The organism is Lactobacillus huangpiensis (genome assembly GCF_019972815.1).
In the GTDB taxonomy this organism is placed as follows: Bacteria; Bacillota; Bacilli; order Lactobacillales; family Lactobacillaceae; genus Lactobacillus; species Lactobacillus huangpiensis.
This window is the reverse complement of the sequence record NZ_BPPA01000002.1, coordinates 1-57,671: the sequence shown is the minus strand read 5'-3', so window position 1 is coordinate 57,671 and position 57,671 is coordinate 1. Positions and strand designations below refer to the sequence as shown.

General features: G+C 36.0%; 43 protein-coding genes, 2 tRNA genes and 1 riboswitch (1 of these 46 running past the window's edge). Of the genes, 9 read left to right on the top strand and 36 right to left on the bottom strand.

Annotated features, from left to right (window positions below; translation table 11 throughout):
- Together LDM90_RS02105 and LDM90_RS02100 are read right to left on the bottom strand one after the other, a co-directional pair.
- A protein-coding gene (locus LDM90_RS02105) for a nuclear transport factor 2 family protein (RefSeq protein ID WP_223896338.1) crosses the window boundary here: on the bottom strand, window positions 1-204 show its 5' portion. Its footprint begins 195 nt before the window's first position; the window shows 204 of its 399 coding nt (coding positions 1-204); its start codon is at window positions 202-204; the stop codon falls past the left edge of the window.
- Between the two features lie 661 nt (window positions 205-865).
- Window positions 866-2,425, bottom strand: a complete 1,560-nt coding sequence (locus tag LDM90_RS02100; RefSeq protein WP_223896337.1) for an SLAP domain-containing protein — start codon at window positions 2,423-2,425, stop codon at window positions 866-868.
- A gap of 526 nt (window positions 2,426-2,951) precedes the next feature.
- Between LDM90_RS02100 and LDM90_RS02095 the strand changes: the two genes are divergently transcribed.
- Window positions 2,952-13,844 carry an SLAP domain-containing protein gene (locus tag LDM90_RS02095; RefSeq protein WP_223896336.1) on the top strand — a complete coding sequence of 3,631 codons (10,893 nt, stop codon included), beginning with the start codon at window positions 2,952-2,954 and terminating at the stop codon, window positions 13,842-13,844.
- A gap of 109 nt (window positions 13,845-13,953) precedes the next feature.
- Here the strand turns inward: LDM90_RS02095 and glmU are convergent, their stop codons facing one another.
- The 11 genes from glmU to trpS form a co-directional block, all read right to left on the bottom strand.
- Complete coding sequence (gene glmU, locus LDM90_RS02090) at window positions 13,954-15,339, bottom strand: bifunctional UDP-N-acetylglucosamine diphosphorylase/glucosamine-1-phosphate N-acetyltransferase GlmU (protein WP_223896335.1); 1,386 nt, start codon at window positions 15,337-15,339, stop codon at window positions 13,954-13,956.
- 61 nt (window positions 15,340-15,400) lie between these two features.
- A complete protein-coding gene (gene purR, locus LDM90_RS02085) occupies window positions 15,401-16,231 on the bottom strand; it encodes a pur operon repressor (protein WP_034978006.1) in 831 nt (276 codons plus the stop codon).
- 122 nt (window positions 16,232-16,353) lie between these two features.
- Window positions 16,354-16,599 carry a Veg family protein gene (locus LDM90_RS02080; RefSeq protein ID WP_034978009.1) on the bottom strand — a complete coding sequence of 82 codons (246 nt, stop codon included), beginning with the start codon at window positions 16,597-16,599 and terminating at the stop codon, window positions 16,354-16,356.
- A gap of 84 nt (window positions 16,600-16,683) precedes the next feature.
- Window positions 16,684-17,577, bottom strand: a complete 894-nt coding sequence (gene rsmA / locus LDM90_RS02075) for a 16S rRNA (adenine(1518)-N(6)/adenine(1519)-N(6))-dimethyltransferase RsmA (RefSeq protein WP_223896334.1) — start codon at window positions 17,575-17,577, stop codon at window positions 16,684-16,686.
- Window positions 17,567-18,133 carry a ribonuclease M5 gene (gene rnmV, locus LDM90_RS02070; protein WP_223896333.1) on the bottom strand — a complete coding sequence of 189 codons (567 nt, stop codon included), beginning with the start codon at window positions 18,131-18,133 and terminating at the stop codon, window positions 17,567-17,569. The genes rsmA and rnmV overlap by 11 nt, the downstream gene beginning before the upstream one ends.
- Window positions 18,120-18,887, bottom strand: coding sequence for a TatD family hydrolase (locus LDM90_RS02065; protein ID WP_223896332.1), 768 nt, complete (start codon window positions 18,885-18,887; stop codon window positions 18,120-18,122). The genes rnmV and LDM90_RS02065 overlap by 14 nt, the downstream gene beginning before the upstream one ends.
- Entirely contained in the window at window positions 18,887-20,863 is a 1,977-nt protein-coding gene (metG, locus tag LDM90_RS02060; RefSeq protein WP_223896331.1) for a methionine--tRNA ligase, read from the bottom strand. The genes LDM90_RS02065 and metG overlap by 1 nt, the downstream gene beginning before the upstream one ends.
- A 111-nt stretch (window positions 20,864-20,974) precedes the next feature.
- Window positions 20,975-23,665 carry a magnesium-translocating P-type ATPase gene (gene mgtA, locus LDM90_RS02055; RefSeq protein ID WP_223896330.1) on the bottom strand — a complete coding sequence of 897 codons (2,691 nt, stop codon included), beginning with the start codon at window positions 23,663-23,665 and terminating at the stop codon, window positions 20,975-20,977.
- 87 nt (window positions 23,666-23,752) lie between these two features.
- Window positions 23,753-23,918, bottom strand: a riboswitch (M-box (ykoK) riboswitch).
- Window positions 23,919-23,975: 57 nt separating this feature from the next.
- A complete protein-coding gene (locus tag LDM90_RS02050) occupies window positions 23,976-24,635 on the bottom strand; it encodes a TPM domain-containing protein (protein ID WP_373307157.1) in 660 nt (219 codons plus the stop codon).
- Window positions 24,565-25,044 (bottom strand): deoxycytidylate deaminase, encoded by a 480-nt coding sequence (locus LDM90_RS02045; protein ID WP_034978027.1) that lies wholly within the window; start codon window positions 25,042-25,044, stop codon window positions 24,565-24,567. The genes LDM90_RS02050 and LDM90_RS02045 overlap by 71 nt, the downstream gene beginning before the upstream one ends.
- A 4-nt stretch (window positions 25,045-25,048) precedes the next feature.
- A complete protein-coding gene (gene trpS, locus LDM90_RS02040; RefSeq protein ID WP_223896475.1) occupies window positions 25,049-26,068 on the bottom strand; it encodes a tryptophan--tRNA ligase in 1,020 nt (339 codons plus the stop codon).
- A gap of 96 nt (window positions 26,069-26,164) precedes the next feature.
- Here trpS and LDM90_RS02035 point away from each other — a divergent pair, with 96 nt between their 5' ends.
- From LDM90_RS02035 to LDM90_RS02025, 3 genes are all read left to right on the top strand, one after another.
- On the top strand, window positions 26,165-26,770 hold the full coding sequence (locus tag LDM90_RS02035) for an SOS response-associated peptidase family protein (protein WP_223896329.1): 606 nt from the start codon (window positions 26,165-26,167) through the stop codon (window positions 26,768-26,770).
- A 185-nt stretch (window positions 26,771-26,955) separates the two neighbouring features.
- Window positions 26,956-27,026 (top strand) — tRNA-Gly (locus LDM90_RS02030).
- Between the two features lie 234 nt (window positions 27,027-27,260).
- A complete protein-coding gene (locus LDM90_RS02025; protein WP_223896328.1) occupies window positions 27,261-29,336 on the top strand; it encodes a BspA family leucine-rich repeat surface protein in 2,076 nt (691 codons plus the stop codon).
- A 65-nt stretch (window positions 29,337-29,401) separates the two neighbouring features.
- Here LDM90_RS02025 and LDM90_RS02020 read toward each other — a convergent pair whose 3' ends face one another.
- The 4 genes from LDM90_RS02020 to greA form a co-directional block, all read right to left on the bottom strand.
- Window positions 29,402-30,064, bottom strand: coding sequence for a CPBP family intramembrane glutamic endopeptidase (locus LDM90_RS02020; RefSeq protein WP_034978033.1), 663 nt, complete (start codon window positions 30,062-30,064; stop codon window positions 29,402-29,404).
- 88 nt (window positions 30,065-30,152) lie between these two features.
- Complete coding sequence (locus LDM90_RS02015; RefSeq protein ID WP_198212879.1) at window positions 30,153-30,509, bottom strand: hypothetical protein; 357 nt, start codon at window positions 30,507-30,509, stop codon at window positions 30,153-30,155.
- Complete coding sequence (locus LDM90_RS02010; RefSeq protein WP_198212877.1) at window positions 30,502-31,815, bottom strand: Y-family DNA polymerase; 1,314 nt, start codon at window positions 31,813-31,815, stop codon at window positions 30,502-30,504. Before LDM90_RS02010 ends, LDM90_RS02015 begins: the two co-directional genes overlap by 8 nt.
- A gap of 78 nt (window positions 31,816-31,893) precedes the next feature.
- On the bottom strand, window positions 31,894-32,355 hold the full coding sequence (gene greA, locus LDM90_RS02005; protein ID WP_034978035.1) for a transcription elongation factor GreA: 462 nt from the start codon (window positions 32,353-32,355) through the stop codon (window positions 31,894-31,896).
- Window positions 32,356-32,563: 208 nt separating this feature from the next.
- Here greA and LDM90_RS02000 point away from each other — a divergent pair, with 208 nt between their 5' ends.
- The 3 genes from LDM90_RS02000 to LDM90_RS01990 all read left to right on the top strand — a co-directional run bounded on the left by LDM90_RS02000 (window position 32,564) and on the right by LDM90_RS01990 (window position 35,549).
- The gene (locus tag LDM90_RS02000; RefSeq protein ID WP_034978036.1) at window positions 32,564-32,986 is read left to right on the top strand and encodes an Hsp20/alpha crystallin family protein; all 423 of its coding nucleotides are present in this window, start codon (window positions 32,564-32,566) and stop codon (window positions 32,984-32,986) included.
- Window positions 32,987-33,528: 542 nt separating this feature from the next.
- A complete protein-coding gene (locus tag LDM90_RS01995; protein ID WP_187154256.1) occupies window positions 33,529-34,140 on the top strand; it encodes a PH domain-containing protein in 612 nt (203 codons plus the stop codon).
- A 92-nt stretch (window positions 34,141-34,232) separates the two neighbouring features.
- Window positions 34,233-35,549 carry a C1 family peptidase gene (locus LDM90_RS01990; RefSeq protein ID WP_034978038.1) on the top strand — a complete coding sequence of 439 codons (1,317 nt, stop codon included), beginning with the start codon at window positions 34,233-34,235 and terminating at the stop codon, window positions 35,547-35,549.
- A gap of 73 nt (window positions 35,550-35,622) precedes the next feature.
- Here the strand turns inward: LDM90_RS01990 and LDM90_RS01985 are convergent, their stop codons facing one another.
- From LDM90_RS01985 to LDM90_RS01960, 6 genes are all read right to left on the bottom strand, one after another.
- Complete coding sequence (locus LDM90_RS01985; RefSeq protein WP_223896327.1) at window positions 35,623-36,561, bottom strand: nucleoside hydrolase; 939 nt, start codon at window positions 36,559-36,561, stop codon at window positions 35,623-35,625.
- Window positions 36,562-36,570: 9 nt separating this feature from the next.
- Window positions 36,571-37,527, bottom strand: coding sequence for an ABC transporter permease (locus LDM90_RS01980; RefSeq protein WP_034978041.1), 957 nt, complete (start codon window positions 37,525-37,527; stop codon window positions 36,571-36,573).
- Window positions 37,524-38,672 (bottom strand): ABC transporter permease, encoded by a 1,149-nt coding sequence (locus LDM90_RS01975; RefSeq protein ID WP_223896326.1) that lies wholly within the window; start codon window positions 38,670-38,672, stop codon window positions 37,524-37,526. Before LDM90_RS01975 ends, LDM90_RS01980 begins: the two co-directional genes overlap by 4 nt.
- Window positions 38,665-40,200 (bottom strand): ABC transporter ATP-binding protein, encoded by a 1,536-nt coding sequence (locus tag LDM90_RS01970; protein WP_274381242.1) that lies wholly within the window; start codon window positions 40,198-40,200, stop codon window positions 38,665-38,667. Before LDM90_RS01970 ends, LDM90_RS01975 begins: the two co-directional genes overlap by 8 nt.
- A gap of 74 nt (window positions 40,201-40,274) precedes the next feature.
- Window positions 40,275-41,345 (bottom strand): BMP family lipoprotein, encoded by a 1,071-nt coding sequence (locus LDM90_RS01965; protein WP_223896325.1) that lies wholly within the window; start codon window positions 41,343-41,345, stop codon window positions 40,275-40,277.
- Window positions 41,346-41,464: 119 nt separating this feature from the next.
- Window positions 41,465-42,556, bottom strand: coding sequence for a BMP family lipoprotein (locus tag LDM90_RS01960; protein ID WP_223896324.1), 1,092 nt, complete (start codon window positions 42,554-42,556; stop codon window positions 41,465-41,467).
- Between the two features lie 294 nt (window positions 42,557-42,850).
- Between LDM90_RS01960 and LDM90_RS01955 the strand changes: the two genes are divergently transcribed.
- A complete protein-coding gene (locus LDM90_RS01955) occupies window positions 42,851-43,381 on the top strand; it encodes a methylated-DNA--[protein]-cysteine S-methyltransferase (RefSeq protein WP_198212863.1) in 531 nt (176 codons plus the stop codon).
- A 60-nt stretch (window positions 43,382-43,441) separates the two neighbouring features.
- Here LDM90_RS01955 and LDM90_RS01950 read toward each other — a convergent pair whose 3' ends face one another.
- The 13 genes from LDM90_RS01950 to LDM90_RS01895 all read right to left on the bottom strand — a co-directional run bounded on the left by LDM90_RS01950 (window position 43,442) and on the right by LDM90_RS01895 (window position 55,594).
- A complete protein-coding gene (locus tag LDM90_RS01950; protein WP_198212861.1) occupies window positions 43,442-44,095 on the bottom strand; it encodes an HD domain-containing protein in 654 nt (217 codons plus the stop codon).
- A gap of 320 nt (window positions 44,096-44,415) precedes the next feature.
- Window positions 44,416-44,538 carry a hypothetical protein gene (locus LDM90_RS09405; protein WP_255534815.1) on the bottom strand — a complete coding sequence of 41 codons (123 nt, stop codon included), beginning with the start codon at window positions 44,536-44,538 and terminating at the stop codon, window positions 44,416-44,418.
- Between the two features lie 77 nt (window positions 44,539-44,615).
- The gene (locus LDM90_RS01945) at window positions 44,616-45,182 is read right to left on the bottom strand and encodes a hypothetical protein (RefSeq protein ID WP_223896323.1); all 567 of its coding nucleotides are present in this window, start codon (window positions 45,180-45,182) and stop codon (window positions 44,616-44,618) included.
- A 185-nt stretch (window positions 45,183-45,367) separates the two neighbouring features.
- Window positions 45,368-45,440 (bottom strand) — tRNA-Thr (locus tag LDM90_RS01940).
- A gap of 63 nt (window positions 45,441-45,503) precedes the next feature.
- On the bottom strand, window positions 45,504-45,842 hold the full coding sequence (locus LDM90_RS01935) for a heavy metal-binding domain-containing protein (RefSeq protein WP_187153962.1): 339 nt from the start codon (window positions 45,840-45,842) through the stop codon (window positions 45,504-45,506).
- A 73-nt stretch (window positions 45,843-45,915) separates the two neighbouring features.
- Window positions 45,916-46,311 carry an NUDIX domain-containing protein gene (locus tag LDM90_RS01930; RefSeq protein ID WP_198212857.1) on the bottom strand — a complete coding sequence of 132 codons (396 nt, stop codon included), beginning with the start codon at window positions 46,309-46,311 and terminating at the stop codon, window positions 45,916-45,918.
- Window positions 46,312-46,423: 112 nt separating this feature from the next.
- Window positions 46,424-47,689, bottom strand: a complete 1,266-nt coding sequence (gene tyrS / locus LDM90_RS01925) for a tyrosine--tRNA ligase (protein WP_198212855.1) — start codon at window positions 47,687-47,689, stop codon at window positions 46,424-46,426.
- 269 nt (window positions 47,690-47,958) lie between these two features.
- Window positions 47,959-50,940 carry an LTA synthase family protein gene (locus LDM90_RS01920; protein WP_223896472.1) on the bottom strand — a complete coding sequence of 994 codons (2,982 nt, stop codon included), beginning with the start codon at window positions 50,938-50,940 and terminating at the stop codon, window positions 47,959-47,961.
- A gap of 26 nt (window positions 50,941-50,966) precedes the next feature.
- Window positions 50,967-51,587 carry a glycerol-3-phosphate acyltransferase gene (locus tag LDM90_RS01915; RefSeq protein WP_198213192.1) on the bottom strand — a complete coding sequence of 207 codons (621 nt, stop codon included), beginning with the start codon at window positions 51,585-51,587 and terminating at the stop codon, window positions 50,967-50,969.
- Window positions 51,587-52,708 (bottom strand): LCP family glycopolymer transferase, encoded by a 1,122-nt coding sequence (locus LDM90_RS01910; protein WP_223896322.1) that lies wholly within the window; start codon window positions 52,706-52,708, stop codon window positions 51,587-51,589. Before LDM90_RS01910 ends, LDM90_RS01915 begins: the two co-directional genes overlap by 1 nt.
- A 102-nt stretch (window positions 52,709-52,810) precedes the next feature.
- Window positions 52,811-53,377: an aldose epimerase family protein gene (locus LDM90_RS01905; protein WP_198212852.1), complete on the bottom strand. Its 567-nt coding sequence runs from the start codon at window positions 53,375-53,377 to the stop codon at window positions 52,811-52,813.
- 344 nt (window positions 53,378-53,721) lie between these two features.
- Window positions 53,722-54,009, bottom strand: coding sequence for a type II toxin-antitoxin system HicB family antitoxin (locus LDM90_RS01900; RefSeq protein WP_187153967.1), 288 nt, complete (start codon window positions 54,007-54,009; stop codon window positions 53,722-53,724).
- A 151-nt stretch (window positions 54,010-54,160) separates the two neighbouring features.
- The gene (locus LDM90_RS01895; protein WP_198212849.1) at window positions 54,161-55,594 is read right to left on the bottom strand and encodes an MFS transporter; all 1,434 of its coding nucleotides are present in this window, start codon (window positions 55,592-55,594) and stop codon (window positions 54,161-54,163) included.
- A 664-nt stretch (window positions 55,595-56,258) separates the two neighbouring features.
- Between LDM90_RS01895 and hflX the strand changes: the two genes are divergently transcribed.
- Complete coding sequence (gene hflX / locus LDM90_RS01890; protein WP_223896321.1) at window positions 56,259-57,539, top strand: GTPase HflX; 1,281 nt, start codon at window positions 56,259-56,261, stop codon at window positions 57,537-57,539.
- Window positions 57,540-57,671 lie beyond the last annotated feature (132 nt).

Sequence of the window (57,671 nt, the reverse complement as noted above, 5' to 3'; positions counted from 1 at the left end):
TAAAACTGTCTGCTCTTTAGACTTTGAATTGATATAGGCTTTTAACTCATCTAGTCCTTCATAAGTAGCACCATAGCATTCACGGTAATAAACATCTTGGCTAAACCAACTATCAAGATTAGAAAAATCTTTTTTAATCCAAGAGTTAAAGTAATCTCTGATAGTTTGTTCTTTTTCTTTAGTTTGACTGGAATTTGATAACATAATATTCATCTCCTAATTTATAATAAATTAAGTCTGTATTTAGTTAATAAGTAACTGATTTTCATAATTCACCTGATTAAACATATGGTTTAATGCCCAATAATCGTGTCTTAATTCTTTTTGGTCGTTGCAAAATGCACTGTATAAATAGGCCTAATCATCCTCTTTTGATAATTGCATGGTACAGCATACCTGCTTGCACACATAAACTACATTGTTGAACTTTGATAATAACTGAATGGCATAAAATTACCATCTCCTAAAAGATTAACCCTACTCCAAGAGGTTTAGAAACGATAACAATTAATCCCTAAACCAATAAATATATCCAGATCTTCTGGATAGCGGTGATATTTATCGATATCTATACCTTAATTGAACTGCCATCTTTTGCTCTATGAACGTCATAAACTGACTTTCCTTATCTCCCTTTTTGACAACTACATCAGTTTGCATATTAGATGTAGAGTTGACCTACAAAAAGTTTTTTCGTGAAAATCTTTTTTACCATTTCCTAGCCTCATTTCATTTATTTGAAACGTTTCAATAATATTACATAAAAATGGTTTTAGTAAGTGAAGTACCTAACTAATTCACTACAAAATCATATAGAAAAACGACATCTCCAAAAGATGTCGTCTTATTTTGAAATGCCAGAGCACTAATTATTTGTTGCAGCATAGTCTGAAATATTTAAAGTTTGCTGGAAACCATCAGCACTTGTAACAGTCAAAACTGTATTATTGTTGCTAAACTGAACTGCACTTTTATCAACGCCGTTTACACTGGCAACCAAATCAACTATTTCATTAGATTCATTGATAGTCAAATTTTTTAAATCACTAACGACAACTTTTTTGCCATTTAGAGCAGCCTTCGCATTATTTATTTGGTTTACTGTATCACTAACTTGCGCTACAGTCGCAATAGCTGTATTAACTTGACTACCAGTTGAAATGGCCGAATCATAAGCACTACGCAGAGCTTTGGCAGAAAGTTTATATAAATCACTTGCTTTAACTGCCGCATCTTGAGCTAACAAGTCTTGTAAGCTCTTTTTATCAGTTGAACTAGCAGTAACCGTCTCATCTTTAGCTGTGTCAGGAGTATTGACTGGCGTCAGTTTAACACCACTAACTTTACTAATATCGTCTTGCTTAATATAACCATTCTTGTCACTCTGTAATTTGTAGAACAATTCAGCCTTATTATCATCCTTTACCCAAATGTACCTTAATTCGGTAACTCGTGCTCTGTGACCTTTAGCAAAAGTTTTTGTTGGTTGAGCCACACCTTTGCTGTTATATACATTAGTATTACGTGCCAAAGTAATTGTTGTGATATCCGTATCATCTTCTGGCTTAGAATTTGTCGGCTGCAATTGTTTACCAGAAACTATACCAACGTTATTCTTCTTAACCCATTGATCTTCGCCAGGGAAGTTATCGTCTTTAATACGATAAAACAGCTTTTTGCCGATATATTTAAGTTGATCAACTGTAATCTTTTCGCCTTTTCTAATCAAAGTTTTAGTCGAATGACCATTGCCATCATAAATATAAGCATTATGACTTAATGTGATCACAGTAGGATCGTTCTGGTTATCACTTGGTGAATTATCATCTTTACTTGGCTTTTTATTAATTGGCTTTAACTTAGCACCTGTCGTTTTTCCAACATTAGCTGCCTTAATAAACTGGTTGCTTTGACCGCCAATTCTGTAAAACAACTTTTTGCCGATATAAATAAGTTGGTCAACAGTAACTGTTTGACCCTTTTTTATCTTCTTTTTCTCGGTTTTACCTTTTGCATCATAAATGTAGGCATTATGCTTTATCTTGGCTTTCGCTGTGGCTGCAGGTTTTACAACCTTCTTGCCATTGACATAGCCAACATTGGCTGCCTTAACGTAAGCATTGCCACCCAAATTATAATATTCTTTATTTTTAATTGTAACTTTCTCACTAAATGTCAAGGTGATGCCTTTACCAATTTTTGTATTCTTAGCACTACCCATATAAGTCTTTAACCTTTTACCATTTTTGTCATAAACATAAGCATTATGACTTAACTTAATCGTATTTTGCTTTGAATTGTTGTTTTTCTTAGTTGCAACCTTGTCAGCCGCTTGCACAACAGTAAAATGACCTGCTCCTATTACAGGGCTGACACCAATTAACGCAGCAGCCGATACCATCATAAATTTATGACTAAATTTCATTTTGCTTCTCTACCTCGTTATTTATAAAAATTCTATCAATACATAATATTGTATACTAAAAAATGGTTGATACAAATAAAGTAAAGCATTGCTTACACTTTCTTAATACTCTTGCATAAATGTAAAAAAACTGCAAAATTTTTAAAACTAAACTGTAAGTTTTTCATTCAATTAACTTTTATATTTTGCTTCCGTTTTTTAATACATTTGATCTTTAAAAATGCAATATAGTTAAAATACTATATAAATATATTTTAAATACAATTTATTTTATGCTATCAATTTCATTATTAGCTTCTCTTCTATTACAAATTCATCACTTTGTTTGCGCTTATTTTTACACTATATAGCACTTTTTACTCAGTTCAATTTCTTTAAGTTTTTAATTTATAAACTAATGATATTATAATCGCAATAATTGACATTTATATAGGCATCTACTAAATTGATAATTGTATAGTAGTTGAAAATAAGAAAGGACATTTGTATGTTAGGAAAGAATAATAACAATGAACGGGTGAAAAAAATGGCAATGCAAGCTAAGCAAGACCATTTCTCAATTCGTAAATTGAGTATTGGCGCTACCTCAGTATTGCTTGGCTTTACTTACCTAGGACTTAGCAGTAAAACAGTTAGTGCTGATACTGTTATTCCACCCCAACAAATAAGCAAAAAGTCAAAAGTAATAGCAAAAATTGACGCTCAGGCAACTCCCACCCCTACCCCTAGGGATGATGCTGCTCAAAATTCAACTGCTGCTACTAATAATATAACCAAAACCACTAAGCCAGAAAGCGAACCAAATTTAGGAACGTTTTCTGGCTTAAGTTCTTTTTTAAGGGGAAATAGCAGCAACAATGAGCAAAGTAACACAGGGGTCAAAACGGACAGCGAAGACATCAATGCGGTTAAAGATGACAAGCAGAATTCTGTCACTGGTAATGTGCAAAATGACAATGAGCAGAGCGGCCAAAATAAAACTGCTGATCCTACCGCAGTTGATACTGCAGATAGGGATCAAACCGAGCAAAAGCAAGACAGTTTAACTGCTAAAATCACCAATAGAGATTTAAGAGATGTTGGCCAAAAAAGAAGCGTAGGTAACTGGAAGGACTTTATTAGTGCTCTAACAGATAGTAGTGTAAGCGAGATCGATATCACCAATAATATTAGTGCTGACAAAGATAAACGCCACTCCTATTTTCAAGGCAGAAAATTATTAATTAAGTCTGCTGGTAATGCGAAGTACACTCTTGATTTCAAGGGTATCGATCCTACTCTTGCCAGTAATTCTTCTTTAGATATGACTTACGAAAACCTGATACTGAAGAGTACTGACTATTATGGTGTCATTAATACCTCTAATATGAATAAAGACCAAAAAGCTAGAGTTACTTTTAGAAATATTGTCTTTTATGGTTCACAGTTAGTCTTTACCAGAAATAATACCGATATTATTTTTGAAGGACAAATTCACGCGGAAACTATCAAAATTCCAGGTAATGTCGGTTGGTTGTTTGATGGCAGTAATCAGCAACTTTTAGAATTTACCAGTAGCAATAATAGCATTACTTTTAAGGCAGGTTGCCACTTTGACGGTTCAACATTTGGCGGCACCTTGATTGAAATGAGAGGAGAAGGCAACTCTTTAAATGTTGAAGAAGGAGCAGTTGTTAACCTGACCCCACTTAAGACGTATGACGGCACAAATGGTGCTAATAACAGTGAACACGGCTATCCAGTCAGTGCGATCTTTATTAGTGATGATGCACAAGTAACTGTTCATGGTCAGGTGAACATTAACATCGGACAAAGTGAAGGAATTAATTATGCGGGCAAACAAAATAACGGTCAAGCCAGAGCTATTTACCTAGATAATGCCAAATCAAAAGTTAATATTGGTAGAGGCGGCATTATTAACGTCAACACAAATGGTAATATTTCAACTAGAAATAAGCAAAACCTGATTTATATTGGGGGCGACTTTGCCATTAACTCCGGCGGTGCTCTCAAGATTACTGGGCAAAACATGGGCAATTATACTGGCTCGCTGGTGCAAATTGATGGTACAGCCAATGTCCAAAACGGTGGTTTTGAAATTCAATTAGTTGGTGATGCCGGTACAGGTGCAATAAAATTGGTTGATGTTGCCAATACCGGGCAATTGATTGTCAATAACCCAACTTCACTTGTATTAGACGCCCATCTGAATAACAATGACCGTACCAGCATTATCGGTGATAATAAAATAACTGTCACAAATGTTCGCCAGTCCTTAAACCTTGGTGAACTTTTAAATGGATCAGCTGATAGCAACAACAATATAGTGCTACCGCCATTCCATGTCTTACAAGTAGAAAAAACCGCTAAAACTGTTGCAGTTAACAATTTAGAAGTATTAAACGGTCAAAGAATCTTCGACTTAGAAAAAGCCAAAAAAGATAGTCCACAGCTTAATGCTATTCTCAATAATGCGCCTAAAAACTTCCAGAAATTGCTGCAAAATTACAATCATCAAAGATATGACCTGCTCTTTCAAGCCATCGTTGAAGCAGCTTTTTCCAGTAAAGATAACCCAGGCTACAATAACATCAGATTTACGCCGGCTAATCAAAGTGGGTTCTTAGACATAGACCCAGAAGATGTAACAGTAACCAGTCAAGAAGATGGTTCAAAACTAGTCAAAGGTCATGTATTATACTATGATCCTGCAAAAGATGGTCCTGATAGTGACAACTTTTTTAAGAATATCTTACCTGGCGGTACTGAAGCCTATGTTTTAGCCAAGTTTAAAGATAGCGGTGTATACAAAAATGGTCAAGCTGTTATTGATTCCACAATAGCTAATCCATACGCTGAAACAGTTGATACTTATCGCGGTGAAGCAAATGATTTGGCATTTTTACCAACAAAATTTGCCGCTAAAGTAGCTCCAGATGGCACCTTTACCATTACTATTCCTGCTGAAATTACTACTAAAATGGCTAAAGACGCTACAATTCAACTAACTCCTCATGCGAACTTTATTGAATATAGTCCCTTAGATATTGCCAGTGGCGTTCGCCCTACTACAGTTAGTCTAGGCATTAAACCATTTAGTGCAATACAACAAGAAGCAGCTCAGGCAATTAAAGATGCTATTAGCACAGCTAAAGCCAATAAGCCAAATAACTTGACTGCAGATCAGGAAAAAGCATTCACTGACGCACTGAATGAAGCCGCTAAGTATGCTGCAAATAGTACAGACAGCAACTATGATTCCGGCAAATCAGTTTACGGAGTGCAACCTTCCAAGACTGCAATTAGCGAAGTAAATAATAGAAAAATGACCGTTTTAGACTTGGTAGAAAAGGCTGTACAAACGGCTAAAGGTCAAGCAGAGTATGAAAATGCCAAAAAGGATGCAAAAGATAAGTTAGATAGCCAGGCTAAAGAGCAAATTTCTAAGTTTCCTTCACAGTCAGAAAAAATAAATGCTGCAAAAGATGAGGCAATAAGTACTGTTGATGCTCCCGAAACAAACGCCACCAACCTCGATCAGGTGGTTAGTGACGGGATTGATGCCATCAACCAAATTGGTAAAGATTATCGTGAAAATGCCAGAACAGATATTAAACAAGCAATTTCAAACGTGGAAAATGCTATTGCTGAAGCTGCTAAAGATGACAACGTCCAATTGCCTGTTGACGAATTGATTACTGGTTTAAAAGATAGGCTAAAGCGACCAAAAGAAATCGTTGCTACCGAAGGTGATATTGATCAAGACGATACTGAAAAAGCTATTGATAACCATCAAAAAGAAGCAAAAGATGCCATTCAAGGCGTTCAAGATACTATTGCTGCCGTCAAAGCTTTAGAAGATGCTGCTAAAGAACAAATTACGCAACACGCAGATGATAAAGAAGACATTCAAGATGCCTTAAATCAGGCGATTAAAGATATTATTAGCAGCAATAATCCGAAAGATGACGTTAATAAGGGACTTGATAATATTAAGGGCACCCATACCGGTAAACATAAAGACCAGGCAGCAAAAGATATTAAAGAAGCAGCTTCCCAAGCTAAAGAGCGGATTAAAAACTCTGGTTTATCTGAGGATGAACAAAAACAATATCTTGATGAAATAGAGCAAGTGGTTGCTGATACGACAACTACAACTGGTGATACCAGTAAATCTATTTACGGCACTGATGATGACGAAATTATCAATAAGAGAAAAGATGCTGCTGAAAGTTTAATCAATAAAGCTGCTGCTAAATCAGAAATTGTTGGTTATACCAGAGGCTATGAAAATGTCCTTGGCAAAGTAGACAATGCCGAGACAGCTATGGCAGATGCATTAAATGCAATTGATAAAATTAAAGATAATGCTGCCAGCAGCCAAAATATTTCCCAAATACTAAAATCGACAAAGGATAATATTTTAAACGCTTTTAAAGAAGATGCTAAAGCACAAGTTAATGCAGATGCAGATACTGCTAAGACCAACTTAGGAGTAACTAAAGAAACTAATATTGATGACGCAGTCACCAATGCTGGTAACACGATTGACAGTCACAATTCTGCTACTGATATTAAACAAGACATTATTAACGGTAAAAAGAATGTTTTAGACGCTTATAAGACGGCTGCTAAAGCGCAAGTTAAACAAGACGCAGATGAAGCAAAAAGTAATTTAGGGGTTGACCAAGAAACTAATATTGATAACGCGGTCACTAATGCTGCCAACACGATTGATAGCCATGACTCACTTACCGATATTAAACAAGACATCATTGATGGTAAAAAGAATGTTTTAGACGCCTATAAAACTGCTGCTAAAAACCAACTAGAAGCAATCAAAAAAGATGTTATAGCTAAAATTCAAAATAACCCTAACTTAACGGCTAAAAATAAAGATGAAGCTGTAAATAAAGCCAATGATTTGCTTACTGGAGATCAAGGATATTACGACCGCATTGATAACGGAGAAACTCCAGCAGACATTGACAAAGTTACCAAAGAAGGTACTGCTGCATTAAACGATTTGCTTAACGAACAGAACATCAAGGGCCAACGCAATCAAGCTATTATGGATATTCAAACTGCTAGAGACAAAGCAATTGCTGAAATTAAGGGCAATAAGAACCTGAGTGACGCGGATAGTACTAAGTATCAAAATCTAATTAACGCTGCAGCCGATAAAGGGATTGCCAATGTTTCTCAAGACGAAGATGAAAATGCAATTGAAACAGATCGAGACGATGCTATTAAAAATATTACAGACTATCAGAATAATGCCGCGAACGCTGCTACGAATAATTTAGATCAACAACGTCAAACTGCAATTACAGAAATTGAAAATACAGCTCAAGCAGCTAAAGACAAAATTGATGGCTTTGCCGACTCCGATTTAAGCCCAGAGGATAAACAACATTTTAAAGAACTGATTGCTAAAGACTTAGATAGTGCCAAGGCAGAAATTAATGCAGCTAAAGACACTGATGGTATTAATTCTGCCAAGCAAGCTGCTAAAGATAGTATCAACAAGGACTTGGCAGCTGCTCAATTGGCGGTCGCTAAATCTCAAGCAAATAAAGCTTTGCAAGCCGAGAGAGAAAAGGACTTAGCCACTATTAATCAGGCTTTTGAAGATAATAAAATTAATAGAGAGCAAAAAAACGCCTTAACAAGTAAGATTAATGGCTTCTACGAAACAGCAACTAACAAGGTTTATAGTGACTTTACCAATGATCAAGTAGTTAAAGATAGAGATGACGGCGTTGCTGCTATGGCTAGTGTTGCTGGCAGTATTGCAAGCGAAGAAGCAAAATTCTTAGAGCAACAAAAAGATGACGCATTAACTAACCAAGATACTGGACTAAACGTTTTAGCTGAAAAAATTCGGGCGGATATCGAACAAAATCCTAACCTTTCCGGTCAAGAAAAGAATAACTATTATGGAGAAATTGCTACAGCATTAACGACAGCAAAAACTAATATTCAAAATGCCACTACTAAAGAAGAAATTGCTGCAGCAGCTAATGCTAGTCGCGAGGCCTTAAATAAAATCCGCGATAAAGCAGCCCTACAGTCAACTAGAAATGCTGCCCTGAAAGATTTATTGAGTGTTTATAACAATGTAAACGATAAAATTTCAGGTTTACAAAATGTCAATAGTAGTACAAAAGACGGGCTAATTAAGCAGTTAAACGATGATTACGATGATGCAGTTAACAAAGTTAAGAATGCTCCTATTGATCGAGTTGATACTGAAAAGCAAACAGGCAACGATATCATGCGTAAGGTAATCCGGGATGCTCAAAGCCTTGATAACAATATTAATAACGCCAAGAACGAAATTGATAAAATTGCTACACAAGCAATTGACAACATTAATCAGTCTTCAATGTCTGATGCTGATAAGAGCAAGACTATCTCAAAAATAAATGACGAACGGGATAAGGCTAAGCAAAATATAGAGTTGCAAAAGACTAATGATGCAGTTGATCAAGCTAAAAGCGACGGCAAAAATGCTATTGACCAAGTAGTAGCAGATGCTACTGCTGCGGATTTGGCAGAGGCCAAAAATAACAGCGAAAAGACTATAAAAAAAGCAGCTCTTGAAGCAATTAATAGGTTGAATTCCTCCTATAATTCGCTGAGCGAAGAAGAACAGGCTGACGCTAAACCCCGATATGATCAGGCAATCACAGCTATTAATCAGGCTGCCGCTGATGCCATCAACAAATTACAAAACGTCAAAAGCAAAAATGACGTCAATAAAATAACTACCGATACTATTACTGCCATTAATAAAGCTGAAGCAAGCGGCAACTTGGCAATTACTAAAGCGCAAGCTAGAAAAACTATTAAAGATGCTGCTAACGAAATCAAGAATAGCCTGAAAGATAAGGCAGATCAAGATAGCGTTGATTCAATCATTGATACTGCTAATTCAGCCATTGATGCGGCCGAAGAAAGTAATTCAGTCTTGGACATTAAAGATACTGCTATTAAGCAGATAAAAGCTATTAAGTCTACTGCAGATGATAAATATGCTGAGGAAATTAAACAGGCTAAAGCCGCTGCTATTAAAAAGCTTACTGAAGAACTCAACGGCCAAACTAATAATCCTGATGTCCTGGGAATCTTATCTCAAATTGACCAAATTGCGGGTTTAAGCGACCAAGAAAAGGACAAATATAAGAGTCAGGCAACGGATGCTAAAAATTTAGCTGTTAACCAAGTTAATGGTCAACAAACTGAAACCGATATAGATTCTGCTAAGAATACTGGAATTATTAACATTGACAAAGCTTTGAGTGCTGCCCAATTACAAGCTGCCAAGAATAATGCCAATAAATATTTAGAAGATATTGCCGAAACAGCTAAGAATGCTATCAATAGCATTGACCAGTCAGCCTTAAGTGACGAAGAAAAAGCCAAATTGATTGAACAAATCAATTCAAATAAAGAAACGGCTATCCAAAATATTAAACAAGCACAAACTTCAACTGAAGTTGAAAAAGCTAAAGCAGCAGGCGAAGGTGCAATTAATGGTATGGTGCAAAATGCCAAGAATAATGCTGCTTTACTGGAAGAACAAAATGTCGCATACAATAAACTGGTTGAACAAGCGCAGAAATTGAACGAACGCTTAAAGAATGACCTGTTGCAAAATAAACTTGATCAAAACCAGGTTGATAAATTAAGCAATTCTATTAGCGCAGCTTTAAGCACTGCTAAAACCAAGATTTCTGCTGCAACTACTCAAGATAAAATCAATGATGCCAGAAGTAAAAGTGAGACTGCTCTTAACAACATTGGCAGTGATATTGATAAAGAAGAAGCTTTAACTAAAGCCCTAAACGATCTACAAACTGCTGCCACTAGCGCTAAGGCTAAAGCTGATAAAACTGAAGACAGCGCTGTCGCTGACAAAATGAAAGCCCAAATAGACCAAGAACAAAAGAAAGCTGCTGCTAATATTATTGCCGCTAGAAATAATAAGCAAAACACTATTACGCAAATTCAAACAGCGGCAAGTGAGGGCATTGCCACTATTAGCAAATTAGGTGATGACTTTGATAATAAAAATCAAATAGTTAAGAGCCTGAAAGAATATGCTGCAAGTGCCAAAACTGATATTGATGGTTTAGACTTAGCCGGTAATGATGTCGCTAGCGGATATAAAGATATTGAACGAGTTTTAAATAACTTTATTAGTTTAATTTATGCCGGTACAAGTGATAAGCTGTCGCAGTTAGAACAAGATGCCAAAACAAATATTGATCAGGCCAAGTTGCCTAGTCAACTGACTGCGGAAAAAAATAATCTGATTAACAAGTTTAAGGAATACCTTAAAAATAAAGGGGAAATTGCCAGTGTGGCAACTAATCTAGAGCAAGAGCAAATTGAAGAACTGCAAAAGCAACTTGATGAAGCCGTCAATAGAACCATAGATAAGATTGCGGGTGTTAAACTTGAGAATACTTACGAAAATGCACTAGCACAAGCTCAAAATGCCCAACAAGGTAAAGCTCAACAGGATGAAATTCCTAATTTCGGTAAAAAAGAAATCGACCGTATTTTCCAAGTTGCGCAAGAAAAAGCCGAAATAGTCAAAGCTAAACAAGAGGCAATCTCTCAGGTCGAACAAGCTCAAAAAGAAGCAAATGATGCAATAGAAAAATCAGGTTTGTCACCAGAGGATCAGCAAAAGCAGAAAGACCAAATAAAAACTATTGTTGAGCAAGCAAAAACTGACATTAATTCTGTTCAACAATCTGAAACAGAGGCTAAAGACCAAATAAATGGCAAACGAGATCAAGCAGTTGACAAGTTCAATGCTATTAAAGATCAAGCTGCCCTAGCTGGTCAAAAGACAAAAGCTGAAGATATTCTAAAGGATAAACAGACTAAGGCCCATAATATAATTGATCAATCTCAGTTAACTGCCGAGCAGAAGAAGGCAGCTAAAGCTGCAATTGATGATGCTTATCAACAGAGTTTCCAGAATATAGAAAAGGCTACAGCAACTAGCGACATCCCAGATGAAACAAACATTGGTCAAAATATTGATCGTCTGTTAACTAAACCTGAAACCGGCACGGAACCAGAATGGTTTAATGATGAACAAAAAAATGCTTTTGCAGGTGCTGATGGAGTAATTGGCATTAACGACGCCTACAATACACTAAAAGACAGATTAAAAGATAAACTGACTCAAGAAGTGCTAGATCGTATTGACGAGCAAATAAAAGCTATTGATGAAGCTCAAAATATCCAGGCTGCCAGTGCTGCTTATGATGAGGCTATGACTATTATCAATAAGGAAAATGCTAAAGCTGACATTGACGAAGAAGCTGATAAGGTTACTAAAGAAATTGACGATAATGATAAATTATCAACTGAATCAAAAGACAGGCTAAAAAAGCAAATTAAAGATGATAGCCAAAAGGCCAAGGACAAAATTGATGCAGTTACTGCTCCTAAAGGTGATACATCAGGCAAAAAGGACCAGATTGATAAAATCACCGAAACCGCCAAAGATGATATTAACAGCGCCGGTAATGCTGCCAAAAATGAGTCCATTAGTTTACTTAAAGTAGAGGCAAATAACGATTTGGCTGATAAACACCAAAAAGCAGTTGCTGAACTAAAAGACAAGTTTGGTGAAAATGCCGATACCACCAGCGTTGATCAAGCCTATCAGGAGCATTCACGTGTCAATGGTGATTCACCTGCAGATATTGCAGCTGATAAGATTGCAGCTGAAAAAGAAATAGCTAAGGGTTCGGTAATTGACACCGCTACTAACGCTAAAAACCAAGTTGATAAATTAAAACATCAGGATGGTAACGATTATACTGATACTGAAAAACAGGCAATAAAAGACCGCATTGACCAAGAAGCAGCTAAAGCTAGCTCGGATCAAACAGGTACTATTGCTCAAGCTCAGGATTCTACTGGAATAGAAACTGCCAGAAAAGATGCAGTTGACAGAATAAGCAGTATTATTGTAAGTGATAGTAAAGAACTTGAAGATGTTTTAAACAACAATAGCAAAGTACAAGGAGAAAGACTGAAAGCCGCCTATGATTCCGCTGTTAAGGCTCTTACAGACAGGTTTAATGATAAAGCCAACACCACTAGTGTTGATCAAGCATACGAAAATGCTAAAGATGCGCTCAATGATCCTGCCAACGCGGATAAACTCGCTGCAACAGAATTAGCCGGTGAAAAGGCAATTGCTGCTGGGGCTCTAGCGGAGGCACAAAAAGCAGCTACAAGTGAAATTCAGTCCACTGGCAAATACACTGAGCAAGAAAAGAAAGCTATTATTAACCAAATTAATACTGATCTTAATACTGCAAATAATGCGCTTAATCAGCCTGAAGTTAATGATAGTAAAACCATTACTAAACTCCGTGATGATGCAATTAATCAACTTTATCTCGATAGTACAGATTCTGATACAATTGACCATATTCTTGATAGTAACGACAATAGTCAAGAAAATGATGATAACCATAGCAATAACATTAATACTAGTTCTGCCCCTGCTCCATTCAACCCTAACCCGATTAATACTGCTGACAAAGAAGAAAAAGAAGAACCAGAACTTGATTTAAGCCATAGCGAAGAATTGGCTTTAATGCACAATGCCTACCTATATGACGAAAAAGGTCAACGTGCAAATAAAGTTGTCCTTGGTGCCGGTTCAATCATTACTTCGTATGGTATAAAAGAAATTAACGGGAAACACTATTACATTCTGGTTGATAGAGGCAAAAAGAACCAAGTCTACTATGTTGCTACTAGCAACGTAGTTTCAACCAGTCAAAAATTAAAACATAATGCTTATGTTTACAATAAACATGGCAAACGAATTAAGAAAGCGGGTGTGTTAAGAAAAGGCAATAATATTAATACGTACGGTAGTGCAGTAACCATTCGGGGCAAGAAGTACTTTATTATTGCTCAAAACCGTTTTGTTAAGGCCGCAAATATTGCAGTCCAAAAAGCATCTGTTGCTACTGTTACCACAGCTCCGATTACTGAAAAACCACATCCAGTGGTCGAAAAAGAAATTATGCACAATTCATATTTATATGATAAGCAAGGAAAACGTGCCAATAAGTTAGTAATTCTTGTTGGTTCAAGTGTAAATACCGCTAACAAGCAATCGATTAATGGCAGGTCATTCTACGAACTGGAAGATGGTCTATTCATCTCTGCTGCTAATATAGATTCCAAAAAGATCAAATTAAGGCGTAACGCTTATATTTATAGTCAACATGGTAATCGAATTAGTAAAAAAGGTTTCAAGAAAGGTAAAGCAGTTAAAACTTATGGCGATCCAGTCAAAATAAACAACAAGCAATACTATATTATTGCTAAAAATAAGTTTGTTAAAAAAGCTAATTTTAAATAATTAATTTTACATCAATAGCTCCAGAAGTTTAAAACTCTGGAGCTATTTTTTTAGTTATGCTGCAAATAAAATGAGCTGGAAAATCTTCCAGCTCATTTTTAGTTCTTTTTTATTTCCAGTCAGGATCATTAGATAGGGGCAATTTATGCCAGTAATCAGGTTTATTTACCTGACGACCGCGAGCAATCGCCATATCATATTTGGCTACATCTTTAGTTATTGTCGAATCTGCTGCCACAAAAGCGTGGTCAGCAATATTAACTGGTGCAACTAAAGTAGCACCAGAGCCAATGAACGCACGATCACCCACGTTAGTATGATCTTTTTTCACGCCGTCATAATTAGCGAAAATAGTGCCACAGCCAACATTAACATCTTTACCCAAAGTAGCATCCCCGATATAAGTCAAATGACCTACTTTAGAATTTTCACCAATTTCAGCATTTTTAATTTCTACAAAGTTTCCGATATGGACACCCTTTCTTAGGATTGCTTTAGGGCGCAAATGTGAATTAGGGCCAACGTCTGAAAATTCATCCATCTCAGCTTGTTCAACTGTTGAAGAAGTTACAGTAACATTGTTACCAACTTTAGAATCAATAATCCTGGAGCCAGAAGTTATTAAACAGTCGCTCCCAATTTCAGTATTGCCTTTAATTACGACGTTGCCTTCAATCTGCGTATCACAACCAATTTTAACATCCGCATCAATATAAGCCGTATCAGGATCAATGAAAGTTACGCCATTTGCCATATGCTTTTTATTAATCCTTTTTTGCATAATTTTGGTAGCTTGAGCCAAAGCTGATCGATCGTTAACTCCCAGGCTTTCGCTGAAATCTGGCATTTTGTATGCACCAATTCTTTGACCTTCGTTACGCAAAATTTCCAGCACATCAGTTAAATAATATTCTCCTTGAGCATTATGATTATCGACCTTTTTTAATGCACTAAATAACAACTGATTGTCAAAACAAAAAACACCGGTGTTGATTTCGTCGATTTTTAATTCACTTGGTGTGCCGTCTTTTTGTTCAACAATTCTTAAAACATTATCTTGATCGTCTCGAATAATGCGACCATAACCATAAGGATTTGGAGCTTGGGCTGTCAAAACAGTAGCCGCATTGCCTTTGCTTTGGTGGTAATTAAATAATTTTTGAAAAGTTTGGCTTGTAAATAATGGTGTATCACCCGTAATTACTAAAGTAGCACCCTTTTCTGGTGCTAGCTCATCTGCAGCAGTTAAAACGGCATCACCTGTACCAAGTTGCTTTTTTTGTAAAACAAACTCAGACTTATCAGCAAGAACCTTTTTAACTTCTTCTGCACCATTACCCACAATTGTAACTATTTTGTCTGGTTTTATTGCTTGCGCTGCTTCAACAACGTATTCGACCATTGACTTGCCACATACTTGATGTAAGACTTTGTACAATTTTGATTTCATACGGGTTCCCTTGCCCGCTGCCAGAACAATTACAAACTTTTTCATTAATTTTAGCCTCTTTTATTTTCCTAGATTATTATTATATTTTAGTATATCATCTTATAAACTAAAAGCGGTCAAAATCGGTGTGCGCAATTAACGAACCTGGCTCTGCCACAATGACTTTCTTCTTGTCGTCAATTCTTTTGATTTTTACTAAAGAAAGATGGCCCTCAATTAATTTAACATCATCAAAATCTGCTTCACATAAAACGCAAACACCAGCAATATTACCATTAAATTCTCTAACTAATTGCTGCATTCCTGTTAAAGTACCGCCGGCCATCATATAGTCATCTATCAGCAAAACATTAGAATTTTCTTTTAACACTCTAGTTGGCAATTCCATTTTAGAAACACGATCAAGTGAAGAAGAAATATAGTTTACTGAAACCGTTGCACCTTCTGTGACTTTTGAACGCTTACGTGCAATGATAAATGGCACATTTAAATAGCGTGCAACTGCCTGTGCTAAAGCGATACCCTTAGTTTCAATAGTCATTACAACATCAATGTCAGAATATGCATACCTGGTAGCAATTAATTTACCTATCTTGTCTAAGTCTTGCGGATTACCAATGATATCGGACAGGTAAACGAAACCTCCCGCTAAAATACGGTCAGGATCTTCAATACGACTGGCCAATTCATTTAAATATTTCTGAGCATGCTTTTTACCCCAAAAAGGAATATAGCGCACACCACCGGCCGCACCTGCTACAGTTTCTAAAATACCATCTTGATTATTTGCTAAAGTGTGTTTCAAAATGGCAAGGTCTTCCGAGATCGAAGACTTTGCTGCACCATATCTTTTTGCAAAAAATGGCAGCGGAATTAAGTCATGTGGTCGTTCCATCAAATATTTAGTCATGTCAACTAATCTCTCTGAACGTTTCATAGAATTACCCTCCTATTGTTTGTCTTTTGCCAGTTACTACTATACACTTAACCATAAAAAAAGGCACTAACATTTTACCAAATGTTAATGCCAAAAAGTATTATTTGGATATCGCTGTAGTTTTACTGTACAGCGTTATCAAATTTTAATGTAATGTTTTTGGTTAACAAATCCGTATAACTATAAGAAACATGTTCAAAATTGTTTGAATCTTGGTCTAGATCAACTACAAAAACTGCGGGAAAAGTATTCTTTAAAATTCCACGTCTTTTTGTAACTTTCTTACGTCCGGCTCTTGCAACTACAGTCAACGAATCACCCAAATGTGAATCCAGCTTACTCTTAATGGTCATAATAGATGTTGGCAATGAAAACAACTCCTTTGGAGTGAATTATACCACTTTATTATTATTTTTTCAATTCTTTTTAAAAACAACCACAGAATATTTTCGTCAATTTTTAACTGGCACACTTGCAGCAATTTGGACAAATTGCTTAAGAGTCAGCTGTTCGGGACGAACTCGGGAATCGACACCTAACGACTTAATTAAATGTGTTCGATCTTCATTGTTCGGTATGAGTGCTTTCAAATTGTTATTTAATGTTTTCCGCCTTTGTGCAAAGCACATCTTAACTACCCAATTAAAGTGCTTAGAATCATTTATATCGATTTTACTTTCTTCGGGCAAAGGTGTTAAAACCACAACACTAGAGTCAACTTTTGGTCTTGGAATAAAGGAAGAACTTTTTACAGTCATAAATGACTTAACGGCCATTTCTGTTTGAACAGCGATTGTTAAAGGTCCATATTCTTTTGTTCCTGAATGAGCACTTAAACGATCTGCCACTTCTTTTTGCATCATCAGCGTCAGACTGGCAAATTCTAATTCAGAATTGTTAAGGAAGAAAATAATTGGCGTTGTGATGTAATAAGGCAAATTCGCTACAACTTTGACCGGTTTGCTTAAATCAAAAAAGCCTTTCAAATCTTGCTTAAAATCAGCCTTCAGTATGTCCTTTATCTTCAATTTAAAACGTTGATCTAAAGGATAACCGTTTATTTTTTTTGGTAGTTCATTTTGTAATACTTCTAAAAGATTTTCATCAACTTCATAAGCAAAAACCTTAGCGCCGGCATCCAGCAATTTCTCAGTTAAGGAGCCAATTCCAGGACCGATTTCAATTACTTGGTCATCGGGTTTAATTGCTGCCGCTTTGACAATACCATGAAGAGCGTCCAGGTCTACTAAAAAATTCTGACCCAGGCTCTTTTTAACTTTCATAAAATAGCGATTAATAATTGCCTGAGTTCTAACAGGGGAACCAATGGGAATCTCACTGCTCATCTTGTACCTCCTCAACTGCTTGTTTAAGTTCAGAAAGTGAAATACCAAAAGTTTGTAAACGGTGATAAAACTGCTTACCATTTCCATAACCAATGCGCAGTTTATTGCCAACTTTTTCACGTATTTTGCGTGAATTAGGGCCACTTGCTAAACCCAATTTTTGATACTTTTCTCTTGTTAAATCAGTATTTGGCACCTTTTTTTCATGTAAATCACTCAGAGCTTTTTTTAAAGCCTCTTTTGATGCATGTTCAACGCCAAGGGAACCTTTTTTATGAGGCTCTCCCTCTTTACGAGTAATAAAAGCCTGTTTAGCTGTTGGTACTGCCTGAGTCACCAGACGTCTTATTCGCTCACCATTTAAATCAGGATCAGTCAAAACAATAATTTCTCTTTTGCATGCCAATTCCTGCAGTTCCGCAAGTACAGTTTCAGGAACATCTGAACCATTGGTTTCAATTGTTTCAATACCTGGGAAAAATTGCTTAAGCCGAATTGTATCGTCTTTTCCCTCAACGACTACGACGGCATCAAAATGTTTTTTAGTTAAGTCCATAGACCCTCATTGTATTTGCATATGTTGCCTGAGCAACCTCATCTAGCGGAAGACCTTTTAATTCAGCAATTGCACGTGCCACATAATAAACATTACCCGGTTCATTTTGCCTGCCGCGGTATGGTTTAGGAGTGAGATAAGGTGCATCAGTTTCAACCAATAACCGTTCTAAAGGAGTTTTTTGAGCTGCTTCATGTACCTCCACGGCTTTAGTAAAGGAAACAACCCCAGAATAAGAAAAATATACATTCAAATCTAAGAATTTGGTTAGCCATGAAATGTTACCGTTAAAACTATGCAAAATTGCACCATATTCCAAATTGCTGTTTTTTAGTATTTCGTAGCAATCGCTAAAAGCGTCCCTAGTGTGAATATCAACAGGCTTTTTTAATTCATGTGCCAGTTCAACCTGTCTTGAAAAAACTTCCCGTTGCTTTGCTCTTGGAGATTCATCCCAATAATAATCAAGGCCTACTTCACCTAAGGCAACCACACCAGGCAGTTGTAACTGCTCGATCAATAAATCTTCTGCTTTTTGGTCATAATCTTTGGCAACATCAGGGCAGTAGCCGACCATAGCATAAACTTGAGTAAAACGCTGACTTAAATCAATCGCACGCTTGTTAAAATCAGGATCCTGCCCTGCACAAATTAATTTGGTCACACCCAGTTTTTGCGCACGTTCAAGATAAAATTCTTCTTTACCGCGAAACGGCTCATCTTGTAAATGGGTATGGTTATCAATTAACTCCATTAACTTAGTTGTGCCCCGACTTCATGTTCGTCACCAACTAAAGCTAATTTTACTTTACCATTTTTCTCACTGGACAAAAGCATACCCTGACTTAAATGACCCAGCATCTTACGTGGCTTAAGATTAGTTACGGCCAAAACTTTTCTGCCAAGTAATTCACTGGCATTAGGATAATATTGCCGAATACCACTTAAAATCTGTCTTTCATCGCCATTGCCAAAGTCCATTTGGAATTGCAACAGTTTCTTAGACCCTTGAACAGGCTCAACAGATAAAATTTTGCCAACTTGAATTTTTACCTTAGCGAAAGCGTCAATTGAAATTTCCTTATCTTTACCTTGTTCATTGCGGCTTTCTTTCTTTGGCTTAGCTTTAGCCATCTCATCTTGAATGTATTTAATTTCTTCTTTAGGCTCAACTCTTGGGAAAATCGGTTTTGGATCAGAAATAACATTAGTACCCCAAGCACATGCACCAAATTCAAATTTCTTTTCTTCATCGTTCTTCCAATCAAGACCTAATTGTCTGAACATTTCAACTGGAGTTCTGGTCATAATTGGAGCAATCAACAAAGCAATAATTCTCAAACTTTCTGCTAAGTTTGACATTACACGAGTTAAGTCAGCTGTTTTGCCTTCCTTATTCAAATTCCAAGGCATAGTTTCATCAATATACTTATTAGCACGATTAATAAACTTCCAAATATCCTCGATTGCCTGAGTAAAATGCAGAGTATCCATTTCTTTTTTGTAGCTGGCAATGACGTCTGCTGCAGTTTGGGCTAAATCCTTACCCAAGTCATCCTGCTCTTGCGCAACGGGTTCAACTTTTCCATTTTGATACTGATTGATCATTGAAACAGTTCTGTTAAGCAAGTTGCCTAAATCATTGGCCAAGTCATAGTTAACCCGTTCAACAAAGTCTTCTGGAGTAAAGACACCATCAGAACCAAACGGCAAGGCCCGCATCAAGTAGTAACGCAGTGCGTCCACGCCATAACGGTTAATAATAGATTCAGGATAAACAGCGTTGCCTTTTGATTTGGACATCTTGCCGTCTTTCATTAAAACCCAGCCGTGACCAATAACATGCTTAGGTAATGGTAATCCCAAGGCCATCAGCATAATTGGCCAGTAAATAGTGTGGAAGCGCACAATTTCTTTACCTACCAGATGAACATCTGCAGGCCAGTATTTCTTAAATAGCGAATCATCATCCGAACCATATCCCAGAGCTGTAATATAGTTAGATAAGGCATCAATCCAAACATAAACAACGTGCTTAGGATCACTTGGAACAGGGATACCCCAGGAAACAGTGGTTCTAGTAACTGAAAGGTCCTCAAGACCTGGCTTTAAGAAGTTGTTGACCATTTCCTTTTCACGAGTGTGAGGAAGAATAAAATCAGGGTGATCTTGATAATATTGATAAAGTCTATCAGCATATTTACTCATCTTAAAAAAGTATGAAGGCTCTTTAACAAGCTGCACTTCATGACCTGATGGAGCCTTACCACCAATCACATTGCCATCATCGTCTTTATAAACTTCAGCCAATTGCGATTCTGTAAAGTACTCTTCGTCTTCTACGGAATACCAGCCAGTATACTCACCAAGGTAGATATCCCCCTGTTTTAGCAGCTGTTCAAATATTTTTTGGACGCCTTTTACATGCTCTTTGTCAGTAGTACGAATAAATTTATCATAAGAAATATCAAGGCTTTTCCACAACTTTTTATAAATAACTACCATTTTATCTACAAATTCTTGCGGTTTAACTCCCTGCTTCTCAGCTTTCTGCTCAATTTTTAACCCATGCTCATCAGTACCGGTTAAAAAGAAGGTGTCGTATCCTTGACTACGCTTGTAGCGTGCCATTACATCTGCAGCGATAGTAGTATACGCATTACCAATAGTCAATCGGCCAGATGGATAGTAAATTGGTGTTGTGATATAAAAAGTTTTTTTATCAGCCATATTCATTTTCTCCTTAATTTTTGTTTAATTATATTATACTACACCAATAAAAAAGCGAATTCCTTACGGAGTCCTCTTTTTTAGTAGATATTTAGCATTTTACGCTTATTTTTAGATTAAAAATTTTTCACTCTTTAAATAGAAATGCTTGATAACTGTAGTCAGTAAAATATATAGAACAAGTATACCAAATACTACCCACATGAATTCAATTGGCATCTTGCCAAAACCCAGTTTTGTTGCTAAAAATGAAAATGGGATCAATGTTCCAATTACTCCAGCTCCAAATGTGGCTAAAGTTACTCCTGGTGCAGCATGCTGTTTAATAAACGGCAAACGTGGATCACGCAAAGCATGAATAACCATTTCCTGGGTCCAAAGTGATTCAATAAACCAACCAGTATGGAAAAGTGCCACAAATGCTACTTTTTGTGTTGCTCCAAGTGCGCTGTAATTTCCACCTGTTAATTGGGGACAAATCACAAAGAATAATAGGGCAAATGTCAAAATATCAAAAACAGATGAAGTTGGGCCAAAATAAAACATGAATTTAGGCAATTTTTTAGTTGACCAGGTTCGTGGCTCTTTTAAAAACTTATCAGACATATCATCAAATGGCAGTGCGAGGCAACTGGTTCCATAAAGTAAATCAAGAACTAACAGCTGCAATGGGAGCATTGGCAGAAATGGCAGGAAAGAAGAGGCTACCATAATTGACAAGATATTACCAAAATTGGAAGAAAGAGTAATCTTAATGTACTTCATAGTATTGCCAAATACCTTGCGTCCAATTCTAACGCCAGCTTCCAAAACATTTAAGTCCTTATGCAGCAAAATAATATCAGCAGATTCCTTGGCAATATCCACGGCTGTATCAACAGAAATTGAAACATCTGCTGCTTTCATTGCAGGCGCATCATTAATGCCGTCTCCCATATAACCAACAGTATGGCCATTTTTCTTTAACAAGTTAATGATTTTAGTTTTATCTTCTGGTGATAATTTGACAAAAATGTTGCACTCTTCCACCATTTTAGCTAATTCTTCGGGCTTCTTTCCCTCCAGATCTGCACCTGTATAAACTGTATCAACATTTAAACCAACTTGTAAGCCCACAGTTCTGGTAACAGCTTCATTATCTCCTGTTAAAATTTTAACGTTAATTCCGTCATACTTTAGACGAGCTAAAGCATCTTTAGCACTTTCTTTAGGCGGATCAAGAAAGGCCAGATAGCCGCATAAAATAAGATCATTTTCATCTTTGACGGAAAATTCTCCAACAGGAGCAGGATTACGCTTGTATCCCAGCATGATAACCCGCAAGCCGTCATCATTCATGTCGTTAACTTTAGCCATTACTTTTTGTTTTCGCTCAGCTGTTAAAGGTAAAATTTGACCGTCAACTTCAAGCTTGGTAGCAACTGCCATCATTTCTTCTGAAGCACCCTTTGTTACTAACAGGTGCTCACCATGTTGCTCATCAGAGTTTTCCACCACGACACTCATGCGCCTTCTGGAAAAATCAAACGGAATTTCATCAATTTTATTGTAATCACGCTGAATTTCACTAATATCCAATTCATCGCCGGCAGCTTCAATTATTGCTTTATCAATTAGATTTTTCATTCCGGTTTGATAATTAGAATTGAGGTAGCCTAATTCCAAAATACGCGGGTTTTCCTGCAAATTTAAATCATAGTGGCGTTCCAAAACCACTTTATCCTGCGTTAATGTTCCGGTCTTGTCCGTACACAAAATATCAGCAGAGCCAAAGTTTTGAATTGAATTCATCTTTTTGACAATTGTGCCTTTTTTTGACATTTCAATTGATCCCTTAACCAGGTTAGTAGTAACAATTACCGGCAGCATTTCGGGAGTTAAACCCACAGCTGTAGCAATTGAGAAAATTAGCGCATTAACCCAGTCACCTTTGGTGATGCCATTAATGATAAAAACCAACGGAGCAATGATTGCGGTCATAATAATCAATAACTTGGAAACATTTTTGATGCCAATGTCAAATGTTGTATTTTTGACATCGTTATGTGAGATATCATGAGCCAGTTTGCCGAACATTGTTCTTTCACCTGTAGCAAAGACAATTCCCAAACCTGAACCTGAAACAATTGTTGTTCCTTCATATAAAATGTTGGGATAATCTAAATAATCACGGTCTGCACCAATTTTCGGCTTTGAAGTTGCAATTTTTTCTACTGGATTTGATTCACCATTTAAAGAACTTGATGAACAAAAGAGGTCTTTGCTTGTTAGAAGTCGCATATCGGCTGGTACCATATCTCCAGCTGCTAAGCGGATTACATCGCCTACCACTACTTCACTGGTATCAATTTCCTGGTCTTTGCCGTCACGAATAATGTCAGTTGTGACAGAAACCATTTTAAGCAAAGAGTCAACAGCATTTGATGATCTGACGTTTTGCACAAAACTGGTAACACCAGAGATTAAAACCATCGTGACCATTATTGCAACGGTAGTCAAATCCTTTTCAACAGCCGGCACAAAAATATAGTCAGTAAACAAAGACAATGTTGCCAAAACCAATAAAACTAATGTAAAAGGCGTAATAAAAGCTTCAGCTAAAAAACGTAACTTAGAGTTATGTTTATTTGAAGCAATTGTATTTGAACCGTATTCTTCTCTATTTTTTTCTGCCTGCTTGCTAGTTAATCCATTACTGCTCGCATGTAGTCTCGCTAAAGTCTCTGATCTGCTTTCCTTGGCTATTGCCTTTACCAATGCCAAATCTTTGTTGCTGGTTGTACCACTTGGCTTTTTCAGCATTATCCCCACTCCTCATCACAGAACTAACTCAAACAAACTAAAAAAGGGGCGCCCATGCTAACCGCTTGGCGCACCTTTTCAACAGGTATATTATACTCATCGTTCAGTTTTAACACTACGTGACGTAAGCCTTGCAACTAGCCATCTGGTTTTCGCCTTATATCGACGATAACTATTTGACCCGTTGGCATCTCTGGATGTTTCCGGGCGATAGCATTTGTTCACGTAGGAGTCTCACCTAACAGTTTATTTGTTTCTTATTTAATTGCATTGTGAGTGTAATACATAACATATGATAAAGTCAATATTTTTACCTTTTTTTTACGTTCAAATTGTTTTTAAAGAAATAAATCAACCCACCAATTAATAACGCAAGCGCCAAAGCTATAGGCAAGGCCAGCCTGTGAGGATGAGAAAGCTGTGCCCGCTCATCACTTGATAAATCATACTTATCAAGTGAATACTGGTAACGTTGATCAATAGTTGTTGCACATGCTCTAAACACAAAGCGTAAGCCTTCATTAAATTTCTTTTTATTAGTGCTGCGTAATTTATCAGATTGAGAACGAATTATATTGCCGCGAACATCAGCAGAAAATGCACTATGCAGATCTTTACTGGAAAATATCTGCACATTACGTTTTTTATTTTTAGTGCCAACAACAATAAAAACCGTCCGTTTATACTTGTTTAACTTAGCCGGTGTCAAGTGATCAACCCGATTCACTGTTTTCACAATGATTTTGGGTTGCTCACTAGTCTGAAAATATCGATCATTTTTTGCTAAAATTAATTTGCTGGTTTCGCGTTCAAGCAGATTACTGTTATCTTTAATGTTAGAACTTGAAAAACCAGTCATCGTTAGAAAAATGCCAATAAAGGCCGTGAGCAAAGCAAACTTAGTTTTCAGCGTCTTCCAGTTTATGGGCCAATTGCTCCACATATTGTCGATCGATTTTAATTTGTTCATAAGGAACCCCGCAGTCTTTAAAAAGTTTAATCGCAAGTGGACTGTCATTATAGTCGAAGTAATAATTAATTCTTTTAACTCCAGCCTGCACTAATGCCTTAGCACAATTATAACAGGGAAAGTGTGTGACATAAATTTCTGTGTCATCGGTTGAAACGCCGTTACGTGCACATTGGATCAGTGAATTCATTTCAGAATGAATAGTACGTACGCAGTGCCCGTCAACCAGTTGATGACCAACATCATCACAATGAGGCTGTCCCGTAACAGATCCGTTATAGCCTGTACCAATGATACGATTCTTTTTCACTAAAACACTACCTACTAGTGCCCGATCACATGTCGAACGCTGAGCAATTACTAAGGCCTGCATCATAAAGTACTGCTTCCAGGGAATTCGCTTACGCATTTTTTTACCTCTTAAAATAATTCAAACCGATTGCATCCCTTACCTCTTGTAAGGTTTGGTTAGCTACCTCGTTTGCTTTCTTGGAGCCCTCAATTAACATATCATAGACAGCAGATGTATTCTGTTCATATTTAGAGCGTCGCTCGCGTATTGGAGCCAACTCCTTTTCCAATACCGTATTTAAATAACGCTTAATTTTCACGTCACCCAGGCCGCCATTTTGGTAATCTTCTTTTAATTGCGCTACCTTATCCTTGTCAGGATCAAAAATATCAAGGTAGGTAAAGACAGTGTTACCCTCAACTTTGCCTGGATCTTCAACATGAATGTGCTGGGGATCAGTATACATTGACATTACTTTTTGTTCAACGGTTTTGGCATCGTCAGAAAGATAAATAGCATTATTTAAGGATTTGGACATTTTGGCATTGCCATCTAAGCCGGGTAAGCGTCCTTCGCCTTTTTCCGGGAAGTAGCCTTGAGGTTCTACTAATACATTGCAGTTATAAACACGGTTAAAAGTACGAACTATTTCACGCGCCTGCTCTAGCATTGGCTCCTGATCATCCCCGACTGGTACCAAAGTCGCTTTGAAAGCTGTGATGTCAGCCGCCTGTGAAACCGGATAATTTAAAAAGCCGACAGGAATGGAATCGTTAAATCCTTTTTGCTTGATTTCGGCCTTAACTGTTGGATTGCGTTCCAGGCGACTAACAGTGACCAAGTCCATATAATAGGCCGTTAATTCAAACAAGGCAGGTATTTGTGATTGAATAAAAACTGTAGAAATTTCAGGATTTATGCCAACTGCCAAGTAGTCCAGTGCTACTTGAGTTAAACTTTTTTGAATTTTTTCAGGATTACGCGCATTATCAGTTAATGCTTGTGTATCAGCTATCATGATAAATGGATGATATTCGCCTGAATTTTGTAATTTGACCCTGTTTTTTAACGAGCCAATATAATGTCCCACATGTAATTTCCCTGTTGGGCGGTCACCTGTAAGGATAACTTTCTTTTTCATCATACTTTACCTTCCTTAAATAATTAAAATCTTTTTAATGTGATAATTATATTAATTCTACCAAAAATCGTGCAATGATTAAACATGGAGGAAAAAATGTGCAATCAATTTCAACTGCCAAGTCTAGCAGAAATTAAAAAATACTTAGTAAATGACTTAAATTTACCTCTAGTAGAACCGGCAAGCAATTTGCCTCAAAATCAGAGCGTTTTTCCTAAAAGTCTCGCTCTCGTTTTGGTTTATGCTGATAACCAGTTGCAGCTGCTGCCCAAATCATGGGGTTATCCCAGTCCGTATGATCAAAACAAAGTCATATTTAATGCGCGAATTGAACGCTTTTTTGAAGAAAAAAGGTCAATGTGGGACTCTTCTTTTGCCAGATCTCGTTGTATTATTGTTGCCAGCCAATTTTTTGAATCAGGGCATAATACTTATTCCGCCGAAAATGGTCATACTTACCATGAACGCTTCAGTTTCAAGAATACAAACGGTGCATTAACACTAATTGCTGGAATTTATCAAAATGATCATTTTTCAATGGTTACTACTCAGCCAAATAGGACTTACGCTGAAATTCATAACAGGATGCCTTTAGTTATCCAGGCTGCTGAATTGCGCCAGTGGCTATTTCAGAACTTTTCATCTTTAGTTGATCGCAGCCAGTTAAGTCTTGATTCTGTTAAGCTACCACCTAAAAAGTAACAACATTATTTCCAAGTTAATTCAAATAGCTTCTCACTCCTATTCATTATTACGCAAATTTATTCTGAAACTCTTAAAAAATGACGCTACTTTAAGAAATTTTTCCTTCTCCTAGCAGCTACTTGTAAAGTTTTAAAAACAAAACTTGGTTTCGAAAACGAAACATGATAAACTGTTTGAGTAATGCGGGTATAGTTTAATGGTAAAATGTTAGCTTCCCAAGCTGAAGATGCGGGTTCGATTCACGCTATCCGCTTAAATAAAAAAGCAATGGCTTTAATAGCTGTTGCTTTTTTTGTTTATCAAATTATTAATTTAAGGCCATTATATCTGTTTTGTTTATATAATATTTAAATATACTATAAACATATATTAATTTAATTTTATATATTTATAATTAATTTAGTGTTAATATAAATTTAGGTATTGTTTTTAAAATTAATGTCAGTTTTGTTCTGGTTTTAATTTTGAAAGGTCAAAAGGTATAATAATGAATTCAAAATTTAATTTACACGGCAGAGAAAAATTAATATTAACCAGTGTCGTTACAGCAACTCTGGGTTTAATTGCTATGAATCCTGCTGTCATTAAAGCTGATACTGCAGTAGCTAAACCCTTGACTACAAAAAGAGAAGCAATTAATAAGCACAAAAGCAAGCGGAAAATATTTTATCAAAATAATAACAGTTTAAAAGTTAAGGACACAGTCAATAATACTAATAGTTTTGTTTCTAATAATACAGACGTTAACCCATTAAAAAGAGTTGTTAATGCTAGCGCAAATTCTAATCCTACTATTAATACTGCAGAACAACTTCAGCCATCAAATTTTCGAAGCATAAAAGATGCACAAAATTCCTCAGCAGGAACTATATCAGTGAAGGAAGATGACCCTGAATCAATAATGATTGGTGATTGGGACGGATTAAAAGTAACGCTTGATACAGATGCACGTGTATGCACTATTTCAGGTGGTACAATTACTGATCCTGATCAACTTATTCCCTATATTCCCAATACATTCGGACTCGCTGAAACATTAAAGTTTGATGGTCCGTTGAAAATTATTGGTAAAGCAAACGGGATATTTTCTGGCCTTGCTTACACGACTAAAATTGAAGGTTTAGAAAATATTGATACATCTCAAGTTACCAATATGAGTCAAATGTTTAGTGGATGTGAGAAGTTAAAACAACTTGATTTAAGCAGTTTTGACACCAGAAACGTTAGGAATATGTACGCAATGTTTCAAAATTGTAAAAGCCTTACCAGCTTATCCCTTAAAAACTTTGATACGACCTCAGTGAATGAAATGACTAACATGTTTAATAATTGCACCAACCTATCCAGTTTAGATCTTAGCAGCTTTAATACTTCTCAAGTCAAGAGTATGTTTAGCATGTTTGGCTATTGTACTAGTCTTTCCAGCCTAGATATTAAAAATTTTGATACTGCTAAAGTGCTTGAAATGACAGCTATGTTTAGCAATTGTACTAACTTAAAGACTTTGGATATCAGCAATTTCAATACGCTTTCTGCAAAGAAAAGTTATATGCTAGCCGGAGCTTCTAATTTGAATACTTTAATTTTAGGACCAAATTGTTCTCTTAAAAATACTGCACTAGATAGACCTGGTTTTTGGCTAAATGTTGGTAGTGGCACTATGGAACATCCTGAAGGCAGCAAACATTGGACATCCAAAGAATTAATGTCCAAATATACAGGTGAACAAGATCATGATACTTATGTTAGAACAAATTCTGCAGTCATAGAACACTTTCTGGATGAATCAGGAAAAAACATTGCTCCGGATAATGCTCTAACTGGAAACAGTGGCGATCCATATTCCAGTAGTTCTAAAGACATTAATGGCTATATTTTAAAAACTAGTCCGGCAAACACCAAAGGAACTTTTTCTGACCAAATCCAAGAGGTTACTTATGTTTATGCTAAGAAACCGAGACAAACAGGATCCCACTATATTGGAGAAGGAGTCGTTACAGTTCACTATCAAGATGAAACCGGCCAGCAGCTTGCTCCTGATCAGGTTCTAAACGGTAATGTCGGAGATGGTTATCTTACGCAAGAAGTAAAATTGACTGGCTATAATTTGACCCAAAGACCAAATAATGCCACTGGTTTCTATACTGATAGGCCACAGAGTGTTACCTATATTTATTCGAAAAACGTCACAAACTGGACTGCAGTGAGGAGAACAGTTTTTCATAATTCCTATCTGTACGACCAAAATGGCAGTCGTAAAACTGGCGAATACTTTACGGGCAAGACTATTTGGACTTATGGCACTAAAGTTATTCAGGGCAAGAAGTATTACGATTTAGGTCAGAACAACTATGTTAAAGCTACTAACGTCTCAGGTGTTAAGCGCAAGCTCCGGCGCAACAGCTATGTTTACAGTAAAGCGGCTAAAAAACTGCAACGCCGGCAGCGAAAAGCCTTAAAGAAAGGGCAAAAAGTTAGAACTTATGGCGCAGCCGTTAAGATCCAGCAGAAGCTATATTATATCGTAGGGAAAAACCAATACGTCAAAAAGAGTGACTTTTAATAGATATTACAAGTAAAAAATAAGAGTTAGGAAATTTTTCCTGACTCTTATTTTAATTTCAATACTTAAGTCATAATCATTAGGAGAACCCCATTTAAAATTGCTAAATAGATCGGCATCCATAAGGTTTGCGTATAAAGGTATGACCAAGCAAAAAGTGCTCCAAAAATTATATTAATTAATAATAGTGGCAGTGAGTTTTGCCAATTAAGTAAACTAAACAGAATCCCTGAAGTCAATATTCCTAGAATTGCAGTTAAAACAGTATTGCTCCTAAAAGCATAATTGAATAAAAAACCGGTAATTAAAAATTCTTGTAGTATTGGTAAAACGATACCAATTGCAACTACTAAAAACCAGTAGGTTACTGTTGCTTCATGATGCAAATATGCAATTTGAAAATTATATAATTTAAGTCTGCCGTAGGATTGCAACCAGGAAACACTGATACGCAATGCTGTTACCACAGCAGTCAAACCAATGATCAAGCCAAAATTGCTAAGCCAAGATCCCGCGAAACTACGATCAAAAAAGCGTTGTTCCCTATTAAAGCGATAAATAAAAAACAGTGAAACCATTAATGAGATAGTTGCAAATAAAATTAGATCCCAAATATGAATTGGTGAATTAGCAGTAACTAACTTAATCACCCCGGCAACCATCAAATAGCTAATAAAATAAATAAGATAGCGTATTATGTTGCCTTGCCTTGATGCTGGTGTATTCACAAAAATTACCTCTATACTATTATGTACCTTACAAGTTCCATATTATAGCAAAAAAAGATATCTATATAAAATATCAAGGTAATTTTTCTTAATCTACACTGATATTATTTATATCTTCTAAAGCAATTTTTTGTCCGTCAACAATAATGCCGTCTTCACTATAACCATTGACAAAGCCGCAGATATCAGCTGGTAATTGATTATCACTGTTCATAACTTTAACCTGCAGATGTACCATGCGGTGATTGCCATATGCTTTAAGCAGCTGCAAGCTAATTTCTTCTATACCCATAGTATCTTTAACGGGATGCTTCACGCTGCGCTTTTGTTTATCTTTATTAATTGCCATAGTATGATCGCTCAAAAAGAAACCCTGCCACTTTTTCATTTTGCGATCTTGGTAATTCTTAAAAAAGTCTTGAACTACTTTATCAAAATCATTCATATGCATTTCCACCATTATGTCCACCAACTAAACTGCTGCGCCTTATTGCCGTAGCGCCCTTAGACAAACTTGAGGCTTTGACTAAACTGGTAAAACCATATTTTTTCCTGATTTTGTCAACAGTTATATTTATAGTACGTTTTTTTATCTGTTCAGTGGCCGAAACAAAAAAAGTTAATTGCTGGCAATTATCAGGTTCTAAGCGACTACAATTGACTCCTAAGGCTCGGACCGTTTCTCCATGCCAGTTTTTACGGAAAAGAGCCAGTATTTCTTCAACTAATAAATCATTATCATTAGTAGGGCAAATTTTTTGCTGCACATTAAAGCCCTTGCGACTGCCATCTTGTTCGTACTTAGAAAAGCCAACAAACAAGCAGATACAGCCTGCTTGTAAACGGTGTGCCCTTATTCTGGCACCCACCTGCTCGCCAATTTCACGTAAAACTATTTCTATTTCTCGCTGATTCGTATAATCACGGTTTAAAATCTGTGAATTGCCGTAATTTTTCATTATGGGAAAATATTTTTCACTAATAATGCTGCGATCAACTCCCCAGCTAATCGCAAATAGCTGTTCGCCAATCACGCCAAACTCATTTTTTAAAATTGCCGGATCAGTATGAGCCAATTCATACATATTATTAATATGCAGATGGCGCAAACGGGCAGCTATTCTTTTGCCAATTCCCCAAACATCTTCCATGTCTTTAATTTGCCAAATAGTATCAGGTACATCAATATAATGCCAATAATCAATCATCGAACACCGGTGTTTAGCAGAAATGTCCATGGCTAGTTTAGCTAGCAGTGGATTCTCTCCAATTCCGCAAGTAGTATAAAGTCCAATTTTTGATTTAATTTCTATTTGAATTTTGCGTGCTACCAGATACGGATCATCGCCAAACAAACGCCATGACTTGGTCATATCAATCATACTTTCGTCAATAGAATAGATATGGATATCCTCATCAGCAGCATACTTTTGAAAAATTTCCAATACCTGCATGCTGCGTTTGATATATAAATTCATATGGGGTTCTACCAAAATCAAGTCCGGTGCTTCTTTTTTCGTGGGTAAATCACGTACCCGCATGACGTTAGTCAACCCATATTTCTTCTTCGCTAATGGTGAGGCCGCCATAATTAGCCCCGAGCCGTAATTTGTATGTGGCTGATGCGAAACAACTGCTAACACAGCTTTCATTGGGTTTAGACCTAATTGAAGTGCCTCACAACTAGCAAAGAATGATTTGTTATCAATCATAAAAATTAATCGGTGTGGTTCATAACGGTAATCATACATTGCTTTCACTTCCTATTGCAAACTCATGTTCGCTAAAATAAATTATACAAACACCAGTTCGAATAATCAAGTGAAAAATTATTCAATTGCTTCAATCGTTACCTGATATTCCCCTGCCGGAGCCTCTACTTTAACAGTTTTGCCAACTTTCTTTTTCATGATAGCCTGACCTAATGGCGAGTCGAAAGCTATTTTACCAGCACTGATATCTGCCTCCATTCGTCCAACAACTTGGTAAATCTCAGTTTCTGCATCATCATCAAATTTTAATGTGACCGTTTTGCCCAGATCTACCTTGCCGTCAGCTGTTTTTTCAATAATTTCTGCATATTTCAACTGCTTTTCCAAATAGCGCAAACGACTCTGAAGGTGTCCTAAATCACGTTTTGCCTCTGTATATTCAGTATTTTCAGACAAGTCACCCAAAGAGCGTGCTTCCTGCAAAATTTTAATTCTTCTAGGTCTATCCTTTTTCAAATCAGCAATCTCATCTTTAATTTTTTGATAGCCTTGAGGCGTCATTTTTTGATAATAAACCAAAATATTCTCTCCTAATTTTTTCTTTTCAATATTATCCACAAGCTATAATTACTGTTATGGAGGTTTTAGTTTTTATAAATTAGCACTCTAAAAATAATAGTGCTAAATATTTCCTTTTTATGAATCTGCATACTATAATAATAATTGTAAGGAAGAAATGAAAGTCTTCTGTTACAAATATATAAATTTTGAAAGGAAGTTTTTTACTATGGCAAATGATATGATGAATCGGCACAATGATTTATTCGATGCGATGAACGATTGGTTTGATCTTCCAAGAAAATTTTTCGATGATAATGAAGTAGCAAAATTAATGCAATCAGATGTTGTTGAAAACGACAAAGAATATGTAATCAAAGTTGACATGCCTGGAATGGACAAGGATAAAATTCACCTAAATTACAATAATGGTATTTTAAGTGTATCAGGTTCAAGAAAGTCATTTAAAGATATGTCCAAGGATAACAGCATTATTCACCGTGAAAGAAGTGAAGGTCACATTTCACGCAGCTTCAGATTACCAAACGTAGTTGCAAGTGATATTCATGCCAAATACGATAACGGTGTATTGACAATTACCCTGCCAAAGCAACAAGCTGGCGCAAGCGATAACTCAATCCAAATTGACTAATTGTCTTCAAATTATCAAAGTATATTAACTCACTGAAATAACAGAAAGTCTATTTAAACTTGTCTGAACCGTTTTTAAAATAAAACATGTCAGAAGCACCAAAATAAGCTATCCAGATCAAAGTCTGGATAGCTTATTTTGTTTCCAGTTGCTTTTTAGATTTTTCTTTAGCAACAGATTAAGTAATAAAGTTTTGAGACTATATTTCGTTTAAAATTTCAGGATTATTAACAGAACCTATCATTTTAAATATTATTTTTGCATTTCCATCTATAGGTTCTTTTATATAGTATTTAAAATTCGCAAAGACAATTGATATCTATTTGCAATAGTTTTAATCTAAATCAGTAAAATTTAATATTTAAAATTTTGCACCTTTGTTATTGTTAATACTAGGACTGCTAAAGTTTAGGCTTAACTCTTTCTTCTACTCTTTTTCCAATTTCAAGATTATTAGTCATTAATCTCAAATAATAGCTGACCAGTCCACCACAGCCAGTGACGATAAACCTAGGACAATTTTTCCTTAGGAGGAGTATAAATTGAGCAAAAATAATGACATATACATAGAAAATCGAGCTTCGAGCGCTGCTAAAAAAATAAATAAATTGAACATACCAGATGAAATTAAAAAACAATTAATTGATAAGAAAGTTTTTGATTTTTGGTTTAACAATAAAGAATTAAGAGCCCTGTCAGATAATATTGATATTGCAGGCGGTGAGAGTATCCAGTATGCAGCTAGTGGCAATTACGATAATCATACTGCACTGATAATTTGTACAAACATGCGTGTAATGATAATTAATAAGAACATGTTTATTGGGGGAGATTTTACAGATATACCACTTAATATGATTAATGGTGTATCAATAAAAACGCGACTTTTCTTATCTGACATTCAAATAACTAATGGAGCAACAAATATTTTTCTTAACGATTTAGATAAAACTGCTGCACCAATTTTAGCAGATACTATTAAAAGCATGTCAAAGAATTACCAACAAAGTATTCAAAATGTTCCAGTACAAAATACAACAGATAATACTCAAGATATGATCGCAGAATTAAAGCAATTAAAAGAGTTAGTTGATGAGGGGATATTGACTGAAGAAGAATTTTCGGCTAAGAAGAAACAAGTTTTAGGATTATAAAACCAAAGCGTGGTCAGCTATTGAACTCGTTTTTCTTTTAGATTAAAATATAAGGTAATTTAAAAATAGATTAAAAAAGGAGAATATATATTATGGCTCACAAACTAACTGTTCAAGAACTAGAAGAGTTTGCGAAAAACTTTAATGAAAAGCCGCAAAATCAAGTTGTGGCACGAGCTGCTCAAAAAAGCGGTGTTTTTGCAGCATCTTACAATGAACGTGTTCAAGGCGAATTGACTCGGGTATTTTCAACAGAGCTGGATACTGAAAATGTTACTAACCAGCGCCAGTCAGGTCGTTGCTGGGAATTTGCCACCTTAAATATTTTACGACATTATTTTGGCAAAAAATATCACTGCAAGAATTTTACTTTCTCACAAAGTTACAACTTTTTCTGGGACAAAGTTGAACGGGCAAATATTTTTTATGACAATATTTTAGATACTGCTGATGAACCACTTGATTCCCGTACCGTAAAAGCATATTTAGACAGTGCTGGCGGAGACGGGGGTCAATTCCACATGGGTGCCGCTTTAATTGAAAAATACGGTGTTGTGCCTTCCTATGCAATGCCTGAAAGTTTTAATACCAATAACACAGCTGGTTTAGGTAAAGCTTTGGGCGATAAACTGAAAAAAGACGCTCTGGTTTTACGCAAATTAAAGCAAGACGGTAAAGATGATGAAATAGAAAAAGCCCGTAAGAAGTTCTTAAGTGAAATTTACCAAATAACAGCAATTGCAGTTGGAGAACCACCTAAGAAATTTGACTTGGAATACCGTGATGATGACAAGAAATATCATTTGGACAAAGATTTAACTCCACTAGAATTTTTGCATAAATACATGGGCGATGTTGACTTTAATGATTACGTTGTATTGTCTAATGCACCAGATCATGAGTATGATAAATTATATGGGCTGCCATTTGAAGATAACGTTGAAGGATCATACCGCATCAAATTCTTGAATGTCCCAATGGAATACTTGGAAACTGCGGCTGTTAACCAATTAAAAGATGGTGAAGCTGTTTGGTTTGGTAATGATGTTGGTGAACAAAGCGATCGTAAAAAGGGATATCTTGACAGCGACTTATATAAACTAAGTGATCTCTTTGGTGTTGACCTCAAGATGTCCAAAGCTGACCGCTTGCGTACCGGTGCCGGCGCTTCAACTCACGCTATGGCTTTTGTTGGTGTTGATGAAGATGGTGGCCATGTGCGTCAATGGAAAGTTGAAAATTCCTGGGGCGAAAAGAACGGTGACAAGGGTTTCTTTGTTATGAACAATGATTGGTTCAATGACTATGTTTATGAAGTTGTTGTCCACAAAAAGTACTTGACACCAGAACAAGTAGCTATTGCTGAGGGTCCAATTACAGACTTACCAGCTTGGGATTCACTAGCTTAAGCGAATTTATAACTAATAGAAAAAGACGAAATTCAAAAACGAATTTCATCTTTTTTATATTACAAATAATTATTTACTTGCCACGTAATAATAGCTCATCAAATTTTTTAAAGAATAAATCTTTATTTGCTTTAGTTACCAAAGTAATTTCGCGTCCGTTAGGATCATCTTCCATTCGTCCTGCAGCCAATCCCTGTGTAACCACCTTTACCTTGTGCTTTTCAGTGGCCAAAACGACTTCCGGATAAAGAGCACTAATTGTCGTTAATACATCCCAAAAATAAAGTTGCGAGCTTGGAATTGGGGGATTAACCAACAGACAATAGCCTTGCGCAACCAAGTCTACAGCTGGATGTTCACGCAAACTGGCCCAATGCATTCTTAATTCATCAGTTAATGGTAATTCTTCACTACTTTCAAGGCCGATAATTTGCATAGGAATATTTGATTTCAGAACCCTATCAACAGCAAACGGATCCCAAAAGGCATTCCATTCTTGCGTACCATCAACATTAACCTGAACAACATTACCATGACCATCAAGAGAGCCGCCCATCCAGTATAGCTGCTCAATTTTATCCGCCATTTTGGGATTAGTATCCAGCGCACGAGCCAAATCGGTTAAAGGTCCCGTCATAACTAACGTGACAGGTTGCTTTGCTGCCAAAATTTTTTCAGCCATGTCTAAATGAGCCGGTTTTACTGCCATTTTAGTAATCATTTTCCCAGATTCGTTTAATAACGGCAAATAATTAAATGAATATGCCGCTTTACGCCAGGCTTCGGGAAACTGATTGACAGCTCTTGAATCTGATTTGGCAACTTCTAATTGATCGCCTCTTAAGTTAAACCGGTCTGTCATCTTTCGACACACCTCAACAGCTGGGTCAACGTAACCATCCGCATCAATTGCACCAACACCTAGTAATTTAATCTCTGGTGCTTGCAAGAGTAACAAATATGATACTAAATCATCAATATTACCGTCATGATTAAAATAAATTTCTTTCATTATTCTTCCCTATTTTGACTTAATATAGTTCTGGCCATCTGCTGCTGGAGCAACTGATTTTCCAAAGAACAAAACTAAAACTAAAATGGTAATTACGTAAGGAGCAATCTGCATGTAAACAGCAGGAATGTGACTAAAGAATGGTAGTTGATTGCCAATAATACTGATACTTTGAGCAAAGCCAAAGAAAAGCGAAGCTAGCATTGCACCTAATGGGTTCCATTTACCAAAGATCATGGCTGCTAACGCCATAAAACCTTGTCCAACAATAGTAGAAACTGAAAAATTGCCTGAAATTGCTTCCGCAAAAACTGCTCCGCCAATTCCGCCTAAAAAGCCTGATATTAGCACGCCAGCGTAACGCATACCATAAACATTGATCCCCAAAGTATCTGCTGCTTGAGGATTTTCACCACATGAACGCAGACGTAAGCCAAAACGAGTTTTATACAAAACCCACCATAATAAGATTGATACAATTATTGCCAGCCAGGCAGGTGCAGAAGTGTTTTGAAAGAAAACAGGCCCAATAAAAGGAATATTAGCAAGGCCAGGAAAGCTAAAATAACCAAAGCTCTGCGTAATGTTTTCAGTTTGACCTTTATCATATATAGCTTTGACTAAAAACACTCCTAATGGTGGAGCCATAAGATTGAGGACAGTTCCGCTGATGATGTGATCAGCGTGAAAATTAATGGTTGCTACAGCATGGAGCAGTGAAAATAGCAAACCTACAACTCCCCCAACAAGAAGGCCAATCCAAGGAGTTGCTTTGCCAAAAGTAGAAGCAAAAGTCAGGTTAAACACAATGGCAGAAAAAGCGCCCATTGTCATTATTCCTTCAAGGCCAATGTTGGTAATGCCTGAATTTTCACTATAAACCCCGCCTAAAGCGGTAAAAATTAATGGTGCTGAATAGACAAAAGTCGATGACACAATTAACGCTAAAATCGTAACTAAATTCATGAATTTTGTCCTCCCTGGGTCTTTGTGGAACTCACTGTAACGTTATTTGGTTCAGTTTCTTCAGTCGCTGTATCTTTTTGGGTTTCTTTAGCCCTTTTAGTCGTAAACAGTAATCCAATTACATATTGAATAGCAACAAAGAAAATGATAGCAGCAATTACTATTGAAACAATTTCATAAGGAATACCGGCAATGGTTTGCATCCCTAGACCGCCAATTTTTAAAATTGAAAATAATAGTGAAGCCAGTAAAATGCCGACGGCTGTCCCACCACCAAGAAGAGCAACGGACAGACCATCCCAGCCGATATCTAAGCTGGTCGTTTGGGTGAAATAGTTTTGATATGTGCCAAGACCTTGAACAACACCGCCTAAGCCAGCAAATCCACCGGATAATAACATAGAAAGCATGATATTCTTTTTGGCTGACATTCCTGCATAACGACTCGCCGCAGCATTGGTACCAACTGAACGAATTTCAAAACCTGTAGTAGTTTTTCTCATTAAATACCAATATAAAAAAACTGCAACTAAAGCAATAAAAATACCTGCATTGATGCGTGAATCACCAAACATTGTGCTAAGCCATCCAATTTTTAAGCTGCCATTATCAGCAATTGTTTTAGTAGTATCAGTATCAATACGCAATTTAGATGACATAACTTGTTGCATTAAATATTGACACGAATAAAGCACAATATAGTTAATCATAATGGTTGTTATGACTTCATTAGTCCCAAATTGAGCACGGAGCCAACCAGCAATACCAGCAACAAGTGCGCCAGCCAGAATGCCTGTTATTACTGCCAATGGTAGCAAAATTGCCTTAGGCATATTAGGATTAGCCAAAACCACCCAGATAGAAGATAACCAGCCAGCTTGAGCCTGACCAGGCAAGCCAATATTGAAAAAACCGGCAGTAGAAGCTATAGCAAAACCAATAGCGGTAAAAATCAGCGGGGTAGCTTCACGGATCGTCTCACCTATGCCGTTCATGTTTCCTAACGCACTGGAAAACATTGAAGCATATGCTTGAAACGGATTGTAACTCCAAACCAGCATGATGATTGCTCCGACTAAAAAGCCTGCCAAAATAGAAATGATTGGCACTAAGATTTTCTTGGTTTTTAGTGTAACTTTAAGCAAGTGCCTTACCTTCTTTCTTAACGCCAGTCATTAACAAACCTAATTCTTCATCACTAGTATTTTCTGGCTTGACTTCACCAGAAATTCTACCATCGTGAAGCACAATAATTCTGTCTGACAATTGCATAATTTCATCAAGCTCATAAGATATTAACAAAATTGCTTTGCCCTGAGCTCTCTCATTTAAGAGCTGATTATGAATATATTCAATGGCACCAACGTCAAGGCCACGAGTCGGCTGAAAAGCAATAATTAAATTACTGTCGCGACTTAATTCACGGGCAATAATGACTTTTTGCTGGTTACCTCCAGATAAATCACTTACAGGCATTCTTTCACTTGTAGTTCTGATATCAAATTGTTTAATTAATTTCTTGGCATGCTCATGAATTACATCATAATGCATCACGTTATGGCGAGAAAACGGTTCCTTATAATAAGTTTGTAAAGCCAAATTATCAGAAACTGAAAAAGGCAGGATCAAACCATATTTTTGTCGGTCAGCAGGGATATATGACACGCCCTTTTCGGTTATTTGTCGTACCTTACGATTAGTCATATTTTCACCGTCAATCAAAATTTTGCCAGAATCAATATGTTGCAAACCGGTTAAAGCTCTGACAAGTTCATCCTGACCGTTGCCATCAATACCAGCGACTCCCAATATTTCTCCAGCATGCAATTCAAAAGACAAACCTTTAATTACCGCAACATTTTGTTTGTTTTTAACATGTAAGTCTTCAACCTGCAACATTGTGCGTCCAACTTTTTCAGTGGGCTTATTAACCTGCATGTTAACGTGACGTCCCACCATTAATTCTGCCAGACGATTATTATCAACATTAGCGACATCAAAAGTTCCTACGCTTTTACCAGCACGAATCACAGTTACACGATCAGCTGCCCGTTCGATTTCTTCCAGTTTATGTGTAATTAAAATGATTGATTTGCCCTCTTTTGCCAGCTCATGCAGTATTTGAATAAATTCTGTAATCTCCTGGGGGGTCAAAACAGCAGTGGGTTCATCAAAAATCATAATATCTGCTCCACGGTAAAGAACTTTCAAAATTTCCACTCTTTGCTGTTGAGCAACAGTAATCTCACTGACCTTTTTCAGTGGGTCAACATTTAAGTTATAACGCTCAGACAGAGCCATTATTTGCTTTTCTGCTTTTTTAAAATCCAGTTCAGGACCCTTGGTAGTTTCATGACCCAAAATGATATTTTCTAAAACAGTAAAGGAATCCATCAACATAAAATGCTGGTGTACCATGCCTATACCCAAATCTTTTGCGACAGTTGGATTTTTAATATTAACCTTTTTCCCCCGAACCAAAATTGAACCTGCGGTAGGGGTAATCAAGCCAGATAAAATACTCATTAAAGTTGATTTACCTGCACCATTTTCGCCCAAAAGAGCTAAAATTTCACCTTTCCTTAAAGTCAAATTAATATCATTATTGGCTTTAAAACCGTTAAAATCCTTCACAATATGGCGCATCTCTATTACGTTCGTCATATCTTTCATTTTATGTAAATTTCCTTTTTCTAAAAAAACTCTTTGCATAAATTTACACAAAGAGTTTTAAACGTTAATTTACTTTAATTCTGCGCTACTGTTATTTTTCCGGAAACTATTTGCTGCTTAGCCTTTTGTACTGCAATCCATGCTTTTGGTGCAAGATTGCCTTTAGTAATTGAAACACCATTGCCTTTTAATGAATAAACCAGGTGCTTTCCTCCAGGGAACTTACCTTTGGCTGCATCATCAGCTAAAGATTTGGTTGCAACATTTAGTCCCTTCAATACAGAAGTTAAAGTAAAGTTAGCCTTTTTACCATCCTTTGTTTTGTAGTTTCCCAGGTTTTCCTGATCAACATCAACACCAATTACCCAAACCTTTTTATTTTCCGGCTTAGTTTGATTAAGTGCTTTAGCTTCTTGGAAAACTCCACTACCGGCAGAACCGGCAGCTTGGAAGACTACGTCACGGTTGTCAGCGTACATAGATTGTGCAATTGACTTAGCTTTATCATTTGAAGTAAAGTTTCCGATATATTGCGTGCTGACACTGATCTTTTTATGTTGAGCTTTGGCAGCGTCTTTTACACCTTGTTTGAAACCTGCTTCAAAAGTATCAATGATTGCAGATTTTGCTCCGCCGATAAAACCAACTTTATTAGTTTTAGTTGAATAAGCTGCAGCTACGCCACCCAAATATGATGATTCGTTACTTTTAAAAGTAACAGAAGCTACATTTTTTTGACCAGTTATCACATCGTCAACAATTACAAAATTTTTCTTAGGATTCTTCTTGGCAGCAGCCTTAACTGAATCTTTTAGCATATAGCCAATACCAAATATTGTTTGGTAGCCAGACTTGGCAGCCTGATTAAAATTAGGCGTATAGTCAGTAGCACTGCTAGATTGAAAATACTGGTAGCCTTTGCCTTGTTTAAAGTTATGTTCTTTACCATAATCTTTAAAACCGGCCCAAGCAGCCTGATTAAAGGACTGATCGTTAATACCGTTGCTATCCGTAATTAACGCAATACTGTCCTTCTTGCTTTGACTGCTTGTTCCCTGCTTTTTTCCCGAGCAAGCATTCAAAAACAAAGTAAATGAAGCCATTAAGATTCCTAATGACAAAAATTTCGTAAATTTCTTACCCATTTATATTACCCTCCACAAAATACGAACTTTTCATAACTAATATTATAATAAAATACGTATTAATTCAAGATAATTATTTTTTGGTAAGATTTAGATAAAGAAATTGGCTTATCAACGAACTATTTACTTGGGTGAATTGGCACTTTAATATTGCCCTTAATTATTTCATTACGCGCCTGACGTGAATATTTCCAAGCTTTAGCACTTATTTGTCCGCGTTTGATTGAGACGCCATTGGTTTTTAGGCCATAAACCAATTGCTGACCGCCTGGGAATTTACCTTCATAAGCACGGTTAGAAATATCTCGGGTAGCCACATTGACACCAGTAATCACAGAAGTCAAAACGAAGTTATCTTTTTTACCATCTTTAGTTTTATAGTTGCCTAAATGCGATTGATCAGAGTCAACACCAATAGCCCAGACTTTTTTAGCACCTGTTCTAGTTTGATTAATAGATTTAGCTTCTTGGAACAGACCATTGCCTGCTAAACCAGAAGCATGAAAGATAATATCAGCTTTTTTAGCATACATTGACTGAGCAATGGCTTTTTCTTTGTCTGCACTCTTAAAATCACCCACATACTGATTTAGCAGTGTGATTTTTTTATGCAGCTTTTTGGCTTGATCATTAACACCTTTAGTAAAACCGGCATCAAACAAGTCAATAATATTGCCATGAGCACCACCAATGAAACCAATTACGTTGGTCTTTGTTTCCGTTGCTGCTACAACACCTGCTAAGTAAGAAGCTTGTTCACTCTTGAAATTGGCGGAGGCCACATTCTTCTGCCCCTTAATTACTTCGTCAACAATAACGTAGTTCTTTTTAGGATTTTTTTTAGCAGCAGCTTTGACAGCGTCTTTTAAGCTGTAGCCAATACCAAAAATTGTCTGATAGCCAGCTTTGCTTGCTTGATCAAAATTGGGTTCAAAATCTGCCGCACTGCCAGATTGAAAATACTGGTAGCCATTACGTCCACGACTAAGATTGTGGTCTTTGCCGTATTCTTTAAAGCCTTGCCAAGCAGACTGATTGAAAGAATTATCATTAACACCAGCAGTATCAGTAATTAGCGCAATGGAGTGCTTAGCACTGCTGCTCGAATTACTACTACCTCCCTGCTTTTTACCTGAGCATGCTGTAAGCGCTAATCCTGCAGCAACTGCCACCGCACTAATGGAAAAGAATTTTCTAAATTTTGACTTCATCTTGTGACCTCCTATTTTTTACACTAATTAGCATACCACATCTGGTACCATTGTCAAAAAATCACTACAAGATAAAGTGTTGATCTGATAGCATTTCTATTTTTTCATGAAAACGAAACTAAGCTTTATTCATAATGTTTTGTATACAACAATGAAAAAAGTTGAAATTTTCGTATAGAACTGGTTAAGCTGCTAAATCTTGAGTAAGCTTTAGTGCTAAAAATTGAGATCACTTATTGTTCAGAAATTAACGTATAATACAGTAAAAAAGTTATTTGTTACAGAAGAAATAAAATGAAGCTATATAAAGAATTTTTCGAATCAGAATTAGGAACATTGACTCTTTTGAGTGATGAAAAAAATTTATTAGGATTATGGTTTAACGGGCAAAAATATTTTGGTGCCGACTATGATTTGACTGCTGCCAAAGTTTTTGCAACTAGACCTATTAAACAAGCTCTAAAATGGCTAACGAACTATTTTGCTGGCCAAACTCCTGATCCATTTGCTGTATCAATTAAACCCAATGTGTCTACTTTTAGTCAAAAAGTGCTCAAAGAACTACAAAAAGTACCTTATGGTGAAGTAACCACTTATAAAGAATTATCTAATCGCGTACAAAAAGGACAAAATAAGATAAATTTGGCGCGCGCTGTTGGCAATGCAGTCAAACATAATCCAATTAGTTTAATTATTCCCTGTCACCGTGTAATTGGCAGTGATGGGTCCTTAACTGGTTATGCCGGTGGTCTTGAGCGCAAGAGGGCACTGTTAAAAATGGAAAATCCTCAAATCAAATTTTCCAGTCAGTTAGACTTGCTGTGATTTTTAATGTTCGTGTTTTTAAAAAGAGCAAAATAAAAGCCGCATAAGGCTATATGCAGCTTAAACATTCCATTCAGTCATAAATTCTTTCACATAATCACGCATAAATTCCGTTCTTTTTTGCGCTTCTTTTTTACCTCCAGCAGTATTCATTAAATCAGCCAAATGAAACAGTTTTTCATAAAAATGGTTAATTGTTGTTTCTGTATGTTCACGATATTGATCATGACTTACAAGCTTCTGTGGTTTGATTCTAGGGTCGTATATAACATTGCCATGAGCACCGCCATATGTAAACGCACGGGCGATGCCAATTGCACCCAAACTTTCAATGCGATCAGCATCTTGTACATATTCTCCTGATACTGGCAATTGATAATGATGCTCTATATTAGCGGAAAAAGACATATGTTGCATAGTGAATAAAATATCTTTGACTTCTAGGGAAGTAAAACCAACTTTAGGAAGCAGTTCTTTAATGTTGGCAAGAACTTGATCAGGGTCAGCACAGATTTTTTCATCAATAGTATCGTGTAAATATCCCGCAGTTTCAATAATAGCAACCATGCGGCTATCTTCATGTGCATCAGGATTATCCTGTAAATACATTTTGCTGGCCAGATGAGCTACTCGTTGTCCATGATAAAAATCATGCCCTGTTTTTTCATTTTTCAGCTGCTCTTTAACAAAATCAGTTACTTTAGTTAAATCCAAGTTAATTTCCTTTCTAATTTGTAAAATACTTTTTCATAAAATAAGCAGTTCCAATAATGGCTTGGCTTTTACTTAGGCAATTTAAAGTCCCTTAGGCACCAAAATGCTCAGTTATTTTAATTTTTATGAGTACGACAACAGCTATTACTAGCTTTATTACCCTTTATATTATAAAAAAACAGACTATTAACTTTAGTAATTTATACTACTAGTTTAATAGTCTATCTCTTTTTTTTAATTTGACCAAATTTATTTAATATTGGTCAAAAATGTCTATAAGCATATAGCAGCTAATATAGGCGTTAATTCACTCACATTAACTACATATCTAACTTTTTCCGAGCTGGTTTAAATTTATGACTCTTAGTAATTGTGCCAATGAGATTATATTTAACTGTTGCCTGTTTAAATTGACTCAAATCTTCTGTCTTAATATAACCCACAACTAATTCACCATTTGGCACGTAGTTGTATAGCGGATAATAATTTTTCTAGGTATCAGTGCCGTCAACTCTGAATTTTATTGGCATAGCCCAATCCAGAAACCTTTGTATTTACCACGTGTTTTTCCATCTTCCTTGAAGGTAACAGTACAGGTGGCATCTTCTTTATTACTATAAATGATATTTTCTTCGGTAAATGCGCGACCATATTCATTATCTAATTCTGTGTAACCATTCCAGACATTTGCCAATGAGCCAATATAATCATGGACTGTAGCATGACCTTTTTTAAACTTGTAGCCATAAGGTACATGACAATACTCTGCTGGAATCATGTACTTTGTTTTTCCATCTCTGTTTTCAATATTGCTAATGAAATAACGTTTACCAGCAATTGTTCCGGCACCTACAAAAATATCCCAGTCATCAACTCCTAGGTCAGATTTAGTTCCTGTCCTTTTATGTGATTTAAGATAGCGATACGCCTCAACATTATTGCCAGGAACAAAGTTTGCATACCACTTTCTTGCTTTAATACAATGAGTGCCATGTTTTTTAGAGAGATTCTGTAACTTATTAAAATCCTTTGTCGTTGCAACTGGTAGAGACGATAGCGGTTTGGCAGCAACCGAATGAGAATTCAAGCCAACTAGCGCGTAATTTAGACAACATAAAATTATAAGATTATTGATTTATTTAAACTTATTTAAGACAAAATTTTATACATAAAAGTAGTTTATAAATGTTATCATAGCAACTTTAAAAGCTGCTTTATTTTTACATCATACAGGAAAAAGAAACATAGCCATAATTATCCGCTATAAAACTAAGCCACTTCCCAGATTTGAACTGAGGACCTCCTCCTTACCACGGCGGTGCTCTGCCTCCTGAGCTAAAGTGGCAAATTAACAATAATAAAAAAGCATCCATCTCTTATAGAGCGAATACTTCAAATAATACTATATCTATTCGTTGTCTGCAATAAATCTTACTGCAGTACCATAAGCAACAACAGATTGCATGTCTCCACCAATCGAACCAGAATCAAAGCGCATCATTACGATTGCATCTGCTCCTTCATCTTCAGCACTTTTTCGCAATCTACTCAATGCCTGACTGCGTGAATCTTCAAGCATTTTAGTATAACTGTGAATTTCTCCACCAACCATTGATTTAAGACTAGCTCCAAAATCCTTAACCAAATTTTTAGACTGAGTTGTTAAACCAAACACTTCACCAATAATTTCATATTTTTTACCAGGTATATTTTCGGTAGTTGTTACTAAAATTTCTCTGTGAGCCATTTTTTCTCTCCTATTAACGTATATCAATAAATATCTTCCTAATTTAATAGTATGAATTCACCGCATTTTTTTGTCAAATCAGAGTTACTATTTTAGCAGCTATTTCAGGTGGCATTAAATTAATCTTTGGCAGCTCTTTAGCTGCTATCCATTCTGGTTGATAAACATTATTGCTGCTCGAGCGCCCTTTTTCTTCACCACTGATTTTAGGTGCAGTTATATATGGAATCTCAGTGTAAAAAAATTCTTCATACTCTTTTCCTTCGCATTTAAAAAAATGTATCAGGTCAGCTGACTTTAGGTGAATGGTTAATTCTTCATTTATTTCCCTGATTGCAGTATCTACTGGAGTTTCATCGCTCTCTGCACCACCACCAGGTATTACCCAGTAGTTACGACCATTTTTTAATCTGTGGATTAATAAAACAGCCTTATTTTCTTTATTATAAAGTATTACGCGTGCACGCATTTTTATCCTCCTCTTTAAATACAGAACAGAAATTAAAGTGCTTTTTATTATACACTTTATAATTCACAACTAAAAATAGTCTTTTGCTATCTTTGCAACAGACTGTTTTAGACTAATCTTTAATTGTAACTAAAGTATATTTTCTTTTACCTTTGCGAATAATGACATATTTGCCGTCAAAAGCCTTAGAAGGTTCAACTTCAAAGTCGACTGACTGCTGGCGGTCACCATTCACATAAATTGCTCCGTTGGTAACATCTTCTCGAGCCTGGCGCTTAGAGGGTTCGATTTTGGTGTCAACCAAGAAGTCTACAATATTTTTGCTCTGAGATGTTGATTCGGCTGCAGGTGCACTCTTTAAACCCAGCTTAATCTGCTTAACTGAAAGATTTTTAATATCTCCAGAAAACAAAGCATCTGTAATCATTTCTGCTTCTTTTAAGCCTGCTTCTCCGTGAACGAATTTTGTTACTTCTCTAGCCAAAGTCTTTTGTGCTGTCCGCTTCGAAGGCTCAGTTTTAACTTGTTCTGCCAGATCATCAATTTCTTCATGACTAAGGAAAGTAAAGTACTTCAAGTACTTTACAACGTCACGATCATCCTGATTGATCCAGAATTGGTAAAATTCATAAGGACTGGTCTTTTCCGGATCAAGCCATACCGCACCACCGGCTGATTTTCCAAATTTAGTACCATCGGCTTTTAGCATTAATGGAATAGTCAAACCAAAAGCTTGCCTGTCTGATCCCATCAATTTATGAATCAAATCGATTCCTGCAGTAATGTTGCCCCATTGATCACTACCACCAATTTGCATTTGAACGCCATAATTTTTATTTAACTGGTAGAAATCAATGGCCTGTAAAATCTGGTAAGAAAATTCGGTAAAGGAAATACCATTTTCTAAGCGACTGGCAACAACATCTTTATTGATCATGTTATTAACTTGGAAGTGCTTGCCGTATTCACGCAGGAACTCGATTAAACTCAATTTATCAAGCCACTCTGCGTTGTTAACAATTTGAAAGTTATCAGTTCCAAACAATTTTTCCATTTGATTTGTAAGAGCAAGTTCATTTTCGTGTAATTTTTCTGCACTAAGGAGTACTCTCTCTGATTTACGTCCAGACGGATCACCAATTGTTCCTGTACCTCCACCTATAACAATTACAGGATGATATCCAGCCAGTTGAAATCTTTTTAAAATCATGAAGGGAATAAGATGCCCGATATGCAGTGAATCACCAGTAGGATCAGTTCCGCAATAAAGAGCTAAGTCATCGTGGTCTTGTAAATATTTGGTCAGTCCTGCTTCATCAGTCTGCTGGTTAATCGCTCCCCGCCATTTTAAGTCTGCTAAAATATCAAAGTTTGCCATCTTTTTTCCTCCAATAAAAAATCCCTAGATTCATTTAAGAATCTAGGGACGACTAAATACTTTTTCAGCCGTGGTACCACCCACGTTTGCACTTTAACAACAAGTGCCTTAATACCGGTCTTTAAGGGAACCACCCAACTTGTATTTCGCTACCCTTGACCTGTCTAGCTCACACTAACCGCTAGTTCTCTGAACTCTGAATCAAGGTGCTACTTAAATTTGTTATAAATGATAATACTCATTTTTTCTTAATAAGTCAATACAATTTGTTACTTATAAAAGCCTTTAATCTTTAAACCATATGCTTTACCGGCAGTCATGTCATATTGAATAGCCTCATAATCGGCTAAAACTTCCTGCTGCTTCTTGGTCAAGTATTTCGGTTCTATTACTTGTCCTTGCCTTCCAATTAGCTCGAAGCCTTTATCACCTTTAAAGTTAATAGTAATTGCCGGTAACTTCTTATGAACTTCTGTTAACAGAGCCTGGTAAGGAGTAACTTTCGAATCTGTCTGTTCCAGCATCATTGCAATAAAATCACTTGAGCTGACGAAATTATTAGCTTTACGTGGCAGTCTTGTTTTAGCACCATGTTGACGAGCATACTTATTAGAATAGATGAAGTAGCGCGTTGAGTGCATTTGTACCGGGTATTTAGCAGTATAACTTTGAGAAAGGATACTTGGATAGTGATCGCCGTAAAAGACTAAAGTAATTGGCTTTTTAATTTTATCAATCTGCTTGATAAACTGCTTAACTGCCTTGTCAGTATATTGCGTACCCTTTACGTAGGTAGCCATTTGATCACGTACTGCTGGAGAATTGAATAATTCTCCAGAAATCTTACCCATATATTCGTTATTTGGATACCAATTATTATATGGCATGTGATTTTGAATTGAAATCAAGTTGATAAACTGTCCACCATCGCGGGAATTGATTTCTTTTAGACCATTAGCATAGGTAGTAAAGTCAGAGTTATAACCACTCTTACCCAATTTCTTCTGGTCAATAACCTTATATTTTGAACCAACAAAGATAAATTTATCAAATTTAAACCTATGATAATCTTCTTGTCTTGAGTAATAAGTACCAATAAATGGGTGGACAGCAGATTTGTAATCGAAGTTCATCCCTATTGTTGGGTAAAAATCATAGTTTGGAACCACTTGAACATATGGGGTCAAGGTGGATTTAAACATTCCCATGTTTAAACCAGTTAAAGTTTCCCATTCCATGTTAGCTGTTCCACCACCATAACCAGCACTGAGCATGTTGCCGTATGTTGAACGTGACTTCATTGACTGAATAAACTTAACTGGATTTGGAACATCACGGTCAAGCCTAAATGTAGGGAAAGTGCTTGGATCAACAAAACTTTCACTCAAATTAAAGACAATAGTTTGATCTTTAAGAGTATTTTTGCGTTTCTTATTTATCCTAGCAGCAACTTTTTCATATTTATTATTTAACTGCTTGATACTTGTTTCTGAATATCCCTCAGGCTGATCCATAATTTGCAAATCAATATAATTCAAGAAATTAAGTACAGGACCATTTACCTGAATATCACGTTCGGGATTACGGAACCTTTGTTTATTATCAAAACCGCGATTGATATGATAGATAACTCCGCCGTCATGGTTAAAGCGCAATGGTGTTACAAATAATAATAAGCTTAAAAGTGCCCAAATACCACGTCTCTTCCATGATCCACGCTTTTTAACAGGGAATTTTATCTCTAAGAAAATATCAAGAGCAATAACTACAACGAGTGCAACTAAAATCACAATGACAGTAGTCTTACCGATCATTGGTATTAATGTTTTCCAATTAACAATTTCACTAAGTTCAGTTGGATAAATTGGCTCTCCACGTAAAATCAGCTTAATCTTATTAGCAACAGCCCAGCCAATCGCAATCAAACTGACTAAAATGTTTGAAGTCCAGTATCGTGTAGTTACAAAATAAAAGACGGAGAATAACGCATCAAGAAAGATAGTTGTCAAAATCATGGCAAAGAATTTAGTGCCTAGAAGATAAACTATCGCATTAATTGTAGAAGCTGTACTTATTTGAATTCGTAAGTTATCAGATTCAATTAGGAAAGAACCAAAGCTTAGAATGTAGAACCAGGCCCAAGTAAGCAAATTTACTCTATTAGTAACTATAAACTTGGTAAAGATTGCCCATACTTTTTCACATATCTTAGCTAAATTAGGTTCGTTATCTAAATAATTAATTATTTTTGCAAACGGATTGATTTGAAAAAAATAGCGATCAAGTAACTGATACCAAACAATCACAATTAATAGCATAATAACAAGCATAATCAACTTGTTAACTATTGAGGAGTCAGTGAACTGAAATGCTCTCATAAACCTCGGAGAAATGGGTGCATCCATGATCATAATTACTGGGATAAAATAGCGTATTTGCTTTTTATTAAAAGTCATAATAACTTTTTTAAATAATAAGAAAACAGCTACTACCAGTAAAAACATGAACGGAGATGAAGGATTGTTTAAGAACTCCCTGTTCCAGTCACCACCCCCGTTGCCGGAAATAATTTGTGACCAGTAAACAGCATCGAACCCAGAAACACCGATTATCACAATGAAGAAAGAAAGAAAACCGCTAATTAAAGATAGGATGAGCAATTTTTTGCCAATATGGACATTAGCTAAAAACATTCCCCAAGCAAAAAATAAAACCAAGTAAAGACCGTATAGCGAATATTGAAATGACAGGTTGCCAGCACTTAAAGAAAAGCCGAGCAGAGTTAATAAGCTCAACACCAAGAGGTTTTGCTTAATTGTCAACTTATGCAAAAAATCATACAAATGTGGCTGAATCAGCAAGCAGAAAATCAAACCAGAAAACAAAACGGATGTACTGGTAATGATCGGAAACAGCATGCCCCATACACGCCACATGTTAAAGCGGGTAGGAACTATAAAGAAAAATAAAATGTAATAGACAATCAGAGTCACACTGCCTAACAACCAGTATTTCAAACTTTCGCTAATAATTTGTTTTTTCTTACTATAAACAGCACCAAATATCATAGGAACAATCATTAAAGTCGCATTATGCAACATATTTGGCATAAAACGAACAAATGAAAAATGTGCTCTGGCAGCAATTCCTTTCAAGTTGAACATTTGGATCAGCATGAACAGAGATGCTACCAGCAGACAGATTATCTGGATAGCTTTTAAAGATTTTTTATTTTTATTCATATTTCCAATTATTTTCCTCACTAAAAATGATGCTATTAATTATCACGCTTAATACCCAACTTTTTCTTAATTGAGTATAAAACATCAACCTTTTTTCCTTTTCCGGCAAAAAAGTCACGAAGATCATATCTAAATTTATAGACCATAACCAACGTCATAATCAATAATACGATTCCGGCTTCCTTAGTTGTTAAAAATTCATATAAACTGAACAATATTATAAAAATTATTGGTGGAACCGTCAAATTTTGTAAAATTATCAACAGGAAAAAAGCAATTAACAATGTAACTGCAGCTACTGGTGTATCATATAGTGCTGCTACTATAACAGCGACCGTTACACCTTTACCACCATGGAAATGTTCCCAAAAAGGAAAACAGTGGCCTAGCATTAATCCCAAGCCTGCATATAACAAAGCAATACTATCTGAGAAAAAACAGTGTACTATTAAAAGACAAATTAGAGTTTTTAGTATATCGCCAATACAAGTTAATATACCCCATTTTTTCCCAAACACGGCTCCGACATTTGCAGTTCCCGGATTACCTGATCCTACCTTTGTAGGATCTTGATGCAAAGCAAAACGACAAATCAACACGGCAGTGAGTAGACAACCAAACCCATATCCAATAATGATTGACCACAAGCGCATTATCAATAGTCACCTTCTTCCTGGTAACTTTGATCTTGATAATCTTCATATATGTGATATTCTTGGCTATCAGGGTTTTTAAAACTGAAGCCATCAATTTTATTACGCTTATTCTGATAAGTTTCATTATTATTTACAGGCGCTTCGGGTAAACCAAGTTCTGCTCGCAGGTAATCTGATACTCGTTGTAATTCTTTAGTAGATTGCACCTGATAAGAAGAACCATCTATTGTAGCATTGTGTCCATGAAGATAATCATTTTTTACGTTTTTAGTAGAATCACGATAATTGAAGGCAATCTGACGCAATGCATCAAAGGGTAAATTGGTTTTAAGATTTCCAGAAACTGACGATAATACTGAATCCAAGCGAGTTAAAGTATTAATTGAAACTGCCTTTTTTATAATAGTAGTAATCACTTGGCGCTGACGCTTTTGACGACCATAATCACCTTCTGGATCATCATAACGCATACGTGAATATGCCAAAGCACCACCGCCACCCATGTGAGTCAGCTGATTTTTCTTAAAAATATAACCACCATACTCAAAGCTCAGAGTAGGCCTGATATTAATACCGCCAACATAGCGGATGAGACGCATAATGCCCTTCATATTTACCAAAACATAGTACTTAATTGGTACATTTACTAATTTAGACACGCTTGCCATCGACATGGCAGCCCCACCAACAGGATAAGCGGCATTTATTTTTTTAACCTGAAACTGGTCAGCACCGACCATTTGAGCCATAGTGTCTCGTGGAACTGACATTAAGGTGTAGCGTTTCTTTTGGGGATTAACAACGACAATAATAATGGTGTCAGTGTTGCCTATCTTCTCTTTACGGTCAAGTGCTCCAGTATCGCTGCCCATTAACAACACCGCAAATTTTTTCTTACCGTTGAATTCACCTTTTATAATCCGCACGCTGTTTTTAGCGTCATACGCGTCATCAACTGTATCTTTTGTACGAAAATAAATATATGCTGAATACACACAAACAGCCGAAGCTAAAAGCGCTATAAGACATGATAACCAAGCTAAAATACGTCTTTTTTTATGGTAATCTTTTGCATGTAATTCAACTCGACTTTTATTCAGATGATTATCATTGTGATCCATAACTTTTTACTTGCCCAAATTTTAATTACAATGATTACATTATAACAAAAAAAACAAACCATTGCTGGTTTGTCTATTTTATCTTATAAAATCATTAATTATTTAGCTCAAGGCTAGGGTTAATCTTAGATCTTCATCACTGTCACTAGCTAGTGTAGCAGCATTATAAGCAGCACTAATCTGATTGCTTTCAGCCGTTAAAGTTAAATTAGGAGAAGCTACAGTTAAATTAGTTTTATCTTTATTTAACACTATTTCGTTAGCATTAGTATTCACTTTCCAGCCTGAAAAAACTGGAATCACGAATTTTACTGAAAACGGCATATCTTTATTAGAATTATTTTTCAGGTAAAATTTAATATCAATTCCACTTCCCTCTAGTGCGTACGTTAATATTCCTTCAAAGTGAAACGGGAACCTTTTATAACTAGATTTGTCATCAATCAAAGCCAAACTAACACGTGAATCTCCCTTGTCTACAACTGTCCATGGCAGGATATCTGCTAGATTTTCCTTCTGCTCGGCTCCTCTAAAAATAACTTCTAATGCTTTTTGCGTAGCAGCATCTTTAAAATAATCAATTTGACTATTTTGGGCAACAAAGTTAACCACCTTAGCTCCCTTTTCAGAAACAGCAACACGCAAAATAGAACTTTCAATTGTTTGCATAATCTACTCCCAAACTTTTTCTCTCTCAAAAATAGCACTCAAATAGTGCTATTGTCAATTTGAGCTCAAAATACAAGATTTTTTGCAATTCTTTCTTTTATTCAATCAAATTATTGCAGAAAAATTATATTTAAATTTTCAAAAAATGATATAGTACCGCGCTTTTCAGATAACATTTTAATCTAAAGATTATTTTAAAGCATTTTTACTAAAAGAAGCTAAATTTATTAGAAAAATTTACTCAGATATATTATAATTAATTTGTTCCCGAGAATTATATAAAAAGTTTTTGGAACAAGTTAATAAAAAGGGCACCCCAAGAAATTGGGATGCTTTTTTATATATTATATTTCGTAATTAATGCGATCACGTGAAGCTTCGGTTAGGTCTGCAGAAACCGGTGCAACAAATGAGCCATCATCTGGCAATTCAATATCACTTACCTTGCTGACCTTGGGCAATACTGCTTTATTATAAAGACGGCTGGCAAGTGTGTCAGCAGCCATTTTCATTGACTCACGCAAGCCTTGCCCTTCAGTTATTCCACCTTTAACATCAGGGAAACTGATTACATATATATCATTTTCCAGTGGTTTAAAAATAGCTGGATACGTCACAACTTTATGGTTCATCCTAAACCTCCTCGTTTTGCTCTTTCCTTCTACCATAATATACCCAAATTGCCAAAAAGAAGAAATAATTATTAAAAAATTATTTTTTAAAACAAAAAAGTGTTGATTTTTATAATCTTTGTACTGAGATCCAACACTTTTTTATATTTTATTATTTATTATTTTTAAATAGTCTCCATCCACTCAATAGAACCGTAATCAAACAAATTACCATTGAAATAATAAAAACTACATGCATACCATAAATAAAAATTTCGGGTTGTTTGGGCAAATAAGCTGTTACTCTCGCCCCTTTTGCTTTGCTCATTGCAGCAAATAATACCGTCGTAGCACTGGATATACCAATGACCATTCCAAGATTTCGAGAAAGTGAATTAATACTGCCTGCAATGCCTAAATCTTTTTGTTCGACCGAGCTCATAACTAAAGAATTATTTGGTGAGCTAAATATGCCACTGCCCAATCCCATAATTGCAATACTAATTATGAATAACCACATAGGTGAGTTCAAGTTGCACAGTGTATAACCAATCTGACTGATTAACAATAGCAATAGGCCAATAAAAGTAATCAATTTTGGACCAATTTTATCAGAAATAGAGCCAGCAACTGGGGCAGCAAATAGTTGAACTACAGGTAGTATCATTAAGATCAAGCCTGTTTTTCCCGGAGACAAGTGACGAGCATTTTCCAAATAAAAAGGAGTAACCACATTAAAGAAAAAGTTAGTAATAAAAATTAATAGTGCACAAAGCAGACTAACTGAAAAATCTGGATTTTTAAATAATTTAAATTGCAATAATGGGTTTACTACATGATTCTCAACGTAAACAAACCAGATAAAACTGACCAGGCCTACTAGCAACATTAATAAAACCGGTAAGGAACCAAACCCTAGCTGTTGCCCTAAAAAAACACCGCCGAACAAAGTAATCATAGCTAAAGCAAAGCTGAAAGAACCGGCCTTATCTAAAGCAGATTTAGTAAAAGTAATGTCCTTAGGCAGGAATATAGCCCCAATTATTGCAGCTATCAGACCGACAGGAACATTTAACCAAAAAATATAAGACCACGAAAGGTGACTTAAAATTAAGCCACCAAGTCCAGGACCGGCAATGGAACCCAGAGCAACAAAAGAGCCGATTGTACCTAATGCCTTCCCCCTTTCAGTAGCCGGAAAAATTTCAGTAATGATTCCATTATTAGTAGCCATGGTCATGGCAGCACCAAAAGCCTGCAGTGCCCTGGCCACTAATAAAAACATTAAATTAATTCTAATTCCTGATAAAAACGAACCGGCAACAAAGAATATGGCTCCTAAGCGAAAAACCTTTATTTTGCCGTATGTGTCACTTAATTTGCCAAAAAATAAAATAAAGCTGCAAACTACAATCAAATAGAGCGAAACTACCCATTCAGATTGACTCATCGGAATATGTAAGTCCTTACTGATCACTGGCAAAGCAATATTAACAATCGTACCGTCTAGGGTTGACATAAATGTAAACAGACCCACAGCAACTAATATCCACCAGCGATTTTTTTGTACCTTTTGATTAGATTGATAGCTTAATGTTTGTGCCATTTTAATATACTCTCCATTTCAAAATTAGTTAGGTACCTTAATAGATTGAATTATACACCTTTTTTTCTATCTGCCAAGTATAAAAGCGACCAATATTTATGTAGTCGCCTTTCCTGATTTGCAGGTGAATATTTAAGTAATCTAAATTTGTAAAAGTAATTTACGAACTTCTTGTAGACTATGAGCACTAAGTAAATGCTTGACATTATTTAGCCTCTTTCTAGATGTAATCGTTTTTAACCAATATTCAAGCACGATGACTGAATAAGCAAAAGTCAAGGTTATCTATTATTTCTGGTGCAATCAGTTAACTAGAGATTTGGGCAACAAAAAAGCGCATTTTTTGAAATGTGCTTTTTTTACTTTTGATGATTTAGCTTTTCTTTAAATATAGACTGCTTATATTTTAACTATTAATCATTATTATTATCAAGATAATTTATATATTACTGGCAAGTCCATCAAAAGCAACAATTTGTAATATCATTATCAAAAGGCTAATTATTTATTTTTTAACTTTACTTCTTCTTTTTGGTAAACAAAGCGATTTGTATTAAAATTAAACTATCATACACGCGAAAGAAGCACGAAACATGAGGATTAATAATTTTTAATTTTTTTGAGAAATACCACTTAATAAATTTATTTACAGAAAGAGAAATAAATGATTGAAAATACTCCACGTAAAACAAAAGCATTTATTGCTGGAGCCAATTTAAATGATCCTAATTTTGACTACTACATGAGTGAACTGGCTAACCTTACAGAAGCTGCAAACATGGAGGTTGTAGGACAAGCTCGACAAAATGAGGAACATATAATAGCTGGCACTTATTTTGGCTTAGGAAAAATCAATGAAATTAAGGATATGGCACACGGTTTAAAAGCAAAGGTTCTAGTACTCAATGATGAATTGACGCCAGTTCAAATTCGGAACTTAGAGAAATTAACTAAATTACGAGTAATTGACCGTACCGAATTAATTTTAGAAATATTTTCAAGTAGAGCACGCACTAAGCAAGCAAAACTGCAGGTTCAACTGGCACGCTTGCAGTATGAATTGCCACGATTGCACCCATCAGAAAATACCTTAGACCAGCAACGCGGTAATGGTAGCTCAACAGGCGGTGGCTTTGCCAACCGTGGTGCTGGTGAATCCAAACTGGAATTGAACCGGCGCACTATTGGTAAACAAATTTCTATTATAAAAAGGGAATTGCAAGCAATTGATAAGCAGGAACAAATAAAAGCCAAAAGGCGTAATCAAAACCATATTCCAAAAGTAGCACTTGTTGGTTATACCAATGCCGGCAAATCAACCACAATGAATGGACTGCTAAAAGAATTTTCTAAACATAGCGATAAACAAGTTTTTGTGAAAAATATGTTATTTGCCACATTAGATACAAACGTACGCAGAATAGACTTAGAAAATAATTTTAGTTTTATTCTTTTAGACACAGTTGGTTTTATTTCTAAATTACCTCATAATTTGATTGAATCTTTTAAAGCTACTTTGCAAGAAGTTAAAGATGCCGACTTATTAATAAATGTTGTTGATGCTTCAGATCCTAACATGATCCAGATGATTCGCACCACACAAAATGTGCTCGATGAAATTGGTGTCAAAAACACTCCAATAATAACTGCCTATAACAAGGCTGACAAGTCGGAACGTAATTATCCCCAAATTGAAGGCAGCGGCATTTTATATTCTGCAGTTGACACTAAATCTATTGAAACCCTCGCTGATTTAATAACAAAACGAATTTTTACCAATTATAAAAAAATCAATTTGTTATTGCCTTTATCCGCAGGAAAGATTTTATCCTATTTACATGAAAATGCCCAAGTATTAACAGAGACATATCAAAATGATGGTGTTCATATTGCTGTGCGGCTCTCACCTAGAGAACAAGCACAATTGGCCAGTTATATTGTCTAGACGAAAATAAACGATAGAAAACTAACACTAATAAAAAAGATTCTCACTTCAATATTGATATGACCCCCAAATTTAGGACAAATTTGGGGGTTATTTTTATGTCTAAATTATCTAAACAAGATAAAATTGAAA

Coding starts and splice junctions, on each gene's coding strand:
- LDM90_RS02100 (WP_223896337.1), bottom strand. CDS start 2,425: ATGAAATTTAGTCATAAATTTATGATGGTATCGGCTGCTGCGTTAATT.
- LDM90_RS02095 (WP_223896336.1), top strand. CDS start 2,952: ATGGCAATGCAAGCTAAGCAAGACCATTTCTCAATTCGTAAATTGAGT.
- glmU (WP_223896335.1), bottom strand. CDS start 15,339: ATGAAAAAGTTTGTAATTGTTCTGGCAGCGGGCAAGGGAACCCGTATG.
- purR (WP_034978006.1), bottom strand. CDS start 16,231: ATGAAACGTTCAGAGAGATTAGTTGACATGACTAAATATTTGATGGAA.
- rsmA (WP_223896334.1), bottom strand. CDS start 17,577: ATGAGCAGTGAGATTCCCATTGGTTCCCCTGTTAGAACTCAGGCAATT.
- rnmV (WP_223896333.1), bottom strand. CDS start 18,133: ATGGACTTAACTAAAAAACATTTTGATGCCGTCGTAGTCGTTGAGGGA.
- LDM90_RS02065 (WP_223896332.1), bottom strand. CDS start 18,887: ATGGAGTTAATTGATAACCATACCCATTTACAAGATGAGCCGTTTCGC.
- metG (WP_223896331.1), bottom strand. CDS start 20,863: ATGGCTGATAAAAAAACTTTTTATATCACAACACCAATTTACTATCCA.
- mgtA (WP_223896330.1), bottom strand. CDS start 23,665: ATGCTGAAAAAGCCAAGTGGTACAACCAGCAACAAAGATTTGGCATTG.
- LDM90_RS02050 (WP_373307157.1), bottom strand. CDS start 24,635: ATGAACAAATTAAAATCGATCGACAATATGTGGAGCAATTGGCCCATA.
- LDM90_RS02045 (WP_034978027.1), bottom strand. CDS start 25,044: ATGCGTAAGCGAATTCCCTGGAAGCAGTACTTTATGATGCAGGCCTTA.
- trpS (WP_223896475.1), bottom strand. CDS start 26,068: ATGAAAAAGAAAGTTATCCTTACAGGTGACCGCCCAACAGGGAAATTA.
- LDM90_RS02035 (WP_223896329.1), top strand. CDS start 26,165: ATGTGCAATCAATTTCAACTGCCAAGTCTAGCAGAAATTAAAAAATAC.
- LDM90_RS02025 (WP_223896328.1), top strand. CDS start 27,261: ATGAATTCAAAATTTAATTTACACGGCAGAGAAAAATTAATATTAACC.
- LDM90_RS02015 (WP_198212879.1), bottom strand. CDS start 30,509: ATGAATGATTTTGATAAAGTAGTTCAAGACTTTTTTAAGAATTACCAA.
- LDM90_RS02010 (WP_198212877.1), bottom strand. CDS start 31,815: ATGTATGATTACCGTTATGAACCACACCGATTAATTTTTATGATTGAT.
- LDM90_RS02000 (WP_034978036.1), top strand. CDS start 32,564: ATGGCAAATGATATGATGAATCGGCACAATGATTTATTCGATGCGATG.
- LDM90_RS01990 (WP_034978038.1), top strand. CDS start 34,233: ATGGCTCACAAACTAACTGTTCAAGAACTAGAAGAGTTTGCGAAAAAC.
- LDM90_RS01985 (WP_223896327.1), bottom strand. CDS start 36,561: ATGAAAGAAATTTATTTTAATCATGACGGTAATATTGATGATTTAGTA.
- LDM90_RS01980 (WP_034978041.1), bottom strand. CDS start 37,527: ATGAATTTAGTTACGATTTTAGCGTTAATTGTGTCATCGACTTTTGTC.
- LDM90_RS01970 (WP_274381242.1), bottom strand. CDS start 40,200: ATGAAAGATATGACGAACGTAATAGAGATGCGCCATATTGTGAAGGAT.
- LDM90_RS01965 (WP_223896325.1), bottom strand. CDS start 41,345: ATGGGTAAGAAATTTACGAAATTTTTGTCATTAGGAATCTTAATGGCT.
- LDM90_RS01960 (WP_223896324.1), bottom strand. CDS start 42,556: ATGAAGTCAAAATTTAGAAAATTCTTTTCCATTAGTGCGGTGGCAGTT.
- LDM90_RS01955 (WP_198212863.1), top strand. CDS start 42,851: ATGAAGCTATATAAAGAATTTTTCGAATCAGAATTAGGAACATTGACT.
- LDM90_RS01935 (WP_187153962.1), bottom strand. CDS start 45,842: ATGGCTCACAGAGAAATTTTAGTAACAACTACCGAAAATATACCTGGT.
- LDM90_RS01930 (WP_198212857.1), bottom strand. CDS start 46,311: ATGCGTGCACGCGTAATACTTTATAATAAAGAAAATAAGGCTGTTTTA.
- tyrS (WP_198212855.1), bottom strand. CDS start 47,689: ATGGCAAACTTTGATATTTTAGCAGACTTAAAATGGCGGGGAGCGATT.
- LDM90_RS01910 (WP_223896322.1), bottom strand. CDS start 52,708: ATGGATCACAATGATAATCATCTGAATAAAAGTCGAGTTGAATTACAT.
- LDM90_RS01905 (WP_198212852.1), bottom strand. CDS start 53,377: ATGCAAACAATTGAAAGTTCTATTTTGCGTGTTGCTGTTTCTGAAAAG.
- LDM90_RS01900 (WP_187153967.1), bottom strand. CDS start 54,009: ATGAACCATAAAGTTGTGACGTATCCAGCTATTTTTAAACCACTGGAA.
- LDM90_RS01895 (WP_198212849.1), bottom strand. CDS start 55,594: ATGGCACAAACATTAAGCTATCAATCTAATCAAAAGGTACAAAAAAAT.
- hflX (WP_223896321.1), top strand. CDS start 56,259: ATGATTGAAAATACTCCACGTAAAACAAAAGCATTTATTGCTGGAGCC.